This window comes from Streptomyces sp. NPDC111628, from assembly GCF_055635195.1.
In genome coordinates, this window is the sequence record NZ_JBVKBZ010000005.1 from 168826 (window position 1) to 224978 (window position 56153).

At 70.2% G+C, this 56153-nt stretch carries 52 protein-coding genes (2 of these 52 only partly in view); 26 read left to right on the plus strand and 26 right to left on the minus strand.

Going from position 1 to position 56153, the window contains the following annotated elements; genetic code table 11:
* The 3 genes in view from ACZ7MF_RS26605 to ACZ7MF_RS26615 are tightly spaced (each overlapping or abutting the next) and all read right to left on the minus strand, a layout consistent with a single transcriptional unit that may run on beyond the window.
* A protein-coding gene (locus ACZ7MF_RS26605; RefSeq protein WP_361013688.1) for an ABC transporter ATP-binding protein crosses the window boundary here: on the minus strand, positions 1 to 383 show its 5' portion. Its footprint begins 529 nt before the window's first position; the window shows 383 of its 912 coding nt (coding positions 1–383); it begins with the start codon at positions 381 to 383; its stop codon lies off the left edge, out of view.
* Positions 380 to 1291 carry an ABC transporter permease gene (locus ACZ7MF_RS26610; protein ID WP_471480347.1) on the minus strand — a complete coding sequence of 304 codons (912 nt, stop codon included), beginning with the start codon at positions 1289 to 1291 and terminating at the stop codon, positions 380 to 382. The genes ACZ7MF_RS26605 and ACZ7MF_RS26610 overlap by 4 nt, the downstream gene beginning before the upstream one ends.
* Positions 1281 to 2243, minus strand: coding sequence for an ABC transporter ATP-binding protein (locus tag ACZ7MF_RS26615; RefSeq protein WP_471481192.1), 963 nt, complete (start codon positions 2241 to 2243; stop codon positions 1281 to 1283). Before ACZ7MF_RS26615 ends, ACZ7MF_RS26610 begins: the two co-directional genes overlap by 11 nt.
* 254 nt (positions 2244 to 2497) lie before the next feature.
* On the opposite strand from ACZ7MF_RS26615, the gene ACZ7MF_RS26620 reads away from it, so the two are divergent.
* The 6 genes from ACZ7MF_RS26620 to ACZ7MF_RS26645 all read left to right on the plus strand — a co-directional run bounded on the left by ACZ7MF_RS26620 (position 2498) and on the right by ACZ7MF_RS26645 (position 8156).
* Positions 2498 to 3346, plus strand: a complete 849-nt coding sequence (locus ACZ7MF_RS26620; RefSeq protein ID WP_471480349.1) for a M24 family metallopeptidase — start codon at positions 2498 to 2500, stop codon at positions 3344 to 3346.
* Complete coding sequence (locus ACZ7MF_RS26625) at positions 3343 to 5100, plus strand: SDR family oxidoreductase (protein WP_471480351.1); 1758 nt, start codon at positions 3343 to 3345, stop codon at positions 5098 to 5100. The genes ACZ7MF_RS26620 and ACZ7MF_RS26625 overlap by 4 nt, the downstream gene beginning before the upstream one ends.
* A gap of 110 nt (positions 5101 to 5210) precedes the next feature.
* Positions 5211 to 5759 carry an RNA 2'-phosphotransferase gene (locus ACZ7MF_RS26630; protein ID WP_471480353.1) on the plus strand — a complete coding sequence of 183 codons (549 nt, stop codon included), beginning with the start codon at positions 5211 to 5213 and terminating at the stop codon, positions 5757 to 5759.
* 6 nt (positions 5760 to 5765) lie between these two features.
* Positions 5766 to 6224 (plus strand): hypothetical protein, encoded by a 459-nt coding sequence (locus tag ACZ7MF_RS26635; protein WP_471480355.1) that lies wholly within the window; start codon positions 5766 to 5768, stop codon positions 6222 to 6224.
* 52 nt (positions 6225 to 6276) lie between these two features.
* Positions 6277 to 7182 (plus strand): LLM class flavin-dependent oxidoreductase, encoded by a 906-nt coding sequence (locus ACZ7MF_RS26640; protein WP_471480357.1) that lies wholly within the window; start codon positions 6277 to 6279, stop codon positions 7180 to 7182.
* 86 nt (positions 7183 to 7268) lie between these two features.
* Positions 7269 to 8156, plus strand: coding sequence for an HAD family hydrolase (locus ACZ7MF_RS26645; RefSeq protein ID WP_471480359.1), 888 nt, complete (start codon positions 7269 to 7271; stop codon positions 8154 to 8156).
* A gap of 47 nt (positions 8157 to 8203) precedes the next feature.
* Here ACZ7MF_RS26645 and ACZ7MF_RS26650 read toward each other — a convergent pair whose 3' ends face one another.
* The 6 genes from ACZ7MF_RS26650 to hisC form a co-directional block, all read right to left on the minus strand.
* A complete protein-coding gene (locus tag ACZ7MF_RS26650; protein WP_471480361.1) occupies positions 8204 to 9250 on the minus strand; it encodes a M23 family metallopeptidase in 1047 nt (348 codons plus the stop codon).
* A gap of 122 nt (positions 9251 to 9372) precedes the next feature.
* Positions 9373 to 10983 (minus strand): sensor histidine kinase, encoded by a 1611-nt coding sequence (locus tag ACZ7MF_RS26655; protein WP_471480363.1) that lies wholly within the window; start codon positions 10981 to 10983, stop codon positions 9373 to 9375.
* Between the two features lie 80 nt (positions 10984 to 11063).
* Positions 11064 to 14585 carry a thiol reductant ABC exporter subunit CydD gene (gene cydD / locus ACZ7MF_RS26660; RefSeq protein ID WP_471480365.1) on the minus strand — a complete coding sequence of 1174 codons (3522 nt, stop codon included), beginning with the start codon at positions 14583 to 14585 and terminating at the stop codon, positions 11064 to 11066.
* 75 nt (positions 14586 to 14660) lie between these two features.
* Positions 14661 to 15665 (minus strand): cytochrome d ubiquinol oxidase subunit II, encoded by a 1005-nt coding sequence (gene cydB, locus ACZ7MF_RS26665; protein ID WP_003974997.1) that lies wholly within the window; start codon positions 15663 to 15665, stop codon positions 14661 to 14663.
* A gap of 20 nt (positions 15666 to 15685) precedes the next feature.
* On the minus strand, positions 15686 to 17191 hold the full coding sequence (locus ACZ7MF_RS26670) for a cytochrome ubiquinol oxidase subunit I (protein WP_471480367.1): 1506 nt from the start codon (positions 17189 to 17191) through the stop codon (positions 15686 to 15688).
* A 289-nt stretch (positions 17192 to 17480) separates the two neighbouring features.
* A complete protein-coding gene (hisC, locus tag ACZ7MF_RS26675) occupies positions 17481 to 18560 on the minus strand; it encodes a histidinol-phosphate transaminase (protein WP_471480369.1) in 1080 nt (359 codons plus the stop codon).
* Positions 18561 to 18978: 418 nt separating this feature from the next.
* On the opposite strand from hisC, the gene ACZ7MF_RS26680 reads away from it, so the two are divergent.
* The 3 genes from ACZ7MF_RS26680 (at position 18979) to ACZ7MF_RS26690 (ending at position 22652) form a co-directional block, all read left to right on the plus strand.
* Entirely contained in the window at positions 18979 to 20091 is a 1113-nt protein-coding gene (locus tag ACZ7MF_RS26680) for a LacI family DNA-binding transcriptional regulator (protein ID WP_003975000.1), read from the plus strand.
* A 399-nt stretch (positions 20092 to 20490) separates the two neighbouring features.
* Positions 20491 to 21597: a Ser/Thr/Tyr protein phosphatase SppA gene (gene sppA / locus ACZ7MF_RS26685; protein ID WP_471480371.1), complete on the plus strand. Its 1107-nt coding sequence runs from the start codon at positions 20491 to 20493 to the stop codon at positions 21595 to 21597.
* Positions 21598 to 21779: 182 nt separating this feature from the next.
* Positions 21780 to 22652 (plus strand): hypothetical protein, encoded by an 873-nt coding sequence (locus ACZ7MF_RS26690; protein WP_471480373.1) that lies wholly within the window; start codon positions 21780 to 21782, stop codon positions 22650 to 22652.
* A 24-nt stretch (positions 22653 to 22676) separates the two neighbouring features.
* On the opposite strand, the gene ACZ7MF_RS26695 is transcribed toward ACZ7MF_RS26690, so the two are convergent.
* Together ACZ7MF_RS26695 and thiC are read right to left on the minus strand one after the other, a co-directional pair.
* Complete coding sequence (locus tag ACZ7MF_RS26695) at positions 22677 to 24134, minus strand: VWA domain-containing protein (RefSeq protein WP_471480375.1); 1458 nt, start codon at positions 24132 to 24134, stop codon at positions 22677 to 22679.
* 79 nt (positions 24135 to 24213) lie between these two features.
* A complete protein-coding gene (thiC, locus tag ACZ7MF_RS26700) occupies positions 24214 to 26043 on the minus strand; it encodes a phosphomethylpyrimidine synthase ThiC (RefSeq protein WP_471480377.1) in 1830 nt (609 codons plus the stop codon).
* Between the two features lie 253 nt (positions 26044 to 26296).
* Here thiC and ACZ7MF_RS26705 point away from each other — a divergent pair, with 253 nt between their 5' ends.
* Positions 26297 to 27856: a YibE/F family protein gene (locus ACZ7MF_RS26705; RefSeq protein WP_471480379.1), complete on the plus strand. Its 1560-nt coding sequence runs from the start codon at positions 26297 to 26299 to the stop codon at positions 27854 to 27856.
* A 49-nt stretch (positions 27857 to 27905) separates the two neighbouring features.
* Here the strand turns inward: ACZ7MF_RS26705 and ACZ7MF_RS26710 are convergent, their stop codons facing one another.
* From ACZ7MF_RS26710 to ACZ7MF_RS26725, 4 genes are all read right to left on the minus strand, one after another.
* Positions 27906 to 28343, minus strand: coding sequence for an SsgA family sporulation/cell division regulator (locus tag ACZ7MF_RS26710; RefSeq protein WP_003975006.1), 438 nt, complete (start codon positions 28341 to 28343; stop codon positions 27906 to 27908).
* A gap of 100 nt (positions 28344 to 28443) precedes the next feature.
* Entirely contained in the window at positions 28444 to 29169 is a 726-nt protein-coding gene (locus ACZ7MF_RS26715) for an IclR family transcriptional regulator (protein ID WP_356866463.1), read from the minus strand.
* Positions 29170 to 29487: 318 nt separating this feature from the next.
* The gene (locus ACZ7MF_RS26720) at positions 29488 to 29700 is read right to left on the minus strand and encodes a DUF5326 family protein (protein ID WP_007388908.1); all 213 of its coding nucleotides are present in this window, start codon (positions 29698 to 29700) and stop codon (positions 29488 to 29490) included.
* Between the two features lie 153 nt (positions 29701 to 29853).
* Positions 29854 to 30171, minus strand: coding sequence for a cupin domain-containing protein (locus ACZ7MF_RS26725; protein WP_003975009.1), 318 nt, complete (start codon positions 30169 to 30171; stop codon positions 29854 to 29856).
* 59 nt (positions 30172 to 30230) lie between these two features.
* Between ACZ7MF_RS26725 and ACZ7MF_RS26730 the strand changes: the two genes are divergently transcribed.
* From ACZ7MF_RS26730 to ACZ7MF_RS26755, 6 genes are all read left to right on the plus strand, one after another.
* Positions 30231 to 30608, plus strand: a complete 378-nt coding sequence (locus tag ACZ7MF_RS26730; RefSeq protein WP_127891969.1) for a phage holin family protein — start codon at positions 30231 to 30233, stop codon at positions 30606 to 30608.
* A 5-nt stretch (positions 30609 to 30613) separates the two neighbouring features.
* Entirely contained in the window at positions 30614 to 31108 is a 495-nt protein-coding gene (locus ACZ7MF_RS26735; protein WP_471480381.1) for a low molecular weight protein-tyrosine-phosphatase, read from the plus strand.
* Positions 31105 to 32283, plus strand: a complete 1179-nt coding sequence (locus tag ACZ7MF_RS26740; protein WP_471480383.1) for a cystathionine gamma-lyase — start codon at positions 31105 to 31107, stop codon at positions 32281 to 32283. Before ACZ7MF_RS26735 ends, ACZ7MF_RS26740 begins: the two co-directional genes overlap by 4 nt.
* A gap of 218 nt (positions 32284 to 32501) precedes the next feature.
* A complete protein-coding gene (locus ACZ7MF_RS26745; RefSeq protein WP_471480385.1) occupies positions 32502 to 33407 on the plus strand; it encodes a LysR family transcriptional regulator in 906 nt (301 codons plus the stop codon).
* A gap of 70 nt (positions 33408 to 33477) precedes the next feature.
* The gene (locus tag ACZ7MF_RS26750) at positions 33478 to 33960 is read left to right on the plus strand and encodes an NUDIX domain-containing protein (protein ID WP_471480386.1); all 483 of its coding nucleotides are present in this window, start codon (positions 33478 to 33480) and stop codon (positions 33958 to 33960) included.
* A gap of 78 nt (positions 33961 to 34038) precedes the next feature.
* Entirely contained in the window at positions 34039 to 34905 is an 867-nt protein-coding gene (locus ACZ7MF_RS26755; RefSeq protein ID WP_471480388.1) for a GNAT family N-acetyltransferase, read from the plus strand.
* A gap of 58 nt (positions 34906 to 34963) precedes the next feature.
* Here the strand turns inward: ACZ7MF_RS26755 and ACZ7MF_RS26760 are convergent, their stop codons facing one another.
* Both ACZ7MF_RS26760 and ACZ7MF_RS26765 read right to left on the minus strand, forming a co-directional pair.
* Positions 34964 to 35383 (minus strand): GlcG/HbpS family heme-binding protein, encoded by a 420-nt coding sequence (locus ACZ7MF_RS26760; protein WP_003975016.1) that lies wholly within the window; start codon positions 35381 to 35383, stop codon positions 34964 to 34966.
* Between the two features lie 118 nt (positions 35384 to 35501).
* Complete coding sequence (locus ACZ7MF_RS26765) at positions 35502 to 36716, minus strand: MFS transporter (protein WP_471480390.1); 1215 nt, start codon at positions 36714 to 36716, stop codon at positions 35502 to 35504.
* A gap of 140 nt (positions 36717 to 36856) precedes the next feature.
* On the opposite strand from ACZ7MF_RS26765, the gene ACZ7MF_RS26770 reads away from it, so the two are divergent.
* Entirely contained in the window at positions 36857 to 37321 is a 465-nt protein-coding gene (locus ACZ7MF_RS26770) for a MarR family winged helix-turn-helix transcriptional regulator (RefSeq protein ID WP_471480392.1), read from the plus strand.
* A gap of 46 nt (positions 37322 to 37367) precedes the next feature.
* On the plus strand, positions 37368 to 37820 hold the full coding sequence (locus ACZ7MF_RS26775; RefSeq protein WP_356866444.1) for a GNAT family N-acetyltransferase: 453 nt from the start codon (positions 37368 to 37370) through the stop codon (positions 37818 to 37820).
* A gap of 80 nt (positions 37821 to 37900) precedes the next feature.
* Here the strand turns inward: ACZ7MF_RS26775 and ACZ7MF_RS26780 are convergent, their stop codons facing one another.
* The gene (locus ACZ7MF_RS26780) at positions 37901 to 39286 is read right to left on the minus strand and encodes a serine hydrolase domain-containing protein (RefSeq protein ID WP_471480394.1); all 1386 of its coding nucleotides are present in this window, start codon (positions 39284 to 39286) and stop codon (positions 37901 to 37903) included.
* Between the two features lie 52 nt (positions 39287 to 39338).
* A complete protein-coding gene (gene dnaB, locus ACZ7MF_RS26785) occupies positions 39339 to 40814 on the minus strand; it encodes a replicative DNA helicase (protein WP_361013768.1) in 1476 nt (491 codons plus the stop codon).
* A 459-nt stretch (positions 40815 to 41273) separates the two neighbouring features.
* On the opposite strand from dnaB, the gene ACZ7MF_RS26790 reads away from it, so the two are divergent.
* Complete coding sequence (locus tag ACZ7MF_RS26790; protein ID WP_471480396.1) at positions 41274 to 42611, plus strand: MATE family efflux transporter; 1338 nt, start codon at positions 41274 to 41276, stop codon at positions 42609 to 42611.
* A 102-nt stretch (positions 42612 to 42713) separates the two neighbouring features.
* On the opposite strand, the gene rplI is transcribed toward ACZ7MF_RS26790, so the two are convergent.
* From rplI to rpsF, 4 genes are all read right to left on the minus strand, one after another.
* Positions 42714 to 43160: a 50S ribosomal protein L9 gene (gene rplI, locus ACZ7MF_RS26795; protein WP_356866436.1), complete on the minus strand. Its 447-nt coding sequence runs from the start codon at positions 43158 to 43160 to the stop codon at positions 42714 to 42716.
* Between the two features lie 18 nt (positions 43161 to 43178).
* Positions 43179 to 43415: a 30S ribosomal protein S18 gene (rpsR, locus tag ACZ7MF_RS26800; RefSeq protein ID WP_003949403.1), complete on the minus strand. Its 237-nt coding sequence runs from the start codon at positions 43413 to 43415 to the stop codon at positions 43179 to 43181.
* A 45-nt stretch (positions 43416 to 43460) separates the two neighbouring features.
* On the minus strand, positions 43461 to 44057 hold the full coding sequence (locus ACZ7MF_RS26805; RefSeq protein ID WP_109029143.1) for a single-stranded DNA-binding protein: 597 nt from the start codon (positions 44055 to 44057) through the stop codon (positions 43461 to 43463).
* Between the two features lie 80 nt (positions 44058 to 44137).
* A complete protein-coding gene (rpsF, locus tag ACZ7MF_RS26810) occupies positions 44138 to 44428 on the minus strand; it encodes a 30S ribosomal protein S6 (protein WP_003975025.1) in 291 nt (96 codons plus the stop codon).
* A 275-nt stretch (positions 44429 to 44703) separates the two neighbouring features.
* Here rpsF and ACZ7MF_RS26815 point away from each other — a divergent pair, with 275 nt between their 5' ends.
* The 3 genes from ACZ7MF_RS26815 to ACZ7MF_RS26825 all read left to right on the plus strand — a co-directional run bounded on the left by ACZ7MF_RS26815 (position 44704) and on the right by ACZ7MF_RS26825 (position 47360).
* Complete coding sequence (locus ACZ7MF_RS26815) at positions 44704 to 45009, plus strand: hypothetical protein (protein WP_356866431.1); 306 nt, start codon at positions 44704 to 44706, stop codon at positions 45007 to 45009.
* Between the two features lie 137 nt (positions 45010 to 45146).
* Positions 45147 to 46268: a peptidoglycan bridge formation glycyltransferase FemX gene (gene femX / locus ACZ7MF_RS26820; protein ID WP_003975027.1), complete on the plus strand. Its 1122-nt coding sequence runs from the start codon at positions 45147 to 45149 to the stop codon at positions 46266 to 46268.
* Positions 46269 to 46328: 60 nt separating this feature from the next.
* The gene (locus ACZ7MF_RS26825) at positions 46329 to 47360 is read left to right on the plus strand and encodes an alanine racemase (protein ID WP_003975028.1); all 1032 of its coding nucleotides are present in this window, start codon (positions 46329 to 46331) and stop codon (positions 47358 to 47360) included.
* A 74-nt stretch (positions 47361 to 47434) separates the two neighbouring features.
* Here the strand turns inward: ACZ7MF_RS26825 and ACZ7MF_RS26830 are convergent, their stop codons facing one another.
* Positions 47435 to 48943 (minus strand): glycosyltransferase family 87 protein, encoded by a 1509-nt coding sequence (locus ACZ7MF_RS26830; protein WP_471481194.1) that lies wholly within the window; start codon positions 48941 to 48943, stop codon positions 47435 to 47437.
* Positions 48944 to 49063: 120 nt separating this feature from the next.
* On the minus strand, positions 49064 to 51451 hold the full coding sequence (locus ACZ7MF_RS26835; RefSeq protein ID WP_471480398.1) for a transglycosylase domain-containing protein: 2388 nt from the start codon (positions 51449 to 51451) through the stop codon (positions 49064 to 49066).
* A gap of 664 nt (positions 51452 to 52115) precedes the next feature.
* Here ACZ7MF_RS26835 and ACZ7MF_RS26840 point away from each other — a divergent pair.
* The 4 genes from ACZ7MF_RS26840 to ACZ7MF_RS26855 all read left to right on the plus strand — a co-directional run bounded on the left by ACZ7MF_RS26840 (position 52116) and on the right by ACZ7MF_RS26855 (position 55902).
* On the plus strand, positions 52116 to 52793 hold the full coding sequence (locus ACZ7MF_RS26840; RefSeq protein WP_356866427.1) for a PadR family transcriptional regulator: 678 nt from the start codon (positions 52116 to 52118) through the stop codon (positions 52791 to 52793).
* Positions 52794 to 52837: 44 nt separating this feature from the next.
* Positions 52838 to 53920 (plus strand): inositol-3-phosphate synthase, encoded by a 1083-nt coding sequence (locus ACZ7MF_RS26845; protein ID WP_356866425.1) that lies wholly within the window; start codon positions 52838 to 52840, stop codon positions 53918 to 53920.
* Positions 53921 to 53999: 79 nt separating this feature from the next.
* Positions 54000 to 55277, plus strand: a complete 1278-nt coding sequence (locus tag ACZ7MF_RS26850) for an MFS transporter (RefSeq protein WP_471480400.1) — start codon at positions 54000 to 54002, stop codon at positions 55275 to 55277.
* Positions 55278 to 55308: 31 nt separating this feature from the next.
* Entirely contained in the window at positions 55309 to 55902 is a 594-nt protein-coding gene (locus ACZ7MF_RS26855; RefSeq protein ID WP_471480401.1) for an LppU/SCO3897 family protein, read from the plus strand.
* A gap of 97 nt (positions 55903 to 55999) precedes the next feature.
* Here ACZ7MF_RS26855 and ACZ7MF_RS26860 read toward each other — a convergent pair whose 3' ends face one another.
* Positions 56000 to 56153: the end of a CCA tRNA nucleotidyltransferase gene (locus tag ACZ7MF_RS26860; protein ID WP_471480403.1), read on the minus strand. It continues 1298 nt past the right edge of the window; 154 of the gene's 1452 nt are visible here — the last part of the coding sequence; its start codon lies beyond the right edge, outside the window; it ends in the stop codon at positions 56000 to 56002.

Genomic DNA, 56153 nt, shown 5'->3' on the forward strand with positions numbered 1-56153 from the left:
GTGGCGATCTTGCGGTCCTGGGCGTAGGCCATCTCCACGGTGGCGAGGGCCTCGTCGGCGGCCTTGGCGCCCAGCCCGTGCAGTTCGGCGTTGGCGAGGACGAACTCGCGGCCGGTGAGGAAGTCGTACATCGCCTCCCGCTCGGGGACGATGCCGATGTGCTTGTAGATGTCCTCGTTGCGCCAGACCGGCTGGCCGTCGAGGGTGACGCTGCCGGTGGAGGGGGCGAGGAAGCCGCCCATCATGTTGATGAGGGTGGACTTTCCCGCGCCGTTCGGGCCGAGCAGGCCGGTGACGCCGGGGCCGATCGTCATGGTGATGTCGTTGACGGCGACCACGTTGCCGAACCAGCGGGAGACGTGGTCGATGTTCAGCGTGGTCACAGTCCCACCTTCTTGTAGCGGCGCATCAGCAGGCCGTAGGCGCCGGCGATCAGGCCGAGGGTGACGAGGACGTAGACCGCGCCCTCGGCGTTGCTCGGGCCTACCCCGCCGGGGGAGGCGGAGGTGGCGCCCAGGAAGGCGGACTGCACTCCGTCGATGAGGGTGATCGGCGAGAACAGGCCTATCCAGGCGACGGCCCCGGAGCTGCCCTGGACGTCCGCGATGGCCTGGAGCGTGGAGACCGCGCCGTAGGTGATGGTCAGGACGGCGATGACGGCCGCGATGCCGAAGCCTCGGCGGGGGGTGACCGACGCGACGACCAGGCCGAGGCCGGCGAAGAGCAGGGAGAGCAGTGCCACGGAGACCAGTCCCTGGGCGAACCCCTTGGTCTGGTCCGCGAAGTCGAGTTTGGCGAGCAGCGCACCCACGTAGAGCACCAGCAGGGGTGCGGCGGTGAGGATGAACAGGGCCGAGGCCAGCGAGGCGTACTTGGCGCGCACGTAGTCGGAGGTCTCGATCGGCCGGGAGAAGTACAGCGGCACGGTCTTGAAGCGCAGGTCGCGCGAGACGGACTGCGGGGCCTGGGCCGCGACGTAGAGACTGATGACGGCCTGCAGGACGATCGCGTAGCGCGTGTAGTCCACGGGCAGGTCGTTGGCCTTGGTGGCGACGGCGACCGCGACCATGATCCCCGCCGGGAGGCACATCACCACGAAGAGCAGCATCGGCAGCACCTTGGACTTGGCCGAGCGGCCGAGGCCGTAGGCACCGCGCAGGGACTGCGAGTACAGCGAGCGGCGGGCGTAGGCGCGGCCGAGGCGGGGGCCGTCGTAGCTGCGGTAGCCGATGTTGTGGATGCGGGTCTGGTCACCCGGTGCCACCGTGGCTGTGGGCTGTTCAGCTGCCATGGCCGACCGCCTCCTTCCGTTCTGCGTCGCTGTCGGTGAAGACCTCCGAGATGTGGTGCCGGCGCTGCTCCATGCGGACCAGGCCGACGCCGAGGTCGGCTATGACGTCGCGGACCAAGTCGTAGGTCTCCTCGCCCGCCGAGGTGAGCAGCAGGACGTGGCCGGCGCCGGGCAGGCCGCTGCCGTCCTGGACGGTGACCCCGCGCGCGTCGAGCGCGTCGCGCACCGCGCGGGTGCCGTCGGGGTGTGCGTCGGTGTCGGTGACCTCGATCGCGAGGGTCGTGGTGGTCTGGGTGAAGTCCGTGGTGGAGCTGGAGCGCAGCAGCTTGCCGCCGTCCACGACGACGACGTGGTCGCAGGTGCGTTCCAGTTCGCCCAGCAGGTGCGAGGTGACCAGGACGGAGATGCCGAAGTCGGTGTGGATGCGGCGGATGAGGCCGAGCATCTCGTCGCGGCCGACCGGGTCGAGGCCGTTGGTCGGCTCGTCGAGGAAGACCAGCTGGGGGTCGTGCACGAGGGCCTGCGCGAGCTTCACCCGCTGCTTCATGCCCGTCGAGTAGCCGCCGATGGGGCGGTAGCGCTCCTCGTAGAGGCCGACGTGGCGCAGGGTGTCGGCGGTGCGCTCGCGGGCGGCGGTGGGCGGCAGGCCGGACATGCGTGCCATGTGGACGACGAACTCGGTGGCCGAGACGTCGGGTGGCAGGCAGTCGTGCTCCGGCATGTAGCCGACCCGCTCGCGGATGTCGGCGCCCTTGGTGGCGACATCGAGTCCGAGCACTTCGGCCCGGCCCTCGGTGGCGGGAGACAGACCCAGCAGGATCTTGATCAGGGTGGACTTGCCGGCGCCGTTGGCACCGACGAGTCCGGTCACACCGGGTCCGACGTCCACGGAGAGCCGGTCGAGCGCGGTCACCCGGGGGAACCGCTTGCTCAGGCTTTCGGTCGCGATCACAGTCACATCGATGACAGTAGTGACGCCCGCCACTGCGGTCGTCAGACCGCAGAGCCGTCTTGGCGTCAGTCTCGAGTAGTACGGGCCCGTAGGGGATGCCGTACCTGAGAGCCACGGCACCGGTTTCCGAGGCCGCACCGGCCATCCTATTGACGTCGGGTCTAACAACTGGGAGATTCGGCGACGTCACGTTACGGGCGAGTAGCACGGTCCGCGCGGACCGCGCCGGGACGGCGAAACGGGGGTGGCACGGCATGGGTGGCACGACGACGACGGCGGCCGGACTCCGCGCGGAACTGCGGGGGTTCCGCGAGGTGCAGCGTCTCGCCTACGAGTGCGCCGAGGCCGTGGCCGCCCGGCTGGAACCGGGCGTGACCGAGCGCGAGGCGGCCCGCATGCAGCGCGCGTGGCTGCGGGCGCGGGGCGTGCGGGACTGGTTCCACCTGCCCTTCGCCTGGTTCGGCGACCGCACGGCGTTCACCGGCTTCCGGGTGCCGTTGCAGTTCTTCCCCACGAACCGCCGGCTGGAGCCGGGGATGCCGTTCATCCTGGACATGGCCCCGGTGTACCGGGGATTCACCGCCGACATCGGCTACTCCGGGGCGCTCGGTCCCAACCCGGTGCAGCACCGGCTGGCGGCCGACCTGGCGGCGCACCGCGAGCTGATCCTGCGCGAGGTGCGCGCACGCAGGCCGCTGCGGGAGATCTACGAGGACGTGGACCGCCTCATGGTCCGCCAGGGCTGTGCCAACCGGCACCGCGCCTATCCCTTCGGCGTCATCGCCCACAAGGTGGACCGGGTGCGGGAACGGCGGCTGTCCCCGCGCCTGTTCGGCTTCGGCACGCAGTCGCTCAAGGGGCTGGCCGGCGACGCGCTGCACGGCCACCGCGAGGGCTGGTCCCCGCTGTGGTCCCCGTACCGCTTCTCCGACCACCCGCCCCGGGCGGGGCTGTGGGCGGTCGAACCCCACCTCGGTTTCCGGGGTACGGGCGCGAAGTTCGAGGAGATCCTGGTCGTCACCGACTCCGCGGATCCCGAGGAGAGCGCCTTCTGGCTGGACGACGATCTGCCGCACGTGCGGCGCTGGGCGGAGGAGACATGACGGTGCTGGAGGGTGCGCGGGAGCGCCGGGTGCGCACGGGCGGGGTCGAGCTGTGCGTGGCGGAGCTGGGCGATCCGCGGCGGCCCACGGTCGTCCTGGTGCACGGCTACCCGGACAGCAAGGAGGTCTGGTCCGAGGTCGCCGCCCGCCTGGCCGACGCCTTCCACGTGGTCCTCTACGACGTCCGCGGCCACGGCCGGTCCACCGCGCCGAGCCCGCTGCGGGGCGGGTTCACGCTGGAGAAACTGACGGACGACTTCCTGGCGGTGGCCGACGCGGTCAGCCCGGGCCGTCCGGTGCACCTGGTGGGCCACGACTGGGGATCGGTGCAGTCCTGGGAGTTCGTCACGGTCAAGCGCACCGAGGGCCGCATCGCCTCCTTCACCTCGATGTCCGGGCCCTCCCTCGACCACTTCGGGCACTGGATCAACAAGCGCCTGAGGCGTCCCTCCCCGCGCCGGGTCGGGCAGCTCCTCGGCCAGGGCGCCAAGTCCTGGTACGTCTACCTGCTGCACACCCCCGTGCTCCCGGAACTGGCCTGGCGCGGCCCCCTCGGCAGGCGTTGGCCCGGCATCCTGGAGCGCGTCGAGAAAGTGCCCGGCGGCGACTACCCGACCCCGTCCCTGCCGTCGGACGCCGCACACGGGGCGTGGCTCTACCGGGACAACGTCCGGCCCCGGCTGCGCAGGCCGCGCGAGGACGCCTACGCGCACGCGCCCGTGCAGCTCATCACGCCCCTGGGCGACGCGTTCCTCTCCGAGCGGCTCTACGACGGTCTTGAGCTGTGGGCGCCGCGGCTCACCCGGCGCACGCTGCCCGCGAAGCACTGGGTGCCGCGCACCCGGCCGGACCGGCTGGCGGACTGGATCACGGAGTTCGTCACCGCCGTCGAGGACGGCCGCTCCGGGACCGGGGCGAACGGCAAGTACGCCGACCGCTTCGGTGGTCAGCTGGTCCTGGTCACCGGTGCGGGCAGCGGCATCGGGCGGGCGACGGCGTTCGCGTTCGCCGAGGCCGGCGCGCGCGTGGTGGCCGTCGACCGGGACGCCGAGGCCGCCGCCCGGACCGCGGAGCTGGCCCGGCTGATCGGTGCTCCGGCCGCCTGGGCCGAGACCGTCGACGTCTCCGACGAGCAGGCCATGGAGAAGCTGGCGGCCAGGGTCGCCGCCGAGTACGGCGTGGTGGACGTGCTGGTGAACAATGCCGGGATCGGCCTGTCGGGCTCCTTCTTCGACACCACGCCGGAGGACTGGAAGAAGGTCCTCGACGTCAACCTGTGGGGCGTGATCCACGGCTGCCGTCTGTTCGGCCGGCAGATGGCCGAGCGCGGGCAGGGCGGCCACATCGTCAACACCGCGTCGGCGGCGGCCTTCCAGCCCTCCAGGGCGCTGCCCGCCTACGGCACCTCGAAGGCGGCCGTGCTGATGCTGAGCGAGTGCCTGCGCGCCGAGCTGGCCGACCGGGGCATCGGCGTCACGGCGATCTGCCCCGGCCTGGTCAACACCAACATCACGTCCACCGCGCACTTCGCGGGCGTGGACGCCGAGGAGGAGAAGCGCCGGCAGCGACGCACCGCCCGGCTGTACGGTGCGCGCAACTACCCGCCGGAGAAGGTGGCGGACGCCGTCCTGGAGGCGGTCGTGCGCAACAGGGCGGTGGTCCCGGTGACGCCGGAGGCGCGCGGCGCCCACCTCATGTCCCGCTTCGCACCCCGGATGCTGCGGCGCCTCGCCCGGGTGAAGCCGCCCCTGTAGTTTCCACAGGATCCCCCAACCAGCCTGTGGATAACTCGACTTGACTGTGGATCAAACCCTGGCGGCAAAATCGATCGCGTGACACGCGTCTCACTAGGCAGGCTGGTGCCATGCAACAGGAACGCACGGTGAAGGTGTCCAAGTATCTGTCCAAGCACCTGCGCCACCAGCCGGAGAGGATCGGGCTCACGCTCGACGAGGGCGGTTGGGTCGAGATCGACACGCTCGTCGCCGCGGCGGCCGCGCACGGCTTCCCCTTCACCCGCCAGGAGCTCGACCACGTGGTCGCCACCAACGACAAGCGGCGCTTCGCGGTGGAGGGCACCCGCATCCGGGCCAGTCAGGGCCACAGCGTCGACGTGGATCTCCGGCTGCCCGTGGCCACCCCGCCGCCGTACCTCTACCACGGGACCGTGGCCCGGCATCTGGAGGCCATTCGGGCGGAGGGCCTGCGGCCGATGAACCGGCACGACGTCCACCTCTCGCCGGACCGCGAGACCGCGGCCCGGGTCGGGGCCCGCCGTGGCCGGCCGGTCGTCCTCCCGGTGGACGCCGCAGCCATGCACCGCGACGGCCACATCTTCCACGTCAGCGCGAACGGGGTCTGGCTCACGCAGCACGTGCCGTTCCGCTATCTGCGCTTTCCCGCTCCGCACTGACCCCGCATGATCGAGGGCATGGAGCACCTGCCCACCACCCAGTCCGCCGTGACCGCCCTCCGCGCCGTCGCCGAGGAGTACGCGCTGGAGATCGAGGTCACCGACGACATCGGCGCCGACCAGACCTCCCGCCACAGCGCCGCCGGGGTGGGGGTGACCACCGACACCGACGGCTCTCTCCCGCACGAGGCGTTCGTCGAGTTCGGCGGCGTCCCCCGGGTGAGCGTGCGGCTCTTCCACGAGGGCGACGCCCTGATCACCGTCGAGAACGTGGAGTTTCCCGATGTCGAACGTGACGACGTGCCCGCGTTCCTGCGCTCCGTCTTCGGCAGCCTCGCCCACGTCCACGGGCGCCGCTTCCCGCCCGGGTACCGCCTGATCGTTCCGCTGCCGGGCGACCGGGCCCACAAGGAGCACGTGTCGATGCTGCTGCTCACACCGTGGCTGAGCAGTCGCGTACGGTGACGGCGGAGGCTGTTTCACGTGAAACCGGGGGCGGCCGCTTAGGCTCGGAGACATGAGTCTGCGCCTGAGCACCGTGATCCTTCCGTACCGCCGCTGGCACGAGGGCGGCCGTTCGACCTGGACGCGGGCCGAGCAGCTCGGCTTCCACACCGCGTACACCTACGACCACCTCTCCTGGCGCAGCTTCCGGGACGGCCCGTGGTTCGGTGCCGTGCCGACCCTCACCGCCGCCGCGGCGGTGACCGAGCGACTGCGTCTTGGCACCCTGGTCACCTCGCCGAACTTCCGGCACCCGGTGACGCTCGCCAAGGAGCTGATCTCCCTCGACGACATCTCCGGCGGGCGGATCACGCTCGGGATAGGAGCGGGCGGCACCGGCTTCGACGCCACCGCGCTGGGCCAGGAGCCGTGGACGCCGCGGGAGCGGGCGGACCGGTTCGGCGAGTTCCTGCCGCTGCTCGACCGGCTGCTGACCGAGGACGCCGTGTCGTACGAGGGCGACTTCTACTCGGCGCACGAGGCCCGCAACATCCCGGGCTGCGTGCAGCGGCCCCGGCTGCCCTTCGCGGTGGCCGCGACCGGTCCGCGGGGGCTGGCGCTCGCCGCCCGCCACGGGCAGGCGTGGGTGACCACCGGCGACCCGAAGCTGTTCGAGAACGGCACCCCCCAGCAGTCGGACCGGGCGCTGCGGCAGCAGGGCGACCGGCTGGCCGACGCCTGTGCCGCGATCGGCCGCGAGGCGGGCGAGCTGGACCGGGCCCTCCTCACCGGCTTCACGCCGGACCGGAGCCGCCCGCTGGAGTCCGTGGACGCGTTCGTGGACTTCGCCGGACGCCACCGCGACCTGGGCTTCACCGAGCTGGTCGTGCACTGGCCGATCCCGGACTCGGACTTCGCCGCGGACGAGAAGGTCTTCGAGCGGATCGCGATGGAGGCACTGGCCCAGCTGAAGGAATGAGCGCGTGGAATCGAGCGGGGACCGGGAGCCGGGCAGGAGAGCCGTAGCTCACATATGTGCGGAGCCGCGCACGGGCGTGCACGCATATGCGTGACAATGACCGGGTGACCTCAGCGACCCGACAGCCCGAGCCCCCGGCCGCCGCCACCCGCCCGCGACTCATCGCCACCGACCTCGACGGCACCCTGCTGCGCGACGACAAGTCGGTCTCCCCGCGTACGGTCGCCGCGCTGGCAGCCGCGGAGAAGGCGGGTATCGAGGTCTTCTTCGTCACCGGGCGCCCCGCCCGCTGGATGGACGTCGTCAGCGCCCACGTCCACGGGCACGGCCTCGCCATCTGCGGAAACGGTGCCGCCGTGGTCGACCTGCACGGCGGCCCCGGCAGGCACAGGTTCGTGAAGGTCCGCGAGCTGCCGCAGGAGAACGCGCTGGACGCCGTGCGGCTGCTGCGGGAGGCGGCGCCCGGCACCGTGTTCGCGGTCGAGCAGACATACGGCTTCCACCAGGAACCGGCGTACCCGAAGCTGCACATGGAGGTCCCCGACGACCTTCTGCCCGCCGAGGAGATCCTGGCACCGGGCGGGCGCGCCGCCACCCAGCCCGTCCTCAAGATCCTTGCCTTCCATCCGGAGCTCGACCCCGACGGCTTCCTCACGCTGGCCCGCCTCGCCATCGGCGACCGCGCCAACGTCACCCGGTCCAGCCCCAGCGCCCTGCTGGAGATCAGCGGCCCCGAGGTCTCCAAGGCCAGCACGCTCGCCCTGTGCTGCGCCGAGCGCGGCATCTCGCACGAGGAGGTGGTGGCCTTCGGCGACATGCCGAACGACGTCGAGATGCTCACCTGGGCGGGACGGTCGTACGCGATGGGCAACGCGCACCCGGACGTGATCGCCGCCGCATCGGGGCGGACGGTCGCCAACAACGACGACGGGGTGGCGGTCGTGATCGAGCGGATGCTGGCGGATCTGTCCTGACCCTCCGCCCCGGCGGGCCGCCCGGTCCCGCGCGGCGCCCGGTGCCGTCACAGCGGCACCCCGCGCTGCGACAGCCACGGCACCGGGTCCAGTGCCGAGCCCATCTCCGGGGTGACCCGGACCTCGAAGTGCAGGTGGGGGCCGGTGGAGTTGCCGGTGCTGCCGGACTGCCCGATCCACTGCCCGGCGTCGACCCGGTCGCCCTGGTCGACGGCGACGGCGGCGAGATGGGCGTACTGCGTGTAGTAGCCGCCCGCGTGCTCGATGACGACCTGGATGCCGAAGGCCCCGCCGCAGGACACCTTCAGGACCCGGCCCGTGCCGACCGACCGCACCGGTGTCCCGACCGGCACCGCGAAGTCCTGGCCGGTGTGCCGGTGCGCCCACCGCGACCCGCCGCTGCCGAAGGACGCCGACAGCTCGTAGGCCTCCACCGGGGCCGTCCAGGTCGGGCCGGCGGGTACGTCCGGCTGGTCGAGGCGGACCGCGCCGGGGCACGCGCCGGCCGCCACGGAGGAGTCCGCCTGTCCTTCCAGCCGCGACCGGGCCGCCTCCAGCTTGTTCTCGATCTTCTTCTTCAGCTTCACCAGGTCGGCGTTGCGTTTCTCCAGCGCCTGCCAGGCCGCCTGCGCCTTGGCCTCCTCCGCGGCGAGCCGGGTCTCGGCCCGCAGGTTCGCGCCGATGGCCCTGTCCACGGCGCTGTTCGCGCGGGAGACGACGCGCTGACCCCGCATCAGCTCCTCGGGGTCGTCGGCGAGGAGCATCCGAGCGGTGAGCGGAAGCCCGCCGTCGCGGTACTGGGCACGGGCGATGCGACCCAGGTCCTCGTGCATGGCGTCGGTCTTCCGCCGTTGCCCGTCGAGCCGGCGCTCGTACTCCAGGGCCTTCGACCGTTGTGCCTCGGCCTCTCGCCGCCCGTCCTCGTACCGGCGGGTGGCCTTCGCCGCGTCCTCGTACAGTCGCGCCACCTGTGGGGCGAGACCGGTGCCGGATCCGGCGTCCCCGCCCGTGCCGTCGGTGGGGCGGGCCGCGAGCAGGGCGAGTGCGCACAGCAGCACCGGAACCAGCAGCGGACGTCGGCGGGATGAGCGCATGTCAGCGATCGTGGACCCGCGCGGCGCCCGGGGTCTCGTTCAGGTCGTACGAGTGGGGGACCCGTTGCTGCACACGGCTCAGCGCGGCTGCTGCACACGGGTCAACGCGGCGTCGGCGGCGCTCAGTACGGCGCCTCCCACAGCACCGTCGTGCCACCGCCGTCCGCCCCGATGCCCGGCCCGAGCCGACTGGCACCGCCCACCGTCTCGGCGCGGCGCTCCAGGTTGCGCAGGCCGCTGCGCCGGCCGCCCTCGGGGACGCCGACACCGTCGTCCGCGACGGTCAGCCGGACGCCCGGCCGGCCGTCCCGCAGGATCGCCGTCGCGTCCACGACCACCTCGATGCGGCCGGCGTGCGCGTGCCGGAAGGCGTTGGACAGGGTTTCGCGCAGCGCGGCGATGAGGTTCTTGCCGGTCAGGTCGCCGACGGCGGTGTCGACCGGGCCCACGAAGCGGTGCGAGGGCGTGAAGCCCAGCGGGGCGGCGGCCATGGTGATCTCGCGCAGTACGCGGGTGCGCAGTCCCGTGGGCGCCTCGGCCGGCTGCTGGAGCGCGAAGATCGCCGAGCGGATCTCCTGGATGGTGACGTCGAGTTCGTCGACGGCTCCCCCGACCCCGTCGCGCACCTCGGGCACGGCCGACCTGCGCTGGGCGCTCTCCAGCATCATCCCCGTCGCGAACAGCCGCTGGATGACGAGGTCGTGCAGGTCCCGGGCGATCCGGTCCCGGTCCTCGTACACGGCGAGCCGTTCCCGGTCGCGCTGGGCCTCGGCCATCGTGAGCGCCAGCGCGGCCTGCGAGGCGAACTGCTCGCCGAGCACGCGCTCCGTCCGGGTGAACGGGCGGTCCCCCCGGGCGCGCGGCATGACCAGGCCCCCGAGGACCTTCCCGTCCCGGCACAGCGGCACCAGCATGACCGGGCCGTAGGAGCGCGCCGGTCCGGCGTTCAGGCGGGGGTCGGTGGCGGCGTCGTCCACGAACACGGGGCGTCCGGCCAGCAGTTCCGCCACGATGCCGTTCTCCGGTGGGACGACCGCGCCGAGGGAGTTCGTGGGCTGCGGCGCGTCGACGGCCACGATCTCCAGGCCGCCCCCGTCGGCCGGCAGCAGGACCACCCCGGCGGCCGCCCCGGAGAGGCGGCGGGCCTGCTCGGCGACGATCTGCAGGGCGTCGTCGGTGTCGCCGCCGGACAGCAGGGCGGTGGTGACGGCGACCGATCCGTCGATCCACCGCTCCCGCTGCTGGGCGGCCTCGTGCAGTCGCGCGTTGCCGATGGCGATACCGGCCTCCGTGGCCAGGACCCGGACCATGGCGAGGTCGTGGTCGTCGAAGGGCTCGCCCGCGAGCTTGTCGGTCAGGTAGAGGTTGCCGAAGATCTCGCCCTGCACACGAATGGGGACACCCAGGAAGCTGGGCATCGGCGGATGGTGCTCGGGAAAGCCGCGCGAGCGCGGGTCCTGGGTCAGGTCGGACAGCCGGACCGTCGTCTCGTCCAGGCCGTGGTGCACGAAGTCGGCGAGGCCGTCGCCGTCCTCGTCGACGACGCCGATGGCCGCGTACCGGGCGTGCGCCAGGTCGGCGGCCGTCTCGCAGATCCGGTGCAGTGTGGAGTGCAGCTCCAGTCCGCTGCCGACGGACCGCATCGCGTCCAGCAGTTTCGGCACCCGTGCCAGTAGTTCGGCCGAGGCCCCCGCACGGGGCGGCGGGGAGCCGGGAGGCGGCGCTGGAGGCATGCCCCGAGCCTAATGAACCCTTTTGGTCCACGAAAGTCGGATTGCAGTAATTTTCCCGGACCCGTGGCCGGGCCCACCCGTCACACCGCTCCCACCAGCAGTTCCGCCGCCGCCTCCCGTCCGGCCATCTCCCGCAGCGGACCCGGTACGGCCGCCAGCTCCGCGTACGTACCGCGCTGTACGACCCGGCCCCGGTCCAGGACGATCACCTCGTCCACGGCCCGCAGCCCCGCCAGCCGGTGCGTGATCAGCACGCTCGTACGGCCCTCGGTGGCGGCCAGCAGATCGGCGGTGAGCGCGTCGGCGGTCGGCAGGTCGAGGTGCTCGGCGGGCTCGTCGAGCACGAGGACGGGGAAGTCGGCGAGCAGCGCCCGGGCCAGGGCGAGCCGCTGACGCTGACCACCGGACAACCGGGCCCCGTGCTCGCCGACCAGCGTGTCCAGACCGTCGGGCAGGCTGTCGGCCCACTCCAGCAGCCGGGCCCGCGCCAGCGCGTCGCGCAACTCGGCCTCGGTGGCGTCCTTCCTGGCCAGCAGCAGGTTCTCGCGGACCGAGCTGTCGAAGAGGTGCGCGTCCTGGGCGCACAGCCCGACGAGGCGCCGTACGTCGTCACCCGCCAGGGCGTAGGCATCGACACCGGCCAGCGTGTAGGAGCCCGCCTCCGGGTCGAGGAAGCGCAGCAGCACCTGGGCCAGGGTCGTCTTGCCGGACCCGGACGGTCCGACCACGGCGACGCGGCGCCCCTGCGCCAGGGTCAGGTCCAGCCCCGCCAGCGCGTCCCTGTCCTGCCCGGGGTGACGCGCGGCCAGCCCCTCGATGACCAGCGGGAACGGCGAGGCGGGCGGCTGCCTGGGCACCTCCGGCTCCCGCACCGGCTCCGGGGCGTCGAGCACCTCGTACACGCGCTCGGCGCTCCTGCGTACCCGCTGGCGGTACTGCACGGCGAGTGGCAGTCCGAGGACGGCCTCGAAGGCGGCCAGCGGGGTCAGGACGACGACGGCCATGGCCACGCCGGCGAGTCGGCCGTCGGCGACCGCCTGGACCCCGACGAGGGCTGCGCCCACGACGGTCAGGCCGGAGACCAGCGCGGTGAGCCCGTCGCCCAGCGCGGTGGCCGTTGCGGCGCGCGAGGCGATCCGGGTGAGGGTGCCGTCGGCCCGCCGGGCCTGGGCGGTACGACCGGGCAGGGCACCGGCGACGGTCAGCTCGGCGGTACCGGTGAGCAGTTCCGTCACGCGGGTGGCGAGCACCCCCCTGGCGGGGGCCAGCCTGCGCTCCGCGCGCCGTGCCACGGCCGCGGTGAGAAGCGGAACACCGACACCGGCCGCGAGCAGGCCGACCGCGAGCACGACGCCCGCCTCCGGCAGCAGCCAGGCCGTGAAACCGACCGAGGCGGCGGAGACGACCAGCGCGCTGCCGGCGGGCAGCAGCCAGCGCAGCCAGTAGTCCTGCAAGGCGTCGACGTCGGCGACGAGCCGGGACAGCAGGTCGCCCCGGCGGCTGTGCCGCAGCCCGGCCGGGGCCAGCCGCTCCAGCCGCCGGTACACGGCGACCCGCGTGTCGGCCAGCATCCGCAGCACGGCGTCGTGCGACACCAGCCGCTCCGCGTAGCGGAACACGGCCCGCCCGATGCCGAAGGCCCGCGTCGCCGTCACGGCCACCATCAGGTACAGGACCGGCGGCTGTTCGGAGGCCCGTGAGATGAGGTACCCGGAGGTCGCCATCAGGCCGACGGCGCTGCCGAGCGCCAGACTGCTGAGCAGCAGCGCGAGACCGAGCCGCCCACGCCGGGCGCCGGACATGGCGCGGACCCGGGACAGCACGCCGCCCCGCACCTTCGCGGCGGGCTCGGCGGGCTCGGCGGACGCGGTGGCCGGCTCGTCTCCGAAGGGACCCTGAGCGGCAGTACGCGGACCGCCCTGCGCAGCGGCCGACGGCCCGCCGGTGTCCCCGGATCCGGCGACGCCCACCGGCGCATGCAGCCGCACCACCCGGTCGGCGACTTCCAGCAGCGCCGGACGGTGCACCACCAGCAGGACCGTACGCCCCTGTGCCAGCCTGCGGACGGCGTCCACGACCTCCGCCTCGGTGGCCCCGTCCAGGGCTGCCGTCGGCTCGTCGAGCAGCAGCACCGGCCGGTCCGCGAGGAACGCCCGGGCCAGCGCCAGCCGCTGCCGCTGTCCCGCGGACAGGCCGGTTCCGTCCTCCCCGAGGACGGTCGCCGTGCCCTCGGGCAGCGCGTCCACGAACTCCAGGGCGCCCGCGTCCCGCAGGGCCCGGCGTACGGCGGTGTCGTCGGCGCCGGGCCGCGCCAGCCGTACGTTCTCCGCGATGGTGCCGGCGTACAGGTGCGGGTGCTGGGGCACCCAGGCGACGCGGGCGTGCCACTGCGCGACATCGAGCGAGTCGAGGCCGGCTCCCCCGACGCGGACCCGTCCCCCGGTCGGGGACACGAAGCCGAGCAGGGCGTTCAGGAGCGTCGACTTGCCCGCCCCGCTGGGGCCCACGAGTGCGACCGTCTCCCCGGGCTCGACGGTGAGGTTCACGCCCCGGACGGCCGCCGTGTCGCGTCCGGGATAGCGGACCGTCACGTCCTCGAAGCTCAGGGCACCGTCCGCCGGAACCGGGCCGGTTCCCGACGCCGGTACAGGACGCTCCAGCACCGAGAAGATGTCCTCGGCGGCGGCGAGGCCCTCGGCCGCCGCGTGGTACTGCGCCCCCACCTGCCGCAACGGCAGATAGGCCTCCGGCGCGAGGACGAGCACGACCAGGCCGTCGTACAGGGCCATGTCCCCGTGGACCAGGCGCATACCGATGGTGACGGCGACGAGCGCGACGGACAGAGTGGCCAGCAGTTCCAGCGCGAAGGACGACAGGAAGGCGATCCGCAGGGTCCGCATGGTCGCCTGGCGGTACTCGCCGGTGATGCGTTTGATCGACTCGGCCTGTGCCTTGGCCCGGCCGAAGACCTTCAGTGTGGGCAGCCCCGCGACCACGTCCAGGAAGTGTCCCGACAGCCGCGACAGCAGCCGCCACTGGCGGTCCATCCGGGACTGGGTGGCCCAGCCGATCAGCATCATGAAGACCGGGATGAGGGGGAGGGTGCCGACGATGATGGCCGCCGAGACCCAGTCCTCGGTCACGATGCGGGCCAGCACCGCCACGGGCACGACCACCGCGAGACCCAGTTGCGGAAGGTAGCGCGAGAAGTAGTCGTCGAGGGCGTCGACGCCCCGGGTGGCGAGGGCGACCAGCGAGCCGGTCCGCTGTCCACCCAGCCAGCCGGGGCCGAGCGCGGTGGCCCGTTCCAGCAGCCGGCCCCGCAGCTCCGACTTGACCGCCGCGCTCGCCCGGTGCGCGGCCAGTTCGGTGAGCCAGCCGACCAGCGCCCGGCCGCAGGCCACGGCCACCAACAGCAGCAGGGGGGTGCGGAGTCCGGCGGCCGTCGTGCCCTGCTGGAAGGCGCCGACCACCACCTCGGCGATGAGCATGGCCTGAGCGACGAGCAGTCCGGCCCCGACGGCACCCAGGGCGACGACCGCCGCCAGGAAGAGCCTGGTGGCGCGGGCGTACCGCAGAAGACGTGGATCGATGGGTTTCACGTGAAACAGGCCTCCCTGCCCGGCGGGATGCGTTCCGACGTTTCGCGATGTTTCACGTGAAACGCACCCCGGGACTCAGTGCGCGGCGTCGGCGAGGTGCTGGGTACCGATGCGCTTGCGGAACACCCAGTACGTCCAGCCCTGGTAGAGCAGGACGACCGGTGTGGCGATCACGGCCAGCCAGGTCATGATCTTCAGCGTGTAGGCGCTGGACGAGGCGTTGGTGACGGTGAGGCTCCAGTCCGCGTTCAGCGTCGACGGCATGACGTTCGGGAAGAGCGTCAGGAAGAGCATCGCCACGGCGGCCACGATGGTGACGCCGGACAGGGCGAACGACCAGCCCTCACGCCCGGCCTGGTTCGCCATCAGGGCGGCGACGAGGGCGGCGACGGCCACCACGAGGGCGACCAGGCTCTTGGCGTCCCCGCTGTCGGCCTGCGTCCAGAGCAGAAAGGCGAGGGCCAGCACGGCCGTCACCAGACCGACCCGCAGCGCCAGGGTCCGCGCCCGCTCACGGATCTCACCGACGGTCTTGAGCGCGGTGAACACCGTGCCGTGGAAGGTGAACAGCGTCAGCGTCACCAGACCGCCGAGGAGGGCGTACGGGTTGAGCAGGTCCCAGACCGAGCCGACGTACTCCAGGTCCCGGTCGATCTCCACGCCGTGGACGATGTTGCCGAAGGCCACGCCCCACAGGAACGCGGGGATCAGCGAGGTCCAGAAGATCGCCGTCTCCCAGTTGCGCTGCCAGTTCTCCTCGGGCCGCTTCACGCGGTACTCGAAGGCGACCCCGCGGACGATCAGGCAGACCAGGATGACCAGCAGGGGAAGGTAGAACCCGGAGAAGAGCGTGGCGTACCACTCGGGGAAGGCGGCGAAGGTGGCACCGCCGGCCGTGAGCAGCCACACCTCATTGCCGTCCCACACGGGACCGATGGTGTTGATCAGGACCCGCTTCTCGGCCCGGTTCCGGGCGAGTAGCTTGGTCAGCACACCGACCCCGAAGTCGAAGCCCTCCAGGAAGAAGTAGCCGGTCCACAGGACGGCGATCAGAACGAACCAGACGTCGTGCAGTTCCATGACTGTGCAGCTCCCTCGGCCTAGTACGAGAAGGCCATCGGCTTGTCGGCGTCACGGAGATCGCCGCCGATCTTCGTGGGCGGATTGAGGTCGGCCTCGGTCAGCTCGGGCGGTCCGGCCTTCACGTACTTCGCCAGGAGCTTGACCTCGATGACGGCCAGGACGGCGTACAGCAGGGTGAAGACGGACATCGAGATGACGACCTCGGCCGTGGAGACACCGGGGGAGACCGCGTCCCGGGTCTGCATCACGCCGTAGACCACCCAGGGCTGCCGGCCCATCTCGGTGAAGATCCAGCCCCAGGAGTTGGCGATCAGCGGGAACGCCATCGTCCACAGCGCCAGCAGCCAGTACATTCGGGAGAGCCTCGCCCCGAGCGGCTTCTTCAGCAGCACCAGGTGCGGGACCTCGTCCTCCCCGGTGCGCAGGGCCGGTGGCAGCAGGAACCGCTTCCGGGTCAGCCACAGGCCCAGCAGGCCGAGGGAGAAGGACGCCATGCCGAAGCCGATCATCCAGCGGAAGCCCCAGTAGGCGACGGGGACGATGGGCTTGTAGTCACCGGGCCCGAACTGCTCCTGGAGGGCCTTGTTGGTGTCGTTGATGCCGGGCACGTAGGACTCGAAGTCGCTGTGGGCGAGGAAGGAGAGCAGTCCGGGTATCTCCAGGGCGACCTTGTTGTGCCCCTTGTCCACGTCCCCGTAGGCGAACACCGAGAACGGTGCCGGCTTCTCGCCGTCCCACAGGGCCTCGGCGGCGGCCATCTTCATCGGCTGCTGCTCGTACATGACCTTGCCGAGGGTGTCGCCGCTGACCGCGGTGAGCACGCCGCCGACCGCCAGGGTCACCAGGCCGAGCCGGAGCGAGGTCCGCATCACCGGGATGTGCTTCTTGCGCATCAGGTGGAAGGCGGCGATGCCGACCATGAAGGCGCCGCCCGTGAGGAAGGCCGCCGAGAAGCTGTGGAAGACCTGGTTGAGGGTGGTGTTCTGGGTGAGGACCTGCCAGAAGTCGGTGAGTTCGGCGCGGCCCTTCTCCTCGTTGATCCGGTAGCCGACGGGGTGCTGCATCCAGGAGTTGGCCGCGAGGATGAAGTACGCCGACAGCAGGGTGCCGATCGAGACCATCCAGATGCAGGCCAGGTGGATCTTCTTGGGCAGCTTGTCCCAGCCGAAGATCCACAGGCCGATGAAGGTGGACTCGAAGAAGAAGGCGATCAGCGCCTCGAAGGCGAGCGGGGCACCGAAGACGTCGCCGACGAAGCGCGAGTAGTCGGACCAGTTCATGCCGAACTGGAACTCCTGCACGATGCCGGTGACGACACCCATCGCGATGTTGATCAGGAAGAGCTTGCCCCAGAACTTGGTCGCCCTGAGGTACTTCTCCTTCTCCGTGCGGACCCAGGCGGTCTGCAGTCCGGCCGTCAGCGCGGCCAGCGAGATCGTCAGCGGGACGAACAGGAAGTGGTAGACGGTCGTGATGCCGAACTGCCATCGCGCCAGCGTCTCCGGCGCCAGTGCCATGTCCACGTCGTCACTCTCCTCACCTCGCCACACCGCCGTGGTCAGCGGCGGTTTGAGCGTGTTTGTCACACCCAACGCGGGCGCAATCGGGACACGCTTGTGAACGCGTTCACATTCACAAGCAATTATGACCTACTGCTTTTCGACACCGGAAGGGGGGTCCCCTGTGACGTCAACCCCTCTGCCTGAACTTCAACAAACCGTTGAGTTCGAGGAGTGGGCGACGGCCCGCGGCATGCGAAAGCGCGGGACGGCACCTGCCGTCCCGCGCCTCGTCGTCCCGCCCCGTGTGGGGCTACAGCTCCTTGCGGAACTCCTCCGACACCTTCAGGAAGATGTCGTTCGCCTCGCTCTCCCCGACCGTCACGCGCACGCCCTCGCCCGCGAAGGGGCGGATGACCACGCCGGCCTGCTCACAGGCGTTCGCGAAGGCGAGCGTGCGCTCCCCCAGCCGCAGCCAGACGAAGTTGGCCTGGGTCTCCGGCACCGTCCAGCCCTGCGCGCGCAGCGCGTCGGCCACGCGGGTGCGCTCGCACACCAGCGAACCGACCCGGCCGATCAGCTCGTCCTCCGCGCGCAGCGAGGCGATCGCCGCCTCCTGCGCGATCTGGCTGACCCCGAAGGGCACCGCCGTCTTGCGCAGCGCCGCCGCCACCGGCTCGTGGGCGATCGCGAACCCGACCCGCAGTCCTGCCAGGCCGTAGGCCTTGGAGAAGGTGCGCAGGACGCAGACGTTGGGCCGCTCACGGTAGAACTCGACGCCGTCCGGGACCTCGGCGTCCCGGATGAACTCGCGGTAGGCCTCGTCCAGGACCACCAGCACGTCGCTCGGCACCCGATTCAGGAACCGCTCCAGCTCGGCCCGCCGCACCACCGTGCCCGTGGGGTTGTTGGGGTTGCAGACGAAGATCAGCCGGGTGCGGTCGGTGATCGCGTCCGCCATGGCGTCCAGGTCGTGCACCTCGTCCGGCGTCAGCGGTACCTGCACGGACCTCGCGCCGCTGATCTGCGTGATGATCGGGTACGCCTCGAAGGAGCGCCAGGCGTAGATCACCTCGTCGCCGGGGCCCGAGGTCGCCTGGATCAGCTGCTGGGCCACACCGACCGAGCCGGTGCCGGTGGCCAGGTGGGCCAGGGGCACCCCGAAGCGGTCGGACAGCTCGGCCATCAGCGACGTGCAGGCCATGTCCGGGTAGCGGTTGAAGGAGGCGGCGGCGGCCGTCACCGTCTCCATCACCCCCGGCAGTGGCGGATAGGGGTTCTCGTTGGAGGACAGCTTGTAGGCCACCGGACCGTCCGCCGCGGCGGGCTTGCCCGGCTTGTAGGTGGGAATCCCCTCCAGCTCGGCGCGCAGCTTGGGGCTCGTCTCGCTCACCGCAGTCCTCCTCGTGACCACCACCGGCATCGAATACTTCTCACCTTATGAGGATTCACCGCCGCTGCGTATAGGCAGGAGAGACGGGCGAGGTGGTGCTGACCTCGTCCGTCACACTGGCATCAGGGGCATCAGTGCACGAAGGCGCACGATTCGGGGGGCGCGCCGCACATATATCTACGCGCCGGTGGCTCGCGCCGTGGCGCGCATCCCTCGTGCAGGTGAGTTGAGACCTCTTCGCAACATCCGCCACCCCGCAGGCACTCACTGGTCAACACGCCAGGTAATGGGGTGGGTGGTCCCAACTGGCTTGCTTTCCTAGGCTGTTAAGCGTTAATGATCTTGCAGAAACGTGACTGTCAACGCATGCATATGCGTCCGCACTACCCCACCCCATGAGCCCTACTATCGGCTCGCCATGACAGCAGCAGGGAAGCACCAGGTGAGCCGCGCGGAAACCTCACGTCGAGGCAGCCGGCCGGGTCGGGCGGGTATCAGGGACGTGGCCGCCGCCGCCGGAGTATCCATCACTACCGTCTCCGACGCCCTCAACGGCAAGGGCCGACTCCCGGATGCCACCCGGCGCCATGTGCGCGAGGTCGCCGACCGACTGGGCTACCGGCCCTCGGCCGCCGCCCGCACGCTCCGCACCGGCAAGTCCGGACTCATCGGCCTGACCGTGACGACGTACGGGGATGAACCTTTCACCTTCACCGAATTCGCGTACTTCGCCGAGATGGCGCGCGCCGCCACGTCCGCCGCGCTCGCCCGCGGCTACGCCCTCGTCATCCTCCCGGCGACCTCCCGTCACGACGTGTGGTCCAACGTCGCGCTCGACGGCACGGTCGTCATCGACCCCTCGGACCACGACCCGGTCGTCAGCGAACTGGTCCGCCAGGGCCTGCCCGTCGTCTCCGACGGCCGCCCGGCCGGCTCACTCCCGGTCACCGCCTGGGTCGACAACGACCACGAGGCGGCCGTGCTCGGCATCCTCGACCACCTCGCCGACGCCGGGGCGCGCAGGATCGGCCTGCTCACCGGCACCACGACCGACACGTACACCCATCTGTCGACCACCGCCTACCTGCGCTGGTGCGAGCGCGTCGGCCAGGACCCGGTCTACGAGGCCTACCCCGCCCACGACCCGTGCGCCGGCGCGGTAGCCGCCGACCGGCTGCTCGCCCGCCCCGACCGGCCCGACGCCGTCTACGGACTGTTCGATCCGAACGGCACCGACCTGCTCGCCGCCGCCCGCCGCTACGGTCTGCGCGTCCCCGAGGACCTGCTGCTGGTCTGCTGCAGCGAGTCCACCGTGTACGCCAGCACCGAGCCTCCCATCACCACCCTGTCGTTGAAGCCCCGCCGCATCGGCACCGCCGTGATCCAGGTCCTCATCGACGCGATCGAGGGCCTGCACTCCGACCAGCCGGTCGAACAGGTGATACCGACCGAACTGATCGTGCGTACCTCGTCGCAGCGGCGCCCGCCGCGTACGACGGTCAGCCCGCCGCGGTCGCCGGAGGGCGAGTAGGGCGCGTCCGGCGTCCCGGGGACGCCGGACGCGGGACCGGGTCGCGGCCGTACGCGCGACCCGGCCGATGCGGGGTGCAGGGGAAGACAGCGAAGAACGACGAAGAACGGCGAACCACGACGGCGCGGAACGACGGTGCGGAACGACGGTGCGGAACGACGGGGAAACAGGGCGGCGAAGCCACACCCGGCACTCCGGAACACCCCCGGAACACGTCAGGGCCACGGTCACGGACGGGCGAAGCCGGGCCCAATCGGGGCGAAAGCCGCAGCGAACCGGAGTCCTGGCCTGATTCACCACCCCTGGGTCATCACACAGCGCGATCCGCATTCCTATGATGGGCCCACACACCGCGGGCCGCTGCGACCAGGCAGTCCGAAGCGGTGCAGATGCGGCGCGATGGTGGAGGGGTCGATGACTCAGGGGGCCGGTCAGGGACCCGAGGTGGAGCGGACGGCGACGGTGCGCGACTTCCGGGTACCCGCGTACGTCCACGAGACCGCTCCGTACGCTGCCCCCGGCACGCACGCGAGCGAGTCCGCGCCGCCCTCCGAGGAGGGGCCCGAGGAGGCCCTGCCCGAGGGCTACACGCCCACGCAGCGCGATCTGCCCGTCATCCGTCGGGGTGACACGGTTCAGGTCACGGTCGACCCCGAGCCGGTCGCGGTGCAGCAGCCCGCGACCGGGCAGGGGCCCCTTTTCGTCGTCGGCGACGTGCACGGCTACCTCGACGAGCTGCTGGCCGCCCTGCGGGAGAAGGGCCTCGTCGACGACGCCGGCCAGTGGTGCGCGGGCACCTCCCGGCTGTGGTTCCTCGGCGACTTCACCGACCGCGGCCCGGACGGCATCGGCGTCATCGACCTGGTGATGCGGCTGTCCGCCGAGGCAGCCGCGGCCGGCGGCTACTGCAAGGCGCTGATGGGCAACCACGAACTGCTGCTGCTCGGCGCCAAGCGGTTCGGCGACACGCCCGTCAACTCCGGCGCGGGCACCGCCACCTTCCAGGCCGCGTGGCTGCTGAACGGCGGCCAGAAGACCGACATGGACCGCCTGCAGGACCACCACCTGCAGTGGATGGCCCGCCTCGACGCCATGGAGGAGGTCGACGACCACCTCCTGGTCCACTCGGACGCCACGACCTACCTCGACTACGGCCGCTCCATCGAAGAGGTCAACGACACCGTCCGCGAGACGCTCACCCGCAACGACGCGGAGGAGGTGTGGGACCTGTTCCGCAAGTTCACCAAGCGCTTCTCCTTCCGCGACGAGGGCGGCGCCGACGCCGTGCGCTCACTGCTTGATACGTACGGCGGCACCCGGATCGTTCACGGCCACAGCCCCATCCCCTACCTGCTGGGCGAAGTCGGCTCCGAGGACGGCGAGGACGACACCCGCACCGCGGTCGAGGGACCGCACGTCTACGCGGACGGCCTGGCCATCGCCATGGACGGCGGCGTCACCATGGCCGGAAAGCTGCTGGTCCAGCAACTTCCCTTGGACGTCTGACCGTTCACCGGGCGGCTTTTGCGGGGGTGCCGAGCGTACAGACCGGCACCCAATTTCTGGAAACCCCCTGTCACCCCCCACCGTCACCGCTCTACCATCGGCTTATCCGTAGCAGGCTCCCCTCCGTTTCTGCCCGACGGCTCGTTGGCATGCGAGCCCCAAGCCCTACGGAGCATCGGGGGATGCACATGAACAGCGTTCCGCAGCACCTGCCGAGCGAGGACCGCCAGGAGTACGAGCGGGTCCTCGACGAGGCGCTGCGCTCCGCACCACACCGCCCGGAGCTGGCCGCTGCCGGTCAGCGGCTCAACTCCGAACAACTGCGCACCATGGCACTCAACGCCACCGCCCTCATCACGGCGGCGGCCACGACCGAGTACCAGCACTACGTGAAGGTCCGCGAGGAACTGCGCCATCCGGCGTCCTCGGGCCCGTCGCCCGCCACGCGCGAGTCCGGCTCCCAGGAGCAGAGCACAAGCGCGGGGGGACTCGCCGCCACCATGGGCGAGATGGCCGAGGCGACCGGTGCGGGGGCCGTCGCCGTCGTCGCCGTCCTGGCACCGGTCCTGGCCGGCACCGCCGCGGCGATATTCCTGCTGGTCGGCTATCTCCTGAAGATGCTCGACCCGGGGCAGACCTTCGCCCGGACCATGCTCACCACGGGATGGGTGTTCGGCGCCGTGACCGCGGTGGCGATCCTCGTCGCCGCGGTGGGGCTGCTGCTCACCGCGCTGCGCAACCGCCCCTCGGCCGAGTCCGGCTTCTACAGCGCACGCGACGAGGAGGTGGCCCGGGCCAGGGACGCCTGGCACGAGGCCCTGCTGGAACGCGGCATACTGCCCTTCCTCCGGGAGGCGCTCAGCGACCCGGGCACGGCGGCACTGCGCCGCACGGAACCGGCGGCGCCGGGCAGCAGCCGTATGCCGCACCTGGGCTACGGCCGTCCCGGGTTCACCAGCCCCGACGGCGGCCCCGACGCGGGCCCGCGGCCGCGCTACTCGAGCCCGGACTACAGCAGCCCGGACTTCGGTGGCCCGGAACACCGGCCCGAATAGCCACCGGCACGGGCGGGCAGCGGTTCAGAGGATGCCCGCCCGGCCGGCGGCAGTGATCCACGACGGGAACTCGGACAGCAGACGGTCGTACAGCTCCGGGTCCGGTACGGTGCCGATGTCGTCGACGGCGAAGAAGCCGACGTTGTCGACGCGACGGCCCGGCAGCGTGTCGAACCGCTCCAGCACCCCGTAGTTGGAGCGCCCGAGCCCGACGAACTGCCAGAAGACGGGTTCCTCCACGGCCTCCCGCAGCTCCCGCTCGATCTCCGTGTTGCGGTAGACACCGCCGTCGGAGAAGAACAGCACCAGGGTCGGGACCGGTGCCGGGTCGGCCCGGACGAAGGCGCGGACCTCGGCGATCACCTTCTGCTCCTCGTTCTGGATGCCGACCGCCCGCATGTCGACCTGCTCGGGGTGCAGGCCCTTCTTCCTGCCCCGCCGGAACAGGCTGATCTCCCCCACCCGCACGTGCAGCCGCAGCCACTCGGGAAGGTCGCCCAGGCGCAGGTCGGGCAGGCGTGCAGGGTTGGAGGCGAAGGTCCAGGCCTGCATCTCCCCGTCGTCGTCCAACTGCGCGGCGACGGCGGCCATCCGCTCCACGACGTCCGCGACGACGCCCTTGGAATAGAGCAAGGACATGGACCCGGAGGCGTCCAGTACGAGGACGACGCGCGCGGTGATACCGGCCGCCCCGTGCTTGCTCAGGCTGACCGCGACCTGCTCCTTGCGCAGGGACAGCCGCTTGCGCATGTCCACGGGGAGGCGTTCCTCGCCCTTGGTGAGACGAGGGCCGGTGCTGGCAGGCGCCGGGACCGGGGGCGGGGGCGGTACGGGCGCCGCAGGCGGGGTGGGCACCGGAGGCGCCGTCGGCAAAGCGGTGGCCGGGGGAGCCGTGGGCAGGGCGGTGGCCGGGGCGGCGGGCGCCGTCGGGGGAGCGTCGTCGTCCACGGTGATGCCGAAGTCGGTCGCCAGCCCCGCCAGCCCGGAGGCGTACCCCTGTCCCACCGCACGGAACTTCCACCCCCCTCCGCGCCGGTACAGCTCGCCACCGACCAGCGCGGTCTCCGTGCCGGACGTGATGTCGAACCGGGCCAGTTCGGTGCCGGTCGCGGCGTCCAGCAACCGCAGCGACAGCCCCGGAACCCGGCCGAAGGTGCCGCCGTCCGCCGAGGCGCACAGGACGATGCGCTCGACCGCCGCCTCGACCGCACGCAGATCCACCTCGACGGCATCGGTCGTGACACCCGCGTTCGCGCCGGGGCCGACCCGCTTGCCCAGGTGGCCCACCGCGCCGGACGTGTGGCGGGGTTGGTTGTAGAAGACGAAGTCACCGTCGTCCCGCACCCGTCCGGCCGAGGTGAGCAGCAGGGCGGAGGCATCGACCTCGGGGACGCCCGGCCCGGGGGACCACACGAGTTCGGCGCGCACCGCGGGGGAGTCGACGGCGACGTTGGCACCCTTGCTCAGGGAGGTGGCTGTCATGCGCCCAGTCTGCCGAGCCGGACCCCTCGGCGGGGAGAGGACCGACCAGGCGGCCTGTCCCCCTCCCGCGCCGCTACGCTCAGTCCGCGATCGGCAGGTACACCCGATTGCCCGCCGCCGCGAACTCCTCCGACTTCCGCGCCATACCCTCCTCAATCTCGCCCTTGCTGCCCCCGTGCTCCCGGCGAATGTCCTGCGAGATCTTCATCGAGCAGAACTTGGGCCCGCACATGGAGCAGAAGTGCGCCGTCTTGGCGGGCTCGGCCGGCAGGGTCTCGTCGTGGAACTCCCGGGCCGTGTCGGGGTCGAGGGCCAGGTTGAACTGGTCCTCCCACCGGAACTCGAACCGGGCGTCCGACAGCGCGTCGTCCCACTCCTGCGCACCTGGGTGACCCTTGGCGAGGTCGGCGGCATGGGCGGCGATCTTGTAGGTGATGACGCCGGTCTTGACGTCGTCACGGTTGGGCAGGCCCAGGTGTTCCTTGGGCGTGACGTAGCAGAGCATGGCCGTGCCCCACCAGGCGATCATCGCGGCACCGATGCCGGAGGTGATGTGGTCGTACGCCGGCGCGACGTCCGTCGTCAGCGGGCCGAGCGTATAGAACGGAGCTTCATCGCAGATCTCCTGCTGAAGGTCGATGTTCTCCTTGATCTTGTGCATCGGGACATGTCCCGGGCCCTCGATCATGGTCTGTACGTTGCAACGCTTGGCGATCCGGTTGAGTTCCCCGAGCGTGCGCAGCTCGGCGAACTGCGCCTCGTCGTTGGCGTCCGCGATCGACCCAGGACGCAGGCCGTCGCCGAGGGAGTAGGTGACGTCGTAGGCGGCGAGGATCTCGCAGAGTTCCTCGAAATTCTCGTAGAGGAAAGACTCCTTGTGGTGCGCCAGGCACCACGCCGCCATGATCGAGCCGCCGCGCGAGACGATGCCGGTCTTGCGGTTCGCCGTGAGGGGTACGTACGGCAGTCGCACGCCCGCGTGGACCGTCATGTAGTCCACGCCCTGTTCCGCCTGTTCGATGACGGTGTCCTTGTAGATCTCCCAGGTCAGCTCCTCGGCGCGGCCGTCGACCTTCTCCAGGGCCTGGTAGAGCGGCACGGTTCCGATGGGAACGGGGGAGTTGCGCAGGACCCACTCGCGGGTGGTGTGGATGTTGCGGCCGGTGGAGAGGTCCATGACCGTGTCGGCGCCCCACCGGGTCGCCCAGGTCATCTTGTCCACCTCCTCCTCGATGGAGGACGTGACCGCCGAGTTGCCGATGTTGGCGTTGACCTTCACCAGGAACCGCTTGCCGATGATCATCGGCTCGATCTCGGGGTGGTTGACGTTGGCGGGCAGCACGGCGCGCCCCGCGGCGATCTCCTCGCGGACCACCTCCGGGGAGACGTTCTCCCGGACGGCCACGTACTCCATCTCCGGAGTGATCTCGCCCCGTCGCGCGTAGGCGAGCTGTGTCACCGCGGTGCCGTCCCGGCCCCGGCGCGGCTGGCGCGGGCGGCCGGGGAACACGGCGTCGAGGTTGCGCAGGCCGCCGCGCGGCGAGGTGTGCTTGATTCCGTCGTCCTCGGGCCGGACGGGACGGCCCGCGTACTCCTCGGTGTCACCGCGGGCGATGATCCAGTGCTCCCGCAGCGGTGCGAGGCCCCGGCGGACATCGGTGTCCACGAGTGGATCGGTGTACGGGCCCGAGGTGTCGTACAGCGTGACCGACTGCCCGTTGGTGAGGTGCACCTGACGGACCGGCACCCGCAGATCGGGGCGCGAGCCCTCGACGTACGCCTTGTGCCAGCCGATGGACTTCCCGGCCTCCGTGTTCTCCGCGGGGGCCGCGGGGTCCGCGGTGTCCGCGGTGTCCGCCTGGGCGGTGTTCTGCGTGGAGGCAGGCGTGCGTGCGTCCTTGATGGTCATGAGACCTACTCCCTACGCCGGCATTACCCGGTAACAGGTTCGGCGGTCGACGCAGCGGCTTCCGTCTCTCGACGCTTCGTGGGATACGTCACTCGACTTCGGTGACGTTTCCCGTGAAACATCGCTGGGACGGAGGTCAGCGCCCTCTCAGCCCGGTGCTCCGAGCTCCCGCGTGTGCAAAGGTGCCTCCACGCTAGCGCCCATTCGGGCGCGGTGAACAGAGGGCCCCCCTCGTTCTTGCGATGATCGGGCGGTGACCACACCGCAGCCCCCCTCCTTTCCACCGCGCCGGCCCCGCCGCGGACCGAACGCCGAAGAGGGCGACGGCCGGGCAGCCGGCCACGTCCCCGGCGTCGCTGCCGACGCGAACGCCGGCAGACAGGAGACGGGTTACGGGCACGACGCGGACCACGGACACGGCGCGGGCGGCGGACACGGTGCGGACGGCGGACACGGTGCGGACGGCGGACACGGCGCGGGCGGCGGACACGGCGCGGGCGGCGGACACGGGCACTCGCACGGGCACGGACCGGCGGCTCCCGTCTCCCGGCATCTGCGGAAGGTCATCGCCGCGATCCTGATCCCCTTCACCGCGGCCGTCCTGGTCGGGCTCGCGGTGCTGTGGCCGGGCGGCGCACCGCCGCACGAGCGCACCGGCGTCGGCTTCGACCGGCAGACGCAGCAGGCCACCGTCACCAAGGTGGTCGAACTGAGCTGCCAGTCCGTCAACGCCTCGGGCGGTGTCCCGACCGGCGACACATCCACCGCCGAGGGTTCCTCCGCGGTGCAGCAGGCGAAGGGCGACTGCAAGCGGGCGACCATCCGCGTCGACACCGGCGACGACAAGGGCCGCACGTTCGACGAGATCGTGCAGCCGGACCAGTCACGGCAGTTGCACGAGGGCCAGGAAGTGGTGGTCGCCTACGAGCCCTCCGCGCCGAAGGACCTGCAGTACTCGGTGACCGACATCAACCGCCGGCTTCCCCTGGCCCTGCTCGCCGGCATCTTCGCCCTCGCCGTCGTGGTCGTCGGACGGCTGCGCGGACTCATGGCGCTGGTCTCGCTGGCCATCAGCTTCCTGCTGCTGAACTTCTTCATCCTGCCCGCCATCCTGCAGGGCTCGAACCCCCTGGTCGTGGCGGTGATCGGGTCCAGCGCCATCATGCTGATCGCGTTGTACCTGTGCCACGGACTGTCGGCCCGCACATCCGTGGCGGTGCTCGGCACACTGATCTCGCTGCTGCTGATCGGCGTGCTCGGGTCCCTCTTCATCGGCTGGGCCGCGCTCACCGGCAACACGGACGACAACACCGGCCTCATCCATGGCCTGTACCCGTCCATCGACATGAGCGGTCTGCTGCTCGCCGGGGTCATCATCGGTTCGCTCGGTGTCCTCGACGACGTGACGGTCACCCAGACGTCGGCGGTGTGGGAACTGCACGAGGCCAACCCGACGATGGGCTGGCGCGGCCTGTACCGCGCGGGCATCCGCATCGGCCGCGACCACATCGCCTCGGTCGTGAACACACTCGTCCTCGCCTACGCGGGCGCGGCGCTGCCCCTGCTGCTGCTGTTCTCTATCGCGCAGAGCGGAGTGGGGACCGTCGCCAACAGCGAGCTGGTCGCGGAGGAGATCGTGCGGACGCTGGTCGGCTCGATCGGTCTGGTGGCCTCCGTGCCGGTCACTACGGCCCTCGCCGCCCTGGTCGTGTCTGCGGACCGGCCGGCCGAACGACCGGCCCAGGCGGCGACAGCGGGTGGCGGGGCCAGTGCCCCGGCCCGTGGCGGGCGGGGCCGTCGCCGCAAGCGCTGACGCATCCGGCGAAGCGTTACGCCAACGACCGCAGGACTGCCGGAACGGTTCAGCCCGCGCTCTGTTCCTCCGCCAGGATGCGGTCCAGGGCCTCGTCGAGGTGGCTGTCGAAGTCGGCGAGCGCGCCCTCCTGACCCAGCGGCACCAGCTTGTCGGTGCGGTCGAGGAAGGCCACCAGGGGCGCGGCGGAGGAACGGAACAGGGCCTGGTCGCTGCCGACCTGAAGACGGATCAGCACCTCGGCCAGCGGCTCGGGCTCCACCGGTGCGATGCGCACGTCACCGTCGCCGCACGGCCGGCCCACCCCGTCGACCAGCAGCTCCCGGCCGAAGGCCCAGGTCACCGGCGCGTCTCCGGGCAGATGAAAGGTCAGGCGTACGGCATAGGGATCCCGGGTCTCGTAGCGCAGCTCCACCGGGATACGGAAAGAGAGCTCCTCGGACACGAGAAAGCTCATCATGACCTCTGCCTGTACGGACTCGCCCATTCGCCTACCCCGTCATTCGCCGTCGACTGTCCGGGAATCAAACCTCTAACACTGGTGGCATCTTGCTCAACGTACACACCAGATCACAAGGAGTGAGTTTTCAGATACTGATAGAGAGCGCGAGCGACCCCAGACGCCGCCCCACCTCGTTCTGCAACCGCTGAGCCGCGGGGAGCAAACGGTCCGCCTGATGGAGGGGCAGTGAGATGGCCATCGTGGCGGCCGTGGTACCGACGGTGATCGGGATCGCCGCGCAGACCGTCCCCAGCGCGTACTCCTGGCGCTCGGTCACCGGCGCCATCCGGGGCATGCGTTCCAGCCGCTTCAGGAGACTGTGGCCGTCACGCACCGTGTACGGCGTGAGGGGCTGCACCGGGTAGCGGTCCAGGTGGTCGCGGCGCGCGTCGTCGTCCAGCTGGGACAGCAGGCACTGCCCGATGGCGTGTGCGTGTCCCGTCTCCCGGAAGTCCGCCCATTCCTCGACCGCCGGAATGCCCGGGGTGTCGGAGACGCACATGACCTCGATCTCGCCGTCCCGGTACATGGCGTAGTACACGGGGACGCCGATCGCGTCGCGCCAGCGCGCCATGGTGTCGACCACCGTGCTGCGACGTTTCTGCTCGGCCCCGCTGCTGCTCAGCCGCTCGGCGGCCTCGCCGAGGAAGAACAGCCCCTTCTCCCGGCGCAGATAGCCCTCGTGCACCAGGGTGCGCAGCAGGTGGTACGCCGTGGGCAGCGCCAGCCCCGTCTCGCGGGCCAGCTGTTTGGCGGGGGCTCCGTACTCGTGCTCCGCGACGCGCTCGAGCAGGCGCATCGCCCGCTGCACGGAGCCGATCAGAGTCGCGGACGGCGGGTCGGCAGAGGCAGGCGCGGGGGGTGTCCGAGGCGTCGAGCAGGGCTGCACGGGAAGGGCGTGCAGCTGAGCGAATGCGGTGTCAGCCGTGGCCAAGGGTCACTCCCGGAACGCGAGGTGGCAGCCCGTGCGGAGAACACGAGTGGGGGTGTACGCCGTGCGCGGAGTCGCCCCCGCGTGGAGTTCCGGACTCTAACCGCCGGTCACCGCTCACCGACGGCCCGTCCGGGAAACTTCCCTCGCCCGAGGGAACCGGTGGTTCCTGTTACCGCCACCGGTGTCCCACGGCTCTCACCAGTCGCTGCGCGACGACGAGCTCGACATGAACTTGCGTACGACGTAGATCAGTCCGCCGACGAGCGCGACGAAGACCAGCAGCTTGAACAGCAGTCCGATCACGAACCCGACCACGCTGGCGATCAGTCCGCCGAACACGACCAGGGCGATGACCGGCACCGCGATCCACTTCACCCACCACGGCAGTCCCGTGAAGATCTCTCGCATCGCCCTTGCCCTCACCTTTCGCGGAGCCCCGGGATGTCCCGGGGAATCCTCTGATGTCCTGCACTCGATGCTAGAGCCGCGAGCGCCACGGCAGGGGCCCCGCACCCCTTGTCTCCCCCTGACCGATCCCCTAGGGATCCCCGGGGTCGGGTCTCAGCTCTCCGGCGGAGAGAACACCACCAGGACCCGCAGGTCCTCGCTGATGTGATGGAACTTGTGGGCGACGCCGGCCGGCACGTAGACCACACTGCCGCGGGCGACCTGGGTGGTCTCCATGCCCACGGTGATCGCGGCCCGTCCGCTCACCACGAAGTACACCTCGTCCTGCGCGTGCGGCTTCTGCGGGTCGGTCGTGCCCGCGTCGAGGGCGTACAGACCGACCGACATGTTCCGCTCCCGCAGGAACTGCAGGTAGGCGCCGTCGTTGGCGGCGCGTTCCGCCTCCAGTTCGTCCAGCCGGAATGCCTTCATCGCCTCGTCCGCCCCTGCCTCGCCGTTCGTGTCCGATCGCGTCTGCCACGATCAGACACATGAAGAATTTTCTAGTCAAGACGATCGCCAACGCCGGCGCCCTCGCCGTCGCCGTGTGGCTGCTCGACAAGATCACCCTGACCGGGGGCAGCACCGGGGAGAAGGCCCTCACGCTGATCGTGGTGGCCCTGGTGTTCGGCCTGGTCAACATGGTCGTGAAGCCGATCGTGCAGGTGCTGACCTTCCCGCTGTTCATCCTGACCCTCGGCCTGTTCACGCTGGTGGTCAACGCGCTGATGCTGCTGCTCACGTCGTGGGTGGCCGACAAGCTGGACGTGAGCTTCCACGTCGACGGGTTCTGGACCGCCGTCCTGGGCGGCCTGATCGTCTCGATCGTCTCCTGGGCTCTCAACGCGTTCCTGCCCGACGGGGACTGATCCCGATGACCTACCGCGTCTGTTTCGTGTGCACGGGCAACATCTGTCGCTCCCCGATGGCCGAGGCCGTCTTCCACGCGCGCGTGGCGGACGCCGGGCTCGACGGCCTCGTCGGGGCCGACAGCGCCGGGACCGGCGGCTGGCACGAGGGTGAGGGCGCGGACCCGCGCACCGTGGCCGTGCTGGCGGAGCACGGTTACGGCCTCGACCACACGGCCCGGCAGTTCCAGCAGTCCTGGTTCTCCCGTCTCGACCTGGTCGTCGCCCTCGACGCCGGGCACCTGAGGGCCCTGCGGCGCCTCGCCCCCACGGAGCGGGACGCGGCCAAGGTGCGCCTGCTGCGGTCGTACGACCCCGCCGCCGAGGGCGATGACCTGGACGTCCCGGACCCGTACTACGGGGGCCGGGACGGCTTCGAGGAATGCCTTGAGATGGTGGAGGCGGCGAGCACCGGACTGCTCGCCGCGGTACGCGAGCAAGTGGAAGGACAGGCGGCATGAGCGATTCCGCTACGAACGACGGCGTCGGTGCGGGCGCGGAGAGATCCGCTCCCGGCCCCGGTGACGGCACGCGCGCGGTGCGGGCCGGGCTGCCCGAACCGGTCAAGCACGAGCCCACCTTGCCGGGCCCGGTGTTCGCCGCCCACTTCCACCTGCCGGGGGACCCGACCGGGCCGTACACCTACGGCCGCGACGAGAACCCGACCTGGACCCATCTGGAACGCGCCATCGGCGAGCTGGAGGCGCCCGGCCGGTCCGACGTGGAGACGCTCGTCTTCGCCTCGGGCATGGCCGCGATCTCCTCCGTGCTCTTCTCGCAGCTGCGCGCCGGCGACACGGCCGTCCTGCCCGACGACGGATACCAGGCGCTGCCGCTGGTCCGCGCGCAGCTGGAGGCGTACGGCATCGAGGTGCGCACCGCGCCGACCGGCCGGGACGCCCAGCTCGACGTGCTGGACGGGGCGAAGCTGCTGTGGATCGAGACGCCGTCGAACCCGGGGCTCGATGTGTGCGACGTACGGCGGCTCGCCGAGGCTGCGCACGCGCGCGGTGCTCTGGTCGCCGTCGACAACACCCTGGCCACACCGCTGGGGCAGCGCCCACTGGAGCTCGGCGCGGACTTCTCGGTGGCCAGCGGAACCAAGCAGCTCACCGGCCACGGAGACGTCCTGCTGGGCTACGTGGCCGGACGCGACGCCGGAGCGATGGCCGCCGTTCGGCGCTGGCGCAAGGTCGTCGGCGCGATTCCCGGCCCCATGGAAGCCTGGCTCGCACACCGCTCGATCGCCACCCTCCAGCTGCGCGTGGACCGGCAGGACGCCACCGCACTCAGAGTGGCCGAAGCCCTCCGCACCCGGCCCGAGATCACCGGCCTGCGGTACCCCGGGCTGCCCGACGACCCGTCCCACAAGGTCGCCTCGCAGCAGATGCTGCGCTACGGCTGTGTCGTCTCCTTCACGCTGCCCTCGCGCGCGCGTGCCGATCGTTTTCTCGATGCGCTGCGGCTCGTCGAGGGCGCGACGAGCTTCGGCGGGGTGCGGTCCACCGCGGAGCGGCGCGGGCGCTGGGGCGGCGACGCGGTGCCGGAGGGCTTCATCCGGCTCTCCGTCGGCGCGGAGGACCCCGACGACCTGGTGGCGGATCTGCTGCGCGCGCTGGACGAAACGACGGAATGACGTCGCCGGAACGACGTCGACAGACGTCGACGGACGGTCCGAGCCTCCCCCCTCGTGGCTCGGACCGTCCTCCGGTTCCGCGCGCGAAGAACCGCGCGCACAAGGCTAGTTGACTCAGTGTCAGTGTCCAATCACCGTAACGACAGCGACCTATCGACTTATTTATAGTTGGGCTCGTGCGGGGGCCGGAGAAGAACAGAAGAGGGGACGGGTTTTCCGTGGATCTGGCCTTGCTCCGCACCTTCGTCACCGTGCACCGGGCCGGTTCCTTCACCCGCGCGGCCGCTCTGCTCGGCCTCTCACAGCCCGCCGTGACCTCGCAGATCCGCACGCTGGAGCGTCAGCTCGGCCGCCCGCTGTTCCTTCGACAGGCCCGCGGCGTGACCCCGACGACCATCGGCGACGAACTCGCCCACAAGGCCGCACCCCACCTCGACGCCCTGGTGGAGATCGCCGAGACCGGGCTGGAGGACGACTCCTCCCTGCGCACCCTGCACCTGGCCGGACCGCCCGAGTTCACCGCCGAACGGGCGCTGCCCGCGCTCGGCGAGCTCATCGGCGAGGACGGTCAGGCCCTCGCACTGCGCGCCTCGTTCGGGACCGCCGAGGAGACCCTGGAGGGCCTGGCGGCCGGGCATCACGATCTGGCCATCGGCACGGCTCGTCCACGCGGGGCGCTGCTCACCGCGACTCCGCTCTGCGACGAAGTGCACGTCCTGGTCGCCACGCCGCGCTGGGCGGAGCGCGCGGGCATCGAAGAGGTCCGAGACACCGATGCTCCCGCTCTGAAAAACGTCCCTGTGGTCGAAGTGCACGAGTCGCTGCCCTTCGTCGCCCGTTACTGGGCCTCCGTCTTCGACGCCCGTCCGGCCGCCCCGGCCACGGTCGTCGCCCCCGACCTGCGTGCGGTTCTCGCCTGCGCGGTCGCCGGCGCGGGGCTCGCCGTTCTGCCCCGCTATCTGTGCGCGGAGGCGCTGGAGCGCGGTGACGTCGTCGTCCTGCACGATCCGCCGGTGCCGCCGCTGCGGACGTATTTCCTGGTGGTGCGCAGCGGCACGTTGGCGATGCCGCACATCGCCCGGGCCCACGAGTGGCTGCTGCGCGCGGCCGCCGACTGGAACTGAGCCGGCGGACTCTCGAACTGGTCGCGTGCCACGATGTTTCACGTGGAACCAGCCGGGCCACATTTCTCCCATGACCGTCCGACCCGTGGTCAAGCGCACCGCTCGCGCCGTCCTGCTGGACGGCGACCACCTGATCCTGATCAAGCGGACCAAGCCCGGCGTCGACCCCTACTGGGTCACTCCCGGCGGCGGGGTCGAGCCGGACGACAGCACCGTCGTGGACGCCCTGCACCGTGAGGTGTACGAGGAACTCGGCGCCAAGATCAGCGACGTGGTGCCCTGCTTCGTCGACACCGTCGAGCACATCGGCGAGGACGGTGGCGCGACCGGCGTGAAGGTGCAGCACTTCTTCGTCTGCCACCTGGAATCCATGGATCCGTCCCTGCGGCACGGTCCCGAGGTCGATGAGCCGGCCGGTGAGTACGAGATCGTCAGGGTCCCGTTCACCCGGGTCGGGATCGCCTCCGTCCATCTCGTACCGCTGTCCCTGCGGCACTACCTGGACGGCAACATCGAAGGTGTGCGTGCCCTGCAGGCCCCCGACCTCGGCTGAACCGACGTGGCCGAAAGCTCGCGGGTTCCACCGGAAAGAGGTGGACGCGGGAGGCTGCCGTCGGACAGCCTGACCTGCGTGCCGACACCTTTCCTCGCCTCCGCTCCGATCCGCCGTCTGACGCTCCGCGATCTCACCGCCTGTGCCGACCTGTCCGAGGACCGGGGGTGGCCGCGTGAGGAGCACAAGTGGGGATTCCTCCTCACCGCCGGAAAGGGGTACGGCATCGACGACCCCGGCGGCGGTCTCGTCGCCGCCTGCACCGTCACCGAGTACGGACCGCAGGAACGCCCCTCGCTCGCCGCCATCGGCATGGTGCTGGTCGCCGAGCAGCACGCCCGCCAGGGCGTCGGACGCCGTCTGATGCGTCACGTCGTCTCCGGGCTGGGCACCCTTCCGCTGACTCTGCACGCGACGCCGTACGGCCGGCCGCTCTACGAGGAGCTCGGCTTCAAGGTGACGGGCGGGGCGGAGATGGTGCGGGGCCGTTTCGTCCCGGGCGGACCGGAACCGAAGACCGTCACCCGCGCGGCCACTGCCGAGGACCTCACCGCGGTCCTCCGGCTCGACGAGGAGGTTTTCGGTGCGGACCGCACCCCGATCGTCACGCGGCTGCCCGCCTTCGCCGACCAGTTGCGCGTCGCCGAGGAGGACGGGCGGATCATCGGGTACGCCGCGGCCTGGCCGAACATGGACACCCACGTGGTGGGCCCTCTGATCGCCCGTGACACCGAGACGGCCAAGGCCCTGATCGGCTCGCTCGCCGTGCGCACCGACCGGCCGCTGCGCACGGACATCGACGTACGGCACGAGGAGCTGCTGGCGTGGGTGAAGGAGCGCGGCCTCTCCGCCATCGCCCCCAACGCGGTCATGACCTATGGGATCACCGAGCTGCCCGGGGACTGGACCCGGCGCTTCGCGCCGCTGACGGTGGCGGCGGGCTGACACCGGCGGGGGAGGGACTTCCCGGCCCGATAGGCGGCCACTGCCCGTATCAGGAGGGTCAGGCGAGCGCCCGTACGGCGGCCGAGGCGAAGCCGTGGTCCTGGTCGGGCGCGCCGCCGCCCACCCCGATCGCTCCGATCAGCCGGCCCTCGCGGTGCACGGGCACGCCGCCCGCGAGGAACAGCAGCGGCCGGTCGAGGGCGGTGGGCAGGGTGTGGAAGAGGCCGCCGGGCTGCACGGCGTCGACGAGGTCGGCGGTGGGAGCGTTCAGCTGGAGTGCCGTGTAGGCCTTGCGCGTGCTGGTCTCTCCGGAGATCAGCACGGCCCGGTCGTCGCGCCGGAAGGCGAGCAGATGGCCGCCGGCGTCGAGGACGGTGACGCTGACCGTGACACCGGCCGCTTCGGCGGCGTGGTGGGCCGCGGTGACGAGTGCTTCGGCGTCCTGGGTCGTCAGCGGGGTGACAGCGGTGGTGCTCATGGGTCTTTCTCCTTGGTCGTGCCGAGTGGTGCGGTGCCTCGGTGGTCGCCGAGGCGGTGGTGGCCGTGGGGTGCGGGGACGGCCCCGGCCCCCCTTCCCCGGGACCGGGGTCGGTGGTTCAGTGAGGGACGGCGGCGGCCCGCTGCTCGATGGGGGACACCGAACCCGCGACGACCTTGCCCGGCCCGCTCCCGCGCCGTTCCAGGGCGGCCGAGACGACGGCGAGGACCAGCGCGGCGGCGGCGAGCACGGCGCCGACCCAGTTGGGGGCGGTGTATCCGAAGCCGGCCGCGATCACGACCCCACCCAGCCAGGCAGAGAGCGCGTTGCCGAGGTTGAAGGCGCCGATGTTCACCGCGGAGGCCAGCGTCGGGGCGCCGTGTGCGTGGTCCAGGACGCGCTTCTGCAGCGGAGGGACGGTGGCGAAGCCCAGGGCCCCGATCAGGACGATGGTCACTGCGGACGCGAACTTGTCGTGCGCGGTGAGAATGAAGAGGGCGAGTACGACGGACAGGGCGCCCAGGGAGATGTACAGCATGGGCATCAGGGCGCGGTCGGCGAACCGGCCGCCGACGAGGTTGCCGCCGACCATGCCGAGGCCGAAGAGGACCAGCAGCCAGGTGACCGAGCCGTCGGCGAAGCCCGCGACATGGGTCATCATCGGCGCGATGTAGGTGATCGCCGCGAAGACCCCGCCGAAGCCGAGGACGGTCATGGCCATCGCGAGCAGGACCTGCACGTTCTTGAACGCGGCCATTTCGTGGCGCAGCCGCACGCCCTCGGCCCTGGGCATGTCGGGGACCAGCTTGGCGACTCCGGCCAGGCCGACGACACCGAGCGCGGCGACGACGACGAAGGTGACGCGCCAGCCGACGGTCTGTCCGATCAGCGTGCCCAGCGGGACGCCGACGACATTGGCGACGGTCAGCCCGGTGAACATCATCGCGATGGCGCCGGCCTTCTTGTGCGGAGCGACCAGACCGGCCGCGACGACCGATCCGATGCCGAAGAAGGCGCCGTGGGCGAGCGAGGCGACCACGCGGCCGATCAGCATGACCGAGAAGGCGGGGGCGAGGGCGGAGAGCAGGTTGCCGACGATGAACAGGCCCATCAGCAGCATCAGCATCCGCTTGCGCGGAACCCTGGTGCCGAGCACGGTCATCAGCGGGGCGCCGAGCATCACACCGAGGGCGTAACCGGTCACCAGGTAGCCGGCGGTGGGGATGGAGACGCCGTAGTCGCTCGCGACCTCGGGAAGCAAACCCATGATCACGAACTCGGTCGTTCCGATCCCGAAGGCCCCGATCGCGAGGGCCAGAAGCGCGAGAGGCATGGAGGGGTACACCTTCCCAAACGATTGCAGGAGCGCTTTGCGTTCGCTCACAATAATTGCACACGCGGGCAATATGCAAGCGCTGACAATCGCGTGCCTGGTCTACCCTGGTCTCAGCCGCTCCTGGACGGAGGATCCACATGACAGCGACGGACCCCGCGCTCACCGCCCTCTCCCAGGGCTGGTGCGCCCTCTCCCTGCTGCACGGGAGGATCGAGGCCCACATCGAGCGCGCTCTGCAGACCGGGCATGACCTGAGCGTCCGCGAGTACTCCCTGCTCGACGTGCTCAGCCGCCAGCACGACGGCGACGGTGGACATCTGCAGATGAAGCAGGTCGCCGACGCCGTCGTCCTCAGCCAGAGCGCGACCACCCGGCTGGTCACCCGGCTCGAGGACCGGGGCCTGCTCGAGCGCTACCTGTGCCCCACCGACCGGCGCGGCATCTACACCAACGTCACCACGGCGGGCCTGCAACTGCTGGACGAGGCGCGGCCCACCAATGACGCCGCCCTGCGGGAGGCCCTCGACGAGGCGGCAACGAACCCCGATCTGGCTCCGCTGGTCCGGGCCGTGGAGACCCTGAAGGCACCGGTGCCCGCCTAGGGCCCGTCCGGCGGACCGGGCGTCGGCCCGGTTCTAGAGTGCGGGCATGGCAGATCTCGAAATACGCCCCACCACCGCCGAAGACATCCCGGCGGTCGTCGCGATGCTCGCCGACGACCCGTTGGGCGCACAGCGCGAATCACCGGACGACCTGGGACCGTACCGGGCCGCCTTCGAACGCCTCAGGGTTGATCCGAACCAGCATCTGATGGTGGCCGTCCGCGAGGGTCGTGTCGTCGGCACGCTCCAGCTGACGATCGTCCCCGGACTGTCCCGGCGCGGCGCCACGCGTTCGATCGTCGAAGGGGTACGCATACACGCTGACGAACGTGGCAGCGGACTGGGCACACAGCTGATCGAGTGGGCGATCGACGAGTCCCGACGGCAGGGCTGCCACCTGGTGCAGCTCACCTCCGACAAGACCCGTACCGACGCCCACCGCTTCTACGAGCGACTCGGCTTCGAGGCCTCGCACACGGGCTTCAAACTCCAGCTCTGAATACACCGCTCCCGCCACACGCCCTCAACGGCGCGCGGCCCTGTTTCACGTGAAACAGGGCCGCTTCGGCCGGACGGCTGTTATCCGATCCCCCGCCATCCCTCCGGGTCCACTCCACCCGGTACGGAGCCGCCCTCGTCGTACGGCTGACGCGTGAAGACGAACGACCCGAGATCCAGATGGCTGACGGTGCCGTCCGGACGCCTCACCGCACGCAGCGACTCCCCCGCGTAATACCCCTCCAGTCCCGTCCAGCTGCCGTCACCGTTCACCCGGAAGCGTGAGCGGCGACCCTGGCCGGACAGCGGCCCCAGCGAGACGCCTCCGTCGGGCGTCAGCCGCAGGGCGAAGGCGTGCGTCCCCCAGTACCACTGCCCCGCCAACTCCAGTACGGAGGAGTCGACCTCCCGCAGCGGACGCCACGGTTCGGGAATCCGGGGCTCCGCCTCGGCGACGATGCGTACGAGGTCGGCTCCGACCCCGGCGAGCAGTGGCCCCGAGGTGCAGTTGGTCAGAACCACCGCGGCCACGTCGTCCTCCACGCCGATGGTGAGGTTGGCCAGGTAGCCCGGCAGGGACCCGGAATGCCCGACGAGCAGCCGCCCGTCCCGGTGCTGGATCTGCAGCCCCAGTCCGTAGGCCGCGCCGTCCACCACATCCGCGACCTCGGCCGGAGCGGCGGGCGCCCGCATCTCCCGCACGGTCTCCGCCCCGAGCACCCGGTCGTCCCCCAGCGTCAGAAAGACGGCGAACCGCGCCAGGTCCCCGGTGGTGGACCAGAGCTGTCCGGCCGGGGCCATCCGCCCGAGGTCCTCGACAGGCTCGGCAAGCATCACATCGGCCCAGGGATGCACCGCCCAGCCACCGGCATGCGGGGCGCTGGGCCGGGTGGCCGTACGCCGCAGACCCAGCGGGTCCAGCACCTCCCGCTGCAGCGCCTCTTCCCATGGAGCGCCACGCAGCTTCTCGACCAGCGCGCCGAGAAGCGTGTAGCCGGGGTTGGAGTAGTGGTGCCGCCGACCCACCGGGTGCAGGAGCGGCTGCTTGCCCAGCACATCGGCGAGTTCGGGGCGCAGCGAACCCGGCGTCCGCTCCCACCAGGGCGCCGGTGACTCGGCGGCCAGCCCGCCCGTGTGCGCGAGCAGTTCGGCGATCGTGGCCTCCCCCGCGCCGGTGCCCGGCAGGTGCTTCTCCAGCGGATCCCCGAGGTCGAGCACGCCCTCGTCGCGCAGCCGCAGGACGAGGACGGCGGTGAACGTCTTGGTGATCGAGCCGATCCGGTACTGCACGTTCTCGTCCGGGCCGTGCCCGTCGACCGAGGTCCGCGCACCGTGCCACACGGCCCGCCCGCCCCGGACCACCGCCGCAACGAGCGACGGCGTACGCCCTTCCGCCTGGGCCACGGCGATCCGGTGCGTCAGCGCCCGCCGGGTGGTGGGGAGCAGCTCTCCCTGAGGTGTCGTCATGTGCCCAGTCCACCGGCCGGGACACCGCACGTCGAGCCGATTTCCGGGACGGTCAGGTCTGTGCCATGTCCACGAAACGCGAGTAATGCCCCTGGAAGGCGACCGTGATCGTCGCCGTCGGACCGTTACGGTGCTTGGCCACGATCAGGTCCGCCTCGCCCGCGCGCGGTGACTCCTTCTCATAGGCGTCCTCGCGGTGCAGCAGGATGACCATGTCGGCGTCCTGCTCGATCGAACCGGACTCACGCAGGTCGGAGACCATGGGCTTCTTGTCGGTACGCTGCTCCGGACCACGGTTCAGCTGGGAGAGCGCGATGACCGGGATCTCCAGCTCCTTCGCCAGCAGTTTGAGGTTTCGGGACATGTCCGAGACCTCCTGCTGTCGGCTCTCGGCGCGCTTCGAACCGCCGGACTGCATCAGCTGGAGGTAGTCGATCACGACCAGCTTGAGATCGTTGCGCTGTTTGAGGCGACGGCACTTGGCGCGGATCTCCATCATCGACAGGTTCGGGGAGTCGTCGATGTAGAGCGGAGCGGCCGAAACGTCGGGCATCCGGCGCGCCAGCCGGGTCCAGTCGTCGTCCGTCATCGTTCCCGACCGCATGTGGTGCAGCGCGACGCGGGCCTCGGCGGACAGCAGTCGCATCGCGATCTCGTTGCGCCCCATTTCGAGCGAGAAGATGACGCTCGGCAGGTTGTTCTTGATCGAGGCGGCCCGCGCGAAGTCCAGGGCCAGGGTCGACTTGCCCATCGCGGGACGGGCGGCGATGACGACCATCTGCCCGGGGTGAAGGCCGTTGGTCAGCGAATCGAAGTCCGTGAAACCCGTCGGCACGCCGGTCATCTCGCCGCTGCGCGATCCGATGGCCTCGATCTCGTCGAGCGCGCCCTCCATGATGTCGCCGAGCGGCAGGTAGTCCTCGCTGGTGCGTTGCTCGGTGACGGCGTAGATCTCGGCCTGGGCGCGGTTGACGATCTCGTCGACGTCGTCGTCGGCCGCGTATCCCATCTGTGTGATCCGGGTGCCGGCCTCGACCAGGCGGCGCAGCACCGCCCGCTCGTGCACGATCTCCGCGTAGTACGCGGCGTTCGCGGCCGTCGGCACCGTCTGGACGAGGGTGTGCAGGTACGAGGCGCCACCGACCTTGTTGATCTCCCCGCGCTTGGTGAGCTCGGCGGCGATCGTGATGGGGTCGGCCGGCTCGCCCTTGGCATAGACGTCGAGGATGGCCTGGTAGACCGTCTCGTGGGCCGGCTTGTAGAAGTCGTGGCCTTTGAGGATCTCGACGACGTCGGCGATGGCGTCCTTGGACAGGAGCATCCCGCCGAGGACGGACTGCTCGGCGTCCAGGTCCTGCGGTGGCACCCGCTCGAAGGACGCGCCACCGCCGTCCCACCCGCTGTCCGGGCCGCGCTCGTGCTGCTCGTCCCGGCTGCGGCCGCCCTCACTGCGGCGGCGGGAAGCGGGCAGACGATCACTGGGGCCGCTGTCGGCCCACGGGTCGTCCAAGGGCTCGGAAATGCTCACCGAGCCACCTCCTCCCGTCCGCCGAGCGGACCTCGCCGTGCCCCTCATTTCTACGGCACGGCACTGACAAATAAGACGCCCAACTCCGGTTCTGGCGCGTCGGTTTTGTGAGGGTTCACCGGCCGACGGACGGAGCGGGCGCCGGATAACCGTAGGCCTGCGGGCACCGTCAGCCAATCTGGTTATCCACAGGCCATGTGGACGACCGGCCAGATGCTGTGGAGAACTCCGCGAAACCTGTGCACGACCCGGTGGACAGCCCTGTGAACAAGCCCGCACCCCGACCCGAGAACCCGCCTTGAACTGGGCCTTTATCGTCCACCGCCTGTGCAGAAGAAAAACTTTCCCAGTCGGACCAAGATCACTTCGAACGGTACCCAGAAGTACACGGTTCGAGACCGGACGTAAGGGTCATCGAAGCTTTGCATCTCTTACCTGTGGACGATTAGATTGGTGCTCATGACACAGGCCCCCGCGCGTACCCGGTCCGTCCGGCGCCGGCACGACCGAGAGATCGTCGCGCTGGCCGTTCCGGCCTTCGGCGCGCTCGTCGCCGAGCCCCTCTTCGTCATGGCCGACAGTGCCATCGTCGGCCATCTCGGAACCGCTCAGCTCGCCGGCCTCGGCATCGCCTCGGCCCTGCTCACCACGGCCGTCAGCGTCTTCGTCTTCCTCGCCTACGCCACCACCGCGGCCGTCTCGCGCCGCGTAGGCGCGGGCGACCTGCAAGCAGCGATCCGTCAGGGCATGGACGGCATCTGGCTGGCACTGCTGCTCGGCGCCGCCGTCATCGCGGTCTTCCTGCCCGCGGCCCCCTCCCTGGTGGAACTTTTCGGCGCTTCCGACACCGCGGCCCCCTATGCCACCACCTATCTGAGGATTTCCTCCCTCGGCATCCCCGCCATGCTCGTCGTGCTGGCTTCGACCGGTGTCCTGAGGGGACTGCAGAACACCCGGACCCCGCTCTATGTGGCCGTGGCCGGCTTCATCGCCAACGCCGTCCTCAACGTCCTGCTCGTCTACGGCGCCGGACTCGGCATCGCGGGCTCCGCCTGGGGCACCGTCATCGCCCAGTGCGGCATGGCCGCGGTCTACCTGTGGGTGGTCGTCCGCGGAGCCCGACGACACGGTGCCTCCTTGCGCCCGGACCTGGCCGGCATCAGAACTTCCGCTCAGGCCGGAATGCCGCTGCTCGTCCGCACGCTCTCCCTGCGGGCGATTCTCATGATCGCGACGGCCGTGGCGGCCCGCCTCGGGGACGCCGACATCGCGGCACATCAGATCGTCCTGTCCCTGTGGAGCCTGCTCGCGTTCGCCCTCGACGCCATCGCCATCGCGGGGCAGGCCATCATCGGGCGCTATCTGGGCGCCGACGACGCCCAGGGTGCGCGTGACGCCTGTCGCAGGATGGTGGAGTGGGGCGTCGCGGTCGGGGTCGTACTGGGTCTGCTCGTGGTGCTGTCCCGCCCGGCATTCCTGCCCCTGTTCACCGGCGACTCCATGGTCAAGGACGCCGCGCTGCCCGCGCTGGTGATCGTCGCCGTCGCACAGCCGGTCTGCGGTGTGGTCTACGTCCTGGACGGCGTCCTCATGGGTGCGGGCGACGGCCCCTACCTTGCCTGGGCCATGCTGCTCACTCTGGCGGTCTTCACTCCCGCGGCGCTGCTCGTCCCGACACTCGGCGGTGGGCTCACCGCCCTGTGGGCGGCCATGACGCTGATGATGGCGATGCGTCTGGTGACGCTGTGGCTGCGTACCCGATCGGGGCGCTGGATCGTCACCGGGGCGACGCGCTGACCGTTTCACGTGAAACACGGCTACGAGCACAGTCACGCAGAGGGGCCGCATCCCCTGACGGGAGATGCGGCCCCTCTCATCGCTTCAGCGAGAGCAGTGTGCTCAGGCAGCGACGACCTCGACGCTGACCTTGGCGTCAACCTCGGGGTGCAGACGCACGGACGTCTCGTGGGCGCCCAGGGTCTTGATCGGCGAGCCCAGCTCGATGCGGCGCTTGTCGACCTCGGGGCCACCGGCGGCCTTGATCGCCGAAGCGACGTCGGCCGGGGTGACGGAGCCGAAGAGACGACCGGCGTCGCCGGAGCGGACGGCCAGACGGACCTTCACACCCTCGAGCTGGGCCTTCACCTGGTTGGCCTGCTCGATGGTCTGGATCTCGTGGATCTTGCGAGCACGACGGATCTGCTCGACGTCCTTCTCGCCACCCTTGGTCCAGCGGATAGCGAACTTCCGCGGGATCAGGTAGTTGCGAGCGTAACCGTCCTTGACGTCGACGACGTCGCCCGCGGCACCGAGGCCGGTGACCTCGTGGGTGAGGATGATCTTCATGTTTCGGTCACCCTTCCCTTATCGCGCGGTGGAGGTGTAGGGCAGCAGCGCCATCTCACGGCTGTTCTTCACGGCCGTGGCGACGTCACGCTGGTGCTGGGTGCAGTTGCCGGTCACGCGGCGGGCACGGATCTTGCCGCGGTCGGAAATGAACTTCCGCAGCATGTTCGTGTCCTTGTAGTCCACGTACGTGACCTTGTCCTTGCAGAACGCGCAGACCTTCTTCTTCGGCTTGCGCACAGGCGGCTTAGCCATGATGTTTCTCCTGTGTGATCAAGAAGTGTGGGTAGAGCCCGTCCCTTAGAAGGGGGGCTCGTCCGAGTAGCCGCCACCGCCGCCGGAGCCACCGCCCCAGCCGCCGCCACCCTGGCCGCCACCACCCTGCTGGCCACCGGCGGGAGCACCACCGGTCGCCCAGGGGTCGTCGGCCGGCGCGCCGCCGCCCTGCTGGCCGCCACCGGGGCCGCCGCCCCAGCCGCCGCCACCCTGGCCGCCACCGCCGCCGTAACCGCCCTGGCCTCCGCGGCCCTGGCCCGAGGTCTTGGTGACCTTGGCCGTGGCGCTGCGCAGGCTGGCGCCGACCTCGTCGACGTCCAGCTCGTAGACCGTGCGCTTGACGCCCTCACGGTCCTCGTAGGACCGCTGCTTCAGCCGGCCCTGCACGATGACGCGCATGCCTCGCTGGAGCGACTCGGCGACGTTCTCCGCCGCCTGACGCCAGACCGAGCAGGTCAGGAACAGGCTCTCGCCGTCCTTCCACTCGTTCGTCTGGCGGTCGAAGGTGCGGGGAGTCGACGCGACGCGGAACTTCGCGACGGCCGCACCGGACGGGGTGAAGCGCAGCTCGGGGTCGTCGACAAGATTGCCGACGACCGTGATGACGGTCTCGCCTGCCATGGGGAACCTCTCGGCGGGTTTGCTGCTCTGGCTGCTTGGTTGCTGCTACTCGAATCCCGGGATCAGCTGAGCGGGAAGGCTCAGTGCATCTCGGGACGGAGGACCTTGGTCCGGAGGACCGACTCGTTCAGGTTCATCTGGCGGTCGAGCTCCTTGACGACCGCAGGCTCGGCCTGCAGGTCGATGACCGAGTAGATGCCCTCGGGCTTCTTCTTGATCTCGTACGAGAGACGACGACGGCCCCAGGTGTCGACCTTCTCGACCTTTCCGCCGCCGTCACGGACGACAGAGAGGAAGTTCTCGATCAGCGGGGAGACAGAGCGCTCCTCGAGATCGGGGTCGAGGATGACCATCACCTCGTAGTGACGCATGTGGAACCCACCTCCTTTGGACTCAGCGGCCACGGTCGTTCCGTGGCAGGAGGGTTGCGATGCGTTCGCACCGGCATCAACGAGTAAACCAGGACCCACTGACAATCGGGCCTCCTCCGAGGAGGTGGCCCGGCCGGGGCCGGCAACAGACACCGGTGCGGAAGGTACAGCGTACCCGGCCGCCGCCGTGCGGTTGAAATCCGGCCCCGAGGGGACACAATCGGTAGTCAGGGATGTGAGGGCTAAAACACACTGCCTTCGGCAGGAGGTTCTCCATGGCACAGATCATGCGACCCGCCAGGCCCCGGACCGGCCTGCTGGCCACCGACGGCAAACGACACCCCCTCCAGGACTCACTGCTGGCCGTGACCCTGGTCCTCGGGGTGCTCGCCCTGGCCACCGCGAGCTTCCGGGGACTGCACGTCCTGACCTCCTGGGCGGGGCTGCTCGGTGTCCTGACCGGCGGGTACGGCCAGTACGTGTCCGAGACGACACGGGAGCGCTTCGGCCTGGTACTCGGGCTCGGCGCCTCCGCACTCGGTCTGTTCTTCGGCATCTACCACGGCGGGCTCGTCGGCTGATCCCCGTCGGCGGCTGCCCGCCGCACAAGCCCTTCCAGCCGTACGCCGGACGGGGCGCTCACAGGGCGCAGTAGGCTTCGCGCGAGAGCCGGAGCCCCTGTACCCATGGGGACACACCAGCCCGAGGAGCGCCCCGAATGAGCCTGACCCTGAGGACCATCAGCCGCGAGCAGCATCTGGCCTACATCCAGAGCCTGCCGGCGGCGAGTCACATGCAGGTCCCGGCATGGGCGGACGTCAAGGCGGAATGGCGCTCGGAGAACCTCGGCTGGTTCGACGACCGGACCGGTGAGCTGGTCGGTGTGGGGCTCGTCCTGTACCGGCAGCTGCCCAAGATCAAGCGTTACCTCGCCTACCTCCCCGAGGGCCCGGTCATCAACTGGTTCGCGCCGAACCTCCAGGACTGGATGGAGCCGATGCTGGCGCACCTCAAGCAGCAGGGCGCCTTCTCGGTGAAGATGGGCCCGCCGGTGATCATCCGGCGCTGGGACGCGACGTCCATCAAGAAGGGCATCCAGGACCCGGACGTCAAGCGGCTGCGGGACATAGAGGCGGACCACATCGAGCCGCGCGCGTTCGAGGTGGCCGACAAGCTGCGCCGCATGGGCTGGCAGCAGGGCGAGGACGGCGGCGCCGGCTTCGGTGACGTGCAGCCCCGTTACGTCTTCCAGGTGCCGCTGGCCAACCGCTCCCTGGAAGAGGTCCACAAGAACTTCAACCAGCTGTGGCGCCGCAACATCAAGAAGGCCGAGAAGGCCGGTGTCGAGGTGGTCCAGGGCGGCTACCACGACCTCGAGGAGTGGCAGCGCCTGTACGAGATCACGGCCGTGCGCGACCACTTCCGGCCGCGCCCGCTGTCGTACTTCCAGCGCATGTGGGCGGCCCTCAACAACGAGGACCCCAACCGCATGCGGCTGTACTTCGCCCGGCACAACGGGGTCAACCTGTCGGCGGCGACCATGCTGGTCGTCGGCGGACACGTCTGGTACTCCTACGGCGCCTCCGACAACATCGGTCGCGAGGTCCGGCCGTCGAACGCCATGCAGTGGGCCATGCTCCGCGACTCCTACGCGCTGGGCGCCACCGTCTACGACCTGCGCGGCATCTCCGACTCGCTGGACGAGAGCGACCACCTCTTCGGCCTGATCCAGTTCAAGGTGGGTACGGGCGGTCAGGCGGCCGAGTACCTCGGCGAGTGGGACTTCCCGCTGAACAAGCTGCTGCACAAGGCGCTCGACATCTACATGTCGCGCCGCTGACCGCACAGCCCATCCCCGATCCGCACTCTGACAGCCACGAGAAAGGTTCCAGGTCCGGCCATGGCGCTCACGCTCTACGTCGACACCGCGCGCTGGCGGGCGCACCACAAGCACGTGCAGGAGCAGTTCCCCGGACTGGTCCCGGTCTGCAAGGGCAACGGCTACGGGTTCGGTCACGAGCGGCTGGCGGAGGAGGCCACACGGCTGGGCTCGGACGTGCTGGCCGTCGGCACCACCTACGAGGCCGCCCGGATCAAGGACTTCTTCGGCGGTGACCTGCTGGTCCTGACGCCGTACCGCCGCGGTGAGGAGCCCGTTCCGCTGCCCGACCGGGTCGTGCGCTCGGTGTCGTCCATCGACGGCGTGTACGGCCTGGTCGGCGCGCGCGTGGTCATCGAGGTGATGTCCTCGATGAAGCGGCACGGCATCAGCGAGCAGGACCTGCCGCAGCTGCACGCCGCCATAGAGAACGTCCGGCTGGAGGGCTTCGCCATCCACCTGCCGCTGGACCGTACCGACGGCTCGGACGCCGTCGAGGAGGTCATCGGCTGGATGGACCGGCTGCGCGCGGCCCGGCTGCCGCTGCACACCATGTTCGTCAGCCATCTCAAGGCCGACGAACTGGCCCGGCTCCAGCAGCAGTTCCCGCAGACCCGCTTCCGCGCCCGCATCGGCACCCGGCTGTGGCTGGGGGACCACGAGGCCACCGAGTACCGCGGCGCCGTCCTGGACGTCACGCGCGTCGCCAAGGGTGAGCGTTTCGGCTACCGGCAGCAGAAGGCCGCCTCGGACGGCTTCCTGGTGGTCGTGGCGGGCGGTACGTCGCACGGGGTGGGGCTGGAGGCCCCGAAGGCGCTGCACGGCGTCATGCCACGCGCCAAGGGTGTCGCCCGGGCCGGTCTCGCCACGGTCAACCGGAATCTCTCGCCGTTCGTCTGGAGCGGCAAGCAGCGTTGGTTCGCGGAGCCGCCGCACATGCAGGTGTCGATCCTGTTCGTGCCCTCGGACGCCTCGGAGCCCCAGGTGGGTGACGAGCTGGTGGCCCATCTTCGGCACACCACCACGCAGTTCGACCGCATCCTCGACCGCTAGCGAGCGGCTCCGCCGACGAGAGGGCCGTACACGAGGTCTTCGTGATCCTCGTGTACGGCCCTTCACACGCTCGCTCAGAGCGAACCGTTCGGCTGCCGCCCCTTGCCCCAGTGCACCTGGGGCCCCTCGAAGTGGGCCGTGGGCCGCTCGGTCCGAGCCGCGGGGCCCAGGACGAAGACGTCCTCCGCACCGTCCAGCACACCGCCCGACGGGTCGTCGTCACCCGTCCGCCGGACCGGGTCCCGGTCCGGCATCAGGATGTCGCGCACGACCATGGCGCAGAGGAACAGCGTTCCCAGCAGGTGCAGACCGATGGCCCAGTGGTAGCCGTCCGTCGGCAACCCCTTGTGGGCGTCGCCGCTGGTCGTGTACGCGAGGTACATCCAGATACCGAGGAAGTAGGCGACCTCGCACGCCTGCCAGATCAGGAAGTCCCGCCACTTGGGCCGGGCCAGCGCGGCCAGCGGCACCAGCCAGAGCACGTACTGCGGTGAGTAGACCTTGTTGGTGAGGATGAACGCCGCGACGATCAGGAAGGCGAGCTGGGCGAACCGCGGGCGGCGGGGGGCGGTCAGCGTGAGCGCCGCGACGGCGCCGCAGCACAGCAGCATCAGAAGCGTGGCGAGGGTGTTGACAGTCTCGGTACTGGGCGGGTTGTCGGAGTTCTGGACGAGGATCAGCCAGAAGGACCCGAAGTCCACGCCCCGTTCCTGGCTGAACGTGTAGAACTTCGACCAGCCGTCGAAGGCGTAGAGCATCACCGGCAGGTTCACCACCAGCCAGGCGACGGCCGCACCCCCCAGCGCCGTTGCAAACGCCCGCCATTTGCCCGCACGCCAGCACAGGACGAGCAGGGGCCCGAGGATGAGGAAGGGGTAGAGCTTGGCGGCCGTGGCCAGGCCCAGCAGCACGCCGAAGGCCAGCGGACGCTCCCGGGACCACATGAGGACGGCGGCGGCCGTCAGGGCGACGGCCAGCAGGTCCCAGTTGACGGTGGCGGTCAGCGCGAAGGCGGGGGCCAGGGCGACCAGCAGACCGTCCCAGGGTCGCCGGGTGTGCGTGCGGGTCACACAGACGGCGATCACGGCCGCACAGACCATGAGCATCCCCGCGTTGACCATCCAGTACCACTGTTCCTGGTGCTGGATGGAGCCGCTGCCCGGCGTGAGCCAGGACGCGACCTCCATGAACAGGCCGGTCAGCACGGGGTACTCCAGGTACTCCATGTCGCCGGGGAGCTTGTCGAAGTACGGCACGAGCCCGTCGACGAAACCGCGGCCCTGGTAGAGGTGCGGGATGTCCGAGTAGCACGCGTGCGTGTACTGGGAGCTGGCTCCGAAGAACCAGGCCCCGTTGTAGCAGGGTGCCTTCTGGACCAGTCCTAGGGTGAACATGCCGATCGCCACGAGCGCGATCACCCGCACGGGGGTCCACCAGGACGTACCGAGCAGGGCACGGCGTCCCAGCGGGCCGCCGATCAGCTCGCTGCCGGCTGCGGCGACCGTGTCCTCCGTGGTCGGCCGCACCGGGTCCGGCTCGTGCACGCTCGCTGGCGTCGATTCTGCACTGGGCATGGGGCACATCCTGCCGTACGAGGCTGAGAACACGACGGGGCCGCCGCACCCTCGTGGATGCGGCGGCCCCTGTTTCACGTGAAACTTGCGGGTGTTTCACGTGAAACACCCCTGCTCGGGACTCTTCGGCTAGCCGTTCGCACCCCAGATGGTGTTTCCACGACTGTTTCCGCTGCTGTCGCCCTCTCCCTCTGTCTCGGTGGCCGAGGGAGAAGGCGATTGACTCCCCTCGGAGCCGCCCGGTCCATTGCCTCCGTTGTCGTTGCCGCCGTTGTTCCCGTTGCCGCAGTTGATGTCCCAGAAATCGCACGACTCAGTCGGCGCGGGAGGGGAGGGACTGTTCTGCGTGTCGCTGGGCGACGGAGTCGGCGACGGGCTGACTTCCTCGGTCTCGGAGGCGGAAGGAGAAGGGGAGGGAGTCGGAGTGGGCGACGGGGTGTCGTTGATGACCTCGCCGATGGGCTCCGGCTTCGGGAACTTCTCCACCTTCATGCCCTTGACCGCGTCGGACATGTAGTCCTGCCAGATCGTGGACGGGAAGGAGGCACCGTGGATCTTCTTCTCGCCACCGGTTCCGTACATCTCCAGGAACGTGCGGTCCTTGATGGTCTCGTCGTCCGGGTAGCGGTACATGCTGATCGCGGTCGACAGCTGCGGGGTGTAGCCGACGAACCAGGCGGACTTGTTGCCGTCGGTGGTACCGGTCTTGCCGGCCACGTCACGGCCGGGCAACTGGGCGTTGGTGCCCGTTCCCTTCTCGACGACGGTCTTCAGGACGTCCGTCACGTTGTCCGCGACCTTCGCCGTGTACGCCTGCTTCTCCTCGACCTTGTGCGTGTAGAGCGTGCCGTCCTTGTTCGTCACCTTCGTGACGGAGTACGGCTCGCGCTGCTTGCCGCTGTCGGCGAAGGTGGCGTACGCGCCCGCCATGCGGATGGCGCTGGGGTCCGAGACACCGATGGAGAAGGACGGGTAGCCGGCGCCGGCCAGGCTGTCCTCCAGGAGTCCCGCGTCTTCGGCGGACTCCTTCACCTTGTCCAGACCGACGTCCATGCCGAGCTGCACGAAGGCGGAGTTCACCGACTCCCGCATCGCCTCACGAAGGTCGATCTTGTAGTCCGGCGGGCTACCGACGTCGTCCTGACCGTCGTTCTCCTGACGCCACTGCTCGCCCTTCTCGTTCTCCCAGATCGACCCGTCATAGTTATTGATCTTCAGGTCGTTCTTGCCGCTGTAGAGGCTCTTGGGGGAGACGACGGTGCGCTCGTCCTGGGCCTGGACCGGACCGAGGTCCGGGTCGCGCACGCCCCACTTCATCGCAGCCGCGAGCACGAACGGCTTGAACGTCGAACCGACCTGGGCACCGGTCACGTCGGCGTTGTTGGTGAAGTGCTTGGTGGCGTCCTGGCCACCGTAGATGGCCTTGATGGCCCCGGTCCTGGTGTCGATGGACGCCCCGCCGAACTGGACGTGCGTGTCCTTCTCGGGCCGCTTCTTGGGGTCGATCTTCTCCTTGTAGACCTTCTGGACCGCCTTCTCCATCTCGTCGACCTTCTTCTTGTCGAAGGTCGTGTAGATCGAGTAGCCGCCCTTCTCCAGCTGCTGCTCCGTCACCGCGCCACTCCTGACCACGGAGGCCTTGGCGAGCCTGACGAGGTAGCCGATCTGGCCGCCCAGCTTCGCGTTCGACTGCGGGTTCTGCGTGGTGGGGAGTTCGGTGTACTTGGCTCGGTCCGCCTGGCTCAGATGCCCGTACTCCACCATCTTGTCGAGGGTGTCCTGCATCTGGGACTGGGCACGCTTCTTGTTCGCCTCCGGCGTGGCCGCCGGGTCGATCGCGATCGAGCCCGCCGGGTCGTAGTAGGTGGCGCCCTTGAGCACCGCCGACAGGAAGGCGCACTGTCCCGGGTTGAGGTCGACGGCGTCGACGTTGAAGTACGCCCGCGCGGCCGCCTGGATGCCGTAGGCGCCGCGGCCGTAGTAGGCGGAGTTCAGGTAGCCCTCGAGGATCTTGTCCTTCGGCTCCTCGGCACCGACCTTGATCGAGACGAAGATCTCCTTGAACTTGCGGGAGAGCGTCTGCGACTGGTCGTTCAGCATGGCGTTCTTGACGTACTGCTGGGTGATGGTGGAGCCACCCTGGGTGTCCCCGCCCTTGGCCATGTTGAACACGGCGCGGGCGATGCCCTTGGGGTCGATGCCGCTGTCGGAGTAGAACGTCTTGTTCTCCTGCGAGATGACGGCATAGCGCATCGCCTTGGGAATCTGCGAGAGATTCACGCTCTGGCGGTTGCGGTCCCCGCCCGTGGCCACCATCTGGGTGTTGTCGGCCCAGTAGTAGACGTTGTTCTGCGCCGTGGCGCTCTCGTCGATGACGGGGACGCTCACCATGGCGTAGGCGAGGCCGGCGGCGCCGACCAGGCAGCCGAAGAACGCGATGCACAGCCCGGAGACGAGCCTCCAGGAGGGCACCCAGCGCTGCCACCCGTCCCTGTCGTGGCGCGGGTAGTCGATCATGCGCTTCTTGCCGGGCGCCGCGGCCCGGCCTCGCCCGGGCCCTGCCGGGCCGCCGGGTGCCCCTCGCCGGCCGCCGCGGCCCGGCTCGGCCGCTCTGCGGCGGCCGCCCCCGTTCCGCTGTGCCGCGCGCCGGGCTTCGGCGCGGCTGCCGTACTCAGGCTCCTCGTTCTCCGGACCGTACGAGCCGGACGGAGACCCTGTGGCGCCTCGCGGTGCCGCACGGCGGCCGGAGGACGAGCCGGACTGACCGCGTCGGGCCGCGGCACGTCCGCCTCCCTGCGGCTGCGGCGGTTTGCGACGGTGCTCGCTCATCGAACGACTACTCCTCGGGCAGGCGCACCTTTGCGCGCCTGGTAAAGGCGGCTGGTTTCCGGTCCCCCCGAAGTACGGATGCGGCCCCTTCCGCATTCACCCGTACTGCACCGGGGACAAGGACGCCCCCAGACGTCACTCGGTTCCCGGTGGTTTGCATGGCGCACACACTACGCACCGTCAAAACCCCCGCGGCCCGAAGTTCACCTCAAATCAGGCAACTTGCTCGCGATGAAACCCTGATGTGATCCCGTTCACCAGTTCCCCTCTTGTCGCACGCAGCAGCTCGTTCTATCGTGCTGATGTATCGACTCGATACATCAGCGCGGCATAAGGGCGAGAGGAGGCGACGATGAGCCGGAGATCCGGCATCCTCGAGTTCGCCGTACTCGGCCTGCTCCGCGAGTCCCCGATGCACGGCTATGAGCTGCGTAAACGGCTCAACACGTCACTGGGTGTGTTCCGGGCGTTCAGCTACGGGACGCTCTATCCCTGCCTCAAGACGCTGGTCGCCAACGGCTGGTTGATCGAGGAACCGGGGAACGTCGGCGAGGCCGCCGCTTCCCTCACGGGACGCCGCGCCAAGATCGTCTACCGGTTGACGGCCGACGGTAAGGAACATTTCGAGCAGCTCCTCTCCCAGGCGGGCCCGGACGCGTACGACGACGAGACCTTCGCCGCTCGCTTCGCGTTCTTCGGCCAGACGTCGCGAGACGTGCGCATGCGCGTGCTCGAGGGCCGGCGCAGCCGGCTGGAGGAGCGCCTGGAGAAGATGCGGGCCTCACTGGCCCGCACCCGGGAGCGACTCGACGACTACACGCTTGAGCTGCAGCGCCACGGAATGGAGTCCGTGGAGCGCGAAGTGCGCTGGCTGAACGAGCTCATCGAGAGCGAGCGGGCGGGGCGGGACCTGAGGGGTTCCGCCACCGAGGGGACCGCTCAACAGGACACGACATCTGGAGCGACGGGCGGCCTGCCCCGGCCGGGGAACGATCCCCGGCCGGATACGCCCGGCGACACCGCCACGTGAGCGCCCAGTCAGGGCCTCACTCGTACACACAGGGAGCAACCGGAATGGGTTCGGTTCGCGTAGCCATCGTCGGTGTGGGCAACTGCGCCGCATCGCTGGTGCAGGGCGTCGAGTACTACAAGGACGCCGATCCGGCGGCCAAGGTCCCCGGCCTGATGCACGTCCAGTTCGGCGACTACCACGTCAGTGACATCGAGTTCGTCGCCGCCTTCGACGTGGACGCCAAGAAGGTCGGCCTGGATCTCGCGGACGCCATCGGCGCCTCCGAGAACAACACCATCAAGATCTGCGACGTGCCGAACAGCGGCGTCCAGGTCCAGCGCGGCCACACCCACGACGGTCTCGGCAAGTACTACCGCCAGACCATCGAGGAGTCCGCCGAGGCGCCGGTCGACATCGTCCAGGTCCTCAAGGACAAGCAGGTCGACGTTCTGGTCTGCTACCTGCCCGTCGGTTCCGAGGCCGCGGCGAAGTACTACGCCCAGTGCGCCATCGACGCCAAGGTCGCCTTCGTCAACGCCCTCCCGGTCTTCATCGCCGGCACCAAGGAGTGGGCGGACAAGTTCACCGAGGCGGGCGTCCCGATCGTCGGCGACGACATCAAGTCGCAGGTCGGCGCCACCATCACGCACCGTGTCATGGCGAAGCTGTTCGAGGACCGGGGCGTCGTCCTGGACCGCACGATGCAGCTGAACGTCGGCGGCAACATGGACTTCAAGAACATGCTCGAGCGCGAGCGCCTGGAGTCCAAGAAGATCTCCAAGACGCAGGCCGTCACCTCCCAGATCCCCGACCGCGACCTGGGTGCGGACAACGTCCACATCGGCCCGTCCGACTACGTCGCCTGGCTGGACGACCGCAAGTGGGCCTACGTCCGCCTCGAGGGCCGCGCCTTCGGTGACGTCCCGCTGAACCTGGAGTACAAGCTCGAGGTCTGGGACTCCCCGAACTCGGCCGGTGTCATCATCGACGCCCTGCGCGCCGCGAAGATCGCCAAGGACCGCGGCATCGGCGGCCCGATCCTGTCGGCGTCGAGCTACTTCATGAAGTCCCCGCCGGTCCAGTACTTCGACGACGAGGCCCGCGCCAACGTCGAGAAGTTCATCGCGGGCGAGGTCGAGCGCTGATCAGCCGCTGACCCCGGTCTGCCGAGGGTCCCCGGGTCGCATGACCCGGGGACCCTTCCCGTATGTGAGGCTGTGCCCCATGGCCGTCGTCCGTGACCTGCGCGTCCTGCTGCGCCTGAAGGGGTTTCGGCGCCTGCTCGCCGTTCGACTGCTCTCCCAGGGCGCCGACGGCGTCTACCAGGTCGCGCTCGCCACCTACGTCGTGTTCTCCCCGGAGAAGCAGACCTCGCCCGCCGCGATCGCCTCCGCGATGGCGGTCCTGCTGCTCCCGTACTCCCTGGTGGGCCCGTTCGCCGGTGTCCTGCTGGACCGCTGGCGCCGCCGCCAGGTCTTCGTGTACGGCAACCTGCTGCGTGCGGTGCTGGCCACGGTGACGGCGGTTCTGATGATCGCCTCCGTCCCCGACTGGCTCTTCTACGTCTCCGCCCTCTGCGTCACGGCCGTCAACCGCTTCGTGCTCGCGGGCCTGTCCGCCGCACTGCCCCGGGTGGTCGACGCCGAACGACTGGTGATCGCCAACTCCCTCTCCCCGACGGCCGGCACCCTGGCCGCCACGGCGGGCGGCGGCCTCGCCTTCGTCGTACGCCTCGTGGTCTCGGACTCCGACGCCGCCGTGGTGCTGCTCGGCGCCGGCCTCTATCTGTGCGGAGCCCTGGCATCGCTGCGGATCGCCGTGGAACTGCTGGGCCCCGACCCGGCACTCGTACCGCCCAGGCTGACCTCGGCGCTCAGCGGCACCGTCCGCGACCTGGCGGCGGGCGTGCGTCATCTCGCCGCCCCCGCCCGCCGGGAAGCGGCCTGGGCACTCGCGGGCATGACGCTGATGCGGTTCTGCTACGGCGCCCTGCTGGTCATGCTGCTGATGCTGTGCCGGTACTCCCTGACCTCGGACACGGACGAGGGACTCGCCCTGCTGGGGCTTGCGCTGGGGGTCTCCGGGGCCGGCTTCTTCGCGGCGGCGGTGGTCACCCCCTGGGCGGCGGGACGACTGGGGCCCGGCCGCTGGATGGCCGTGTGCGCGGCGGTCGCCACCGTGCTGGTGCCGGCACTGGGCCTGCCGTTCGCAACGGCGCCGCTGCTCGCCGCCGCGTTCGTGCTGGGCCTGACGACACAGGGGGCGAAGATCGCGACCGACACGGTCGTGCAGTCCTCGGTCGACGACACCTTCCGGGGCCGGATCTTCTCCGTCTACGACGTGCTGTTCAACGTGGCCTTCGTCGGCGCGGCCGGGGTGGCCGCGCTCATGCTGCCGCCGGACGGCCGGTCGGTGACGCTGGTCGTGACGGTCGCCGGGATCTACGGAGTGGTTGCGGCAGCTATGGCCCGGTTTGAGAGCCGGCAAGTGTCACATCAGTGACACAGAGCCCCACCGGACTACAGAGTTGTCAGTGGGACCCGGTAGCTTACGTGCGTCTTATCTCGCGGCATGTCCGCGACACGCACCTATTTCAGGGGGACCCCCAGTGACCACCCAGCCGCCGCCCCAGGGCAACCCGTTCGCGCAGAACCAGCCGCAGGCTCCGCAGCAGCCTCAGGGCCAGAACCCCTACGCCCAGGGGCAGCCGGGCTTCCCGCAGCAGGCCGGCCAGCCCGGTCAGCCCGGTTTCCCGCAGCAGGGCGCACCGTACGCGCCGGTGCCGCCGCAGCCGGCCCGCCGCAAGCCGAGCTTCAAGACGATCAAGAACATCGTCATCGCGGTGGTCGTCGTGGGTGTCGCGGTCGGCGGTTACATCGCCAGCCGGGACGACGCCGACCAGGCCGGCGTGGGCGACTGCCTGAAGTCCGCATCGTCCTCCTCGGACCGCATGGAGGTCGTGGACTGCTCCTCCTCGGAGGCCGAGGGCAAGGTGCTGTCGAAGGTGAAGGGCCACTTCACGTCGCTGACCGCCGAGACCGAGTGCCGGAAGGTCGAGGGAGCCACCGGCTTCTACGCCGAAACCGGCGACGGTGAAGAGTTCCTGCTCTGCCTCGGCAAGGCCTGAGGCGAGAGACCCTCTCCGTCTTCTGCTTCACGGTCATGTTTCACGTGAAACATGACCCCGCGGGCGGCACGTTTCACGTGAAACGTGCCGCCCGTTCTCATGCGTTGTCCGGGTGCTGAGCCCACCACTCCTTCAGCGCCGCCACCGCCGCGTCGTGCTCCATCGGCCCGTTCTCCAGGCGAAGCTCCAGCAGGTGCTTGTACGCCTGCCCGACGGCCGGCCCAGGGCGGACTCCGAGGATCTCCATGATC

Bases quoted from the DNA above. Each gene is read 5' to 3' on its own strand.
- ACZ7MF_RS26640 (WP_471480357.1), top strand. From the start codon at position 6,277: ATGAGTCTGCGCCTGAGCACCGTGATCCTTCCGTACCGCCGCTGGCAC.
- ACZ7MF_RS26635 (WP_471480355.1), top strand. From the start codon at position 5,766: ATGATCGAGGGCATGGAGCACCTGCCCACCACCCAGTCCGCCGTGACC.
- ACZ7MF_RS26825 (WP_003975028.1), top strand. From the start codon at position 46,329: ATGGCGCTCACGCTCTACGTCGACACCGCGCGCTGGCGGGCGCACCAC.
- thiC (WP_471480377.1), bottom strand. From the start codon at position 26,043: ATGACCATCAAGGACGCACGCACGCCTGCCTCCACGCAGAACACCGCC.
- ACZ7MF_RS26790 (WP_471480396.1), top strand. From the start codon at position 41,274: ATGACACAGGCCCCCGCGCGTACCCGGTCCGTCCGGCGCCGGCACGAC.
- femX (WP_003975027.1), top strand. From the start codon at position 45,147: ATGAGCCTGACCCTGAGGACCATCAGCCGCGAGCAGCATCTGGCCTAC.
- ACZ7MF_RS26750 (WP_471480386.1), top strand. From the start codon at position 33,478: ATGACCGTCCGACCCGTGGTCAAGCGCACCGCTCGCGCCGTCCTGCTG.
- ACZ7MF_RS26680 (WP_003975000.1), top strand. From the start codon at position 18,979: ATGACAGCAGCAGGGAAGCACCAGGTGAGCCGCGCGGAAACCTCACGT.
- ACZ7MF_RS26630 (WP_471480353.1), top strand. From the start codon at position 5,211: ATGCAACAGGAACGCACGGTGAAGGTGTCCAAGTATCTGTCCAAGCAC.
- ACZ7MF_RS26775 (WP_356866444.1), top strand. From the start codon at position 37,368: ATGGCAGATCTCGAAATACGCCCCACCACCGCCGAAGACATCCCGGCG.
- ACZ7MF_RS26780 (WP_471480394.1), bottom strand. From the start codon at position 39,286: ATGACGACACCTCAGGGAGAGCTGCTCCCCACCACCCGGCGGGCGCTG.
- rpsR (WP_003949403.1), bottom strand. From the start codon at position 43,415: ATGGCTAAGCCGCCTGTGCGCAAGCCGAAGAAGAAGGTCTGCGCGTTC.
- ACZ7MF_RS26725 (WP_003975009.1), bottom strand. From the start codon at position 30,171: ATGAAGGCATTCCGGCTGGACGAACTGGAGGCGGAACGCGCCGCCAAC.
- ACZ7MF_RS26740 (WP_471480383.1), top strand. From the start codon at position 31,105: ATGAGCGATTCCGCTACGAACGACGGCGTCGGTGCGGGCGCGGAGAGA.
- ACZ7MF_RS26610 (WP_471480347.1), bottom strand. From the start codon at position 1,291: ATGGCAGCTGAACAGCCCACAGCCACGGTGGCACCGGGTGACCAGACC.
- ACZ7MF_RS26710 (WP_003975006.1), bottom strand. From the start codon at position 28,343: ATGGGCGAGTCCGTACAGGCAGAGGTCATGATGAGCTTTCTCGTGTCC.
- ACZ7MF_RS26720 (WP_007388908.1), bottom strand. From the start codon at position 29,700: ATGCGAGAGATCTTCACGGGACTGCCGTGGTGGGTGAAGTGGATCGCG.
- ACZ7MF_RS26845 (WP_356866425.1), top strand. From the start codon at position 52,838: ATGGGTTCGGTTCGCGTAGCCATCGTCGGTGTGGGCAACTGCGCCGCA.
- ACZ7MF_RS26695 (WP_471480375.1), bottom strand. From the start codon at position 24,134: ATGACAGCCACCTCCCTGAGCAAGGGTGCCAACGTCGCCGTCGACTCC.
- ACZ7MF_RS26770 (WP_471480392.1), top strand. From the start codon at position 36,857: ATGACAGCGACGGACCCCGCGCTCACCGCCCTCTCCCAGGGCTGGTGC.
- ACZ7MF_RS26645 (WP_471480359.1), top strand. From the start codon at position 7,269: ATGCGTGACAATGACCGGGTGACCTCAGCGACCCGACAGCCCGAGCCC.
- ACZ7MF_RS26830 (WP_471481194.1), bottom strand. From the start codon at position 48,943: ATGTGCCCCATGCCCAGTGCAGAATCGACGCCAGCGAGCGTGCACGAG.
- ACZ7MF_RS26735 (WP_471480381.1), top strand. From the start codon at position 30,614: ATGACCTACCGCGTCTGTTTCGTGTGCACGGGCAACATCTGTCGCTCC.
- ACZ7MF_RS26765 (WP_471480390.1), bottom strand. From the start codon at position 36,716: ATGCCTCTCGCGCTTCTGGCCCTCGCGATCGGGGCCTTCGGGATCGGA.
- cydB (WP_003974997.1), bottom strand. From the start codon at position 15,665: ATGGAACTGCACGACGTCTGGTTCGTTCTGATCGCCGTCCTGTGGACC.
- ACZ7MF_RS26850 (WP_471480400.1), top strand. From the start codon at position 54,000: ATGGCCGTCGTCCGTGACCTGCGCGTCCTGCTGCGCCTGAAGGGGTTT.
- ACZ7MF_RS26655 (WP_471480363.1), bottom strand. From the start codon at position 10,983: ATGCCTCCAGCGCCGCCTCCCGGCTCCCCGCCGCCCCGTGCGGGGGCC.
- ACZ7MF_RS26760 (WP_003975016.1), bottom strand. From the start codon at position 35,383: ATGAGCACCACCGCTGTCACCCCGCTGACGACCCAGGACGCCGAAGCA.
- ACZ7MF_RS26840 (WP_356866427.1), top strand. From the start codon at position 52,116: ATGAGCCGGAGATCCGGCATCCTCGAGTTCGCCGTACTCGGCCTGCTC.
- rpsF (WP_003975025.1), bottom strand. From the start codon at position 44,428: ATGCGTCACTACGAGGTGATGGTCATCCTCGACCCCGATCTCGAGGAG.
- ACZ7MF_RS26835 (WP_471480398.1), bottom strand. From the start codon at position 51,451: ATGATCGACTACCCGCGCCACGACAGGGACGGGTGGCAGCGCTGGGTG.
- ACZ7MF_RS26815 (WP_356866431.1), top strand. From the start codon at position 44,704: ATGGCACAGATCATGCGACCCGCCAGGCCCCGGACCGGCCTGCTGGCC.
- ACZ7MF_RS26730 (WP_127891969.1), top strand. From the start codon at position 30,231: ATGAAGAATTTTCTAGTCAAGACGATCGCCAACGCCGGCGCCCTCGCC.
- ACZ7MF_RS26625 (WP_471480351.1), top strand. From the start codon at position 3,343: ATGACGGTGCTGGAGGGTGCGCGGGAGCGCCGGGTGCGCACGGGCGGG.
- ACZ7MF_RS26620 (WP_471480349.1), top strand. From the start codon at position 2,498: ATGGGTGGCACGACGACGACGGCGGCCGGACTCCGCGCGGAACTGCGG.
- ACZ7MF_RS26650 (WP_471480361.1), bottom strand. From the start codon at position 9,250: ATGCGCTCATCCCGCCGACGTCCGCTGCTGGTTCCGGTGCTGCTGTGC.
- rplI (WP_356866436.1), bottom strand. From the start codon at position 43,160: ATGAAGATCATCCTCACCCACGAGGTCACCGGCCTCGGTGCCGCGGGC.
- sppA (WP_471480371.1), top strand. From the start codon at position 20,491: ATGGTGGAGGGGTCGATGACTCAGGGGGCCGGTCAGGGACCCGAGGTG.
- ACZ7MF_RS26805 (WP_109029143.1), bottom strand. From the start codon at position 44,057: ATGGCAGGCGAGACCGTCATCACGGTCGTCGGCAATCTTGTCGACGAC.
- ACZ7MF_RS26690 (WP_471480373.1), top strand. From the start codon at position 21,780: ATGCACATGAACAGCGTTCCGCAGCACCTGCCGAGCGAGGACCGCCAG.